General features: G+C 73.7%; 51 protein-coding genes and 1 pseudogene (2 of these 52 running past the window's edge). 32 read left to right on the forward strand and 20 right to left on the reverse strand.

All coding sequences use genetic code 11. From position 1 onward, the window contains the following. The 11 genes from ACH4TG_RS26790 to ACH4TG_RS26840 form a co-directional block, all read left to right on the forward strand. On the forward strand, positions 1 to 192 hold the 3' end of the coding sequence (locus ACH4TG_RS26790; RefSeq protein WP_398245079.1) for an RrF2 family transcriptional regulator. Its footprint begins 243 nt before the window's first position; 192 of the gene's 435 nt are visible here — the last part of the coding sequence; the start codon falls outside the window, past its left edge; its stop codon occupies positions 190 to 192. Continuing rightward, positions 189 to 1106 carry a DsbA family protein gene (locus ACH4TG_RS26795; protein WP_398245080.1) on the forward strand — a complete coding sequence of 306 codons (918 nt, stop codon included), beginning with the start codon at positions 189 to 191 and terminating at the stop codon, positions 1104 to 1106. Before ACH4TG_RS26790 ends, ACH4TG_RS26795 begins: the two co-directional genes overlap by 4 nt. 550 nt (positions 1107 to 1656) lie before the next feature. Then, the gene (locus ACH4TG_RS26800; protein ID WP_398245081.1) at positions 1657 to 3228 is read left to right on the forward strand and encodes an ABC transporter substrate-binding protein; all 1572 of its coding nucleotides are present in this window, start codon (positions 1657 to 1659) and stop codon (positions 3226 to 3228) included. An 82-nt stretch (positions 3229 to 3310) separates the two neighbouring features. Then, positions 3311 to 4339, forward strand: coding sequence for an ABC transporter permease (locus ACH4TG_RS26805; RefSeq protein ID WP_398245082.1), 1029 nt, complete (start codon positions 3311 to 3313; stop codon positions 4337 to 4339). A 3-nt stretch (positions 4340 to 4342) separates the two neighbouring features. Then, positions 4343 to 5233, forward strand: a complete 891-nt coding sequence (locus ACH4TG_RS26810; RefSeq protein WP_398245083.1) for an ABC transporter permease — start codon at positions 4343 to 4345, stop codon at positions 5231 to 5233. After that, complete coding sequence (locus ACH4TG_RS26815) at positions 5230 to 6111, forward strand: ABC transporter ATP-binding protein (protein WP_398245084.1); 882 nt, start codon at positions 5230 to 5232, stop codon at positions 6109 to 6111. The genes ACH4TG_RS26810 and ACH4TG_RS26815 overlap by 4 nt, the downstream gene beginning before the upstream one ends. After that, complete coding sequence (locus tag ACH4TG_RS26820) at positions 6108 to 6998, forward strand: ABC transporter ATP-binding protein (protein WP_398245086.1); 891 nt, start codon at positions 6108 to 6110, stop codon at positions 6996 to 6998. The genes ACH4TG_RS26815 and ACH4TG_RS26820 overlap by 4 nt, the downstream gene beginning before the upstream one ends. A gap of 30 nt (positions 6999 to 7028) precedes the next feature. Then, positions 7029 to 8369 (forward strand): NtaA/DmoA family FMN-dependent monooxygenase, encoded by a 1341-nt coding sequence (locus ACH4TG_RS26825; protein ID WP_398245087.1) that lies wholly within the window; start codon positions 7029 to 7031, stop codon positions 8367 to 8369. 40 nt (positions 8370 to 8409) lie between these two features. Next, positions 8410 to 9177: an alpha/beta hydrolase gene (locus ACH4TG_RS26830; protein WP_398245088.1), complete on the forward strand. Its 768-nt coding sequence runs from the start codon at positions 8410 to 8412 to the stop codon at positions 9175 to 9177. A 59-nt stretch (positions 9178 to 9236) separates the two neighbouring features. Next, complete coding sequence (ssuE, locus tag ACH4TG_RS26835) at positions 9237 to 9791, forward strand: NADPH-dependent FMN reductase (RefSeq protein ID WP_398245089.1); 555 nt, start codon at positions 9237 to 9239, stop codon at positions 9789 to 9791. 196 nt (positions 9792 to 9987) lie between these two features. Further along, positions 9988 to 10386, forward strand: a complete 399-nt coding sequence (locus tag ACH4TG_RS26840; RefSeq protein WP_398245090.1) for an OsmC family protein — start codon at positions 9988 to 9990, stop codon at positions 10384 to 10386. A gap of 117 nt (positions 10387 to 10503) precedes the next feature. Here ACH4TG_RS26840 and ACH4TG_RS26845 read toward each other — a convergent pair whose 3' ends face one another. The 8 genes from ACH4TG_RS26845 to ACH4TG_RS26880 form a co-directional block, all read right to left on the reverse strand. Continuing rightward, complete coding sequence (locus ACH4TG_RS26845) at positions 10504 to 12390, reverse strand: S9 family peptidase (protein ID WP_398245091.1); 1887 nt, start codon at positions 12388 to 12390, stop codon at positions 10504 to 10506. A 2-nt stretch (positions 12391 to 12392) separates the two neighbouring features. Beyond that, positions 12393 to 13412: an ABC transporter ATP-binding protein gene (locus ACH4TG_RS26850; RefSeq protein WP_398245093.1), complete on the reverse strand. Its 1020-nt coding sequence runs from the start codon at positions 13410 to 13412 to the stop codon at positions 12393 to 12395. Continuing rightward, positions 13412 to 14404 (reverse strand): ABC transporter ATP-binding protein, encoded by a 993-nt coding sequence (locus tag ACH4TG_RS26855; RefSeq protein WP_398245094.1) that lies wholly within the window; start codon positions 14402 to 14404, stop codon positions 13412 to 13414. Before ACH4TG_RS26855 ends, ACH4TG_RS26850 begins: the two co-directional genes overlap by 1 nt. Next, positions 14404 to 15336, reverse strand: coding sequence for an ABC transporter permease (locus tag ACH4TG_RS26860; RefSeq protein ID WP_398245095.1), 933 nt, complete (start codon positions 15334 to 15336; stop codon positions 14404 to 14406). Before ACH4TG_RS26860 ends, ACH4TG_RS26855 begins: the two co-directional genes overlap by 1 nt. After that, positions 15333 to 16301, reverse strand: a complete 969-nt coding sequence (locus ACH4TG_RS26865; RefSeq protein WP_398245096.1) for an ABC transporter permease — start codon at positions 16299 to 16301, stop codon at positions 15333 to 15335. Before ACH4TG_RS26865 ends, ACH4TG_RS26860 begins: the two co-directional genes overlap by 4 nt. Before the next feature lie 7 nt (positions 16302 to 16308). Then, positions 16309 to 18042, reverse strand: a complete 1734-nt coding sequence (locus ACH4TG_RS26870) for a peptide ABC transporter substrate-binding protein (protein WP_398245097.1) — start codon at positions 18040 to 18042, stop codon at positions 16309 to 16311. A 127-nt stretch (positions 18043 to 18169) separates the two neighbouring features. Continuing rightward, complete coding sequence (locus ACH4TG_RS26875) at positions 18170 to 19336, reverse strand: M20 family metallopeptidase (protein ID WP_398245098.1); 1167 nt, start codon at positions 19334 to 19336, stop codon at positions 18170 to 18172. Continuing rightward, complete coding sequence (locus ACH4TG_RS26880; RefSeq protein ID WP_398245099.1) at positions 19337 to 20239, reverse strand: alpha/beta fold hydrolase; 903 nt, start codon at positions 20237 to 20239, stop codon at positions 19337 to 19339. A gap of 104 nt (positions 20240 to 20343) precedes the next feature. Here ACH4TG_RS26880 and ACH4TG_RS26885 point away from each other — a divergent pair, with 104 nt between their 5' ends. Together ACH4TG_RS26885 and ACH4TG_RS26890 are read left to right on the forward strand one after the other, a co-directional pair. Next, a complete protein-coding gene (locus tag ACH4TG_RS26885; protein ID WP_398245100.1) occupies positions 20344 to 21258 on the forward strand; it encodes a LysR family transcriptional regulator in 915 nt (304 codons plus the stop codon). A gap of 122 nt (positions 21259 to 21380) precedes the next feature. Beyond that, positions 21381 to 22508 carry a tartrate dehydrogenase gene (locus ACH4TG_RS26890; RefSeq protein WP_398245101.1) on the forward strand — a complete coding sequence of 376 codons (1128 nt, stop codon included), beginning with the start codon at positions 21381 to 21383 and terminating at the stop codon, positions 22506 to 22508. Here ACH4TG_RS26890 and ACH4TG_RS26895 read toward each other — a convergent pair. Further along, on the reverse strand, positions 22408 to 23070 hold the full coding sequence (locus tag ACH4TG_RS26895; protein WP_398245102.1) for a helix-turn-helix domain-containing protein: 663 nt from the start codon (positions 23068 to 23070) through the stop codon (positions 22408 to 22410). The genes ACH4TG_RS26890 and ACH4TG_RS26895 overlap by 101 nt on opposite strands. 140 nt (positions 23071 to 23210) lie before the next feature. On the opposite strand from ACH4TG_RS26895, the gene ACH4TG_RS26900 reads away from it, so the two are divergent. The 6 genes and pseudogenes from ACH4TG_RS26900 (at position 23211) to ACH4TG_RS26925 (ending at position 28966) form a co-directional block, all read left to right on the forward strand. Further along, positions 23211 to 23774, forward strand: coding sequence for a histidine phosphatase family protein (locus ACH4TG_RS26900; RefSeq protein ID WP_398245103.1), 564 nt, complete (start codon positions 23211 to 23213; stop codon positions 23772 to 23774). A gap of 155 nt (positions 23775 to 23929) precedes the next feature. Next, positions 23930 to 24379: a hypothetical protein gene (locus ACH4TG_RS26905; RefSeq protein WP_398245104.1), complete on the forward strand. Its 450-nt coding sequence runs from the start codon at positions 23930 to 23932 to the stop codon at positions 24377 to 24379. Positions 24380 to 24648: 269 nt separating this feature from the next. Next, on the forward strand, positions 24649 to 27417 hold the full coding sequence (locus ACH4TG_RS26910; RefSeq protein ID WP_398245105.1) for a hypothetical protein: 2769 nt from the start codon (positions 24649 to 24651) through the stop codon (positions 27415 to 27417). Between the two features lie 183 nt (positions 27418 to 27600). After that, complete coding sequence (locus ACH4TG_RS26915) at positions 27601 to 28101, forward strand: NUDIX hydrolase (protein ID WP_398245106.1); 501 nt, start codon at positions 27601 to 27603, stop codon at positions 28099 to 28101. A gap of 60 nt (positions 28102 to 28161) precedes the next feature. Continuing rightward, positions 28162 to 28265 (forward strand): annotated as a pseudogene (locus ACH4TG_RS26920) (SAM-dependent methyltransferase); the annotation flags it as partial. A 194-nt stretch (positions 28266 to 28459) separates the two neighbouring features. Beyond that, on the forward strand, positions 28460 to 28966 hold the full coding sequence (locus ACH4TG_RS26925) for a DinB family protein (RefSeq protein ID WP_398245108.1): 507 nt from the start codon (positions 28460 to 28462) through the stop codon (positions 28964 to 28966). Between the two features lie 216 nt (positions 28967 to 29182). On the opposite strand, the gene ACH4TG_RS26930 is transcribed toward ACH4TG_RS26925, so the two are convergent. Then, the gene (locus ACH4TG_RS26930; protein WP_398245109.1) at positions 29183 to 30346 is read right to left on the reverse strand and encodes an ROK family transcriptional regulator; all 1164 of its coding nucleotides are present in this window, start codon (positions 30344 to 30346) and stop codon (positions 29183 to 29185) included. 161 nt (positions 30347 to 30507) lie between these two features. Between ACH4TG_RS26930 and ACH4TG_RS26935 the strand changes: the two genes are divergently transcribed. Continuing rightward, a complete protein-coding gene (locus ACH4TG_RS26935) occupies positions 30508 to 31986 on the forward strand; it encodes an APC family permease (RefSeq protein ID WP_398245110.1) in 1479 nt (492 codons plus the stop codon). A gap of 279 nt (positions 31987 to 32265) precedes the next feature. Here the strand turns inward: ACH4TG_RS26935 and ACH4TG_RS26940 are convergent, their stop codons facing one another. Then, positions 32266 to 33021 carry a dienelactone hydrolase family protein gene (locus ACH4TG_RS26940; RefSeq protein ID WP_398245111.1) on the reverse strand — a complete coding sequence of 252 codons (756 nt, stop codon included), beginning with the start codon at positions 33019 to 33021 and terminating at the stop codon, positions 32266 to 32268. 983 nt (positions 33022 to 34004) lie between these two features. Here ACH4TG_RS26940 and ACH4TG_RS26945 point away from each other — a divergent pair. The 12 genes from ACH4TG_RS26945 to ACH4TG_RS27000 all read left to right on the forward strand — a co-directional run bounded on the left by ACH4TG_RS26945 (position 34005) and on the right by ACH4TG_RS27000 (position 48082). After that, on the forward strand, positions 34005 to 34196 hold the full coding sequence (locus ACH4TG_RS26945; RefSeq protein WP_398245112.1) for an aroma-sacti cluster domain-containing protein: 192 nt from the start codon (positions 34005 to 34007) through the stop codon (positions 34194 to 34196). A gap of 1 nt (position 34197) precedes the next feature. Then, positions 34198 to 35958 carry a BTAD domain-containing putative transcriptional regulator gene (locus ACH4TG_RS26950; RefSeq protein ID WP_398245113.1) on the forward strand — a complete coding sequence of 587 codons (1761 nt, stop codon included), beginning with the start codon at positions 34198 to 34200 and terminating at the stop codon, positions 35956 to 35958. 231 nt (positions 35959 to 36189) lie between these two features. Continuing rightward, positions 36190 to 36315: a hypothetical protein gene (locus tag ACH4TG_RS26955; protein ID WP_398245114.1), complete on the forward strand. Its 126-nt coding sequence runs from the start codon at positions 36190 to 36192 to the stop codon at positions 36313 to 36315. Positions 36316 to 36523: 208 nt separating this feature from the next. Further along, positions 36524 to 37846, forward strand: a complete 1323-nt coding sequence (locus ACH4TG_RS26960) for a glycosyltransferase (RefSeq protein WP_398245115.1) — start codon at positions 36524 to 36526, stop codon at positions 37844 to 37846. Beyond that, positions 37752 to 38774: a DUF6895 family protein gene (locus ACH4TG_RS26965; RefSeq protein ID WP_398245116.1), complete on the forward strand. Its 1023-nt coding sequence runs from the start codon at positions 37752 to 37754 to the stop codon at positions 38772 to 38774. Before ACH4TG_RS26960 ends, ACH4TG_RS26965 begins: the two co-directional genes overlap by 95 nt. Further along, positions 38771 to 39964 carry a radical SAM protein gene (locus tag ACH4TG_RS26970; protein WP_398245117.1) on the forward strand — a complete coding sequence of 398 codons (1194 nt, stop codon included), beginning with the start codon at positions 38771 to 38773 and terminating at the stop codon, positions 39962 to 39964. Before ACH4TG_RS26965 ends, ACH4TG_RS26970 begins: the two co-directional genes overlap by 4 nt. Positions 39965 to 39966: 2 nt before the next feature. Next, positions 39967 to 40899, forward strand: a complete 933-nt coding sequence (locus ACH4TG_RS26975; protein ID WP_398245118.1) for a DUF6895 family protein — start codon at positions 39967 to 39969, stop codon at positions 40897 to 40899. Next, the gene (locus ACH4TG_RS26980) at positions 40896 to 42245 is read left to right on the forward strand and encodes an MFS transporter (RefSeq protein ID WP_398245119.1); all 1350 of its coding nucleotides are present in this window, start codon (positions 40896 to 40898) and stop codon (positions 42243 to 42245) included. The genes ACH4TG_RS26975 and ACH4TG_RS26980 overlap by 4 nt, the downstream gene beginning before the upstream one ends. Then, entirely contained in the window at positions 42242 to 45472 is a 3231-nt protein-coding gene (locus ACH4TG_RS26985) for an ATP-binding protein (protein ID WP_398245120.1), read from the forward strand. Before ACH4TG_RS26980 ends, ACH4TG_RS26985 begins: the two co-directional genes overlap by 4 nt. Next, positions 45465 to 46340, forward strand: a complete 876-nt coding sequence (locus ACH4TG_RS26990; RefSeq protein ID WP_398245121.1) for a S8 family serine peptidase — start codon at positions 45465 to 45467, stop codon at positions 46338 to 46340. Before ACH4TG_RS26985 ends, ACH4TG_RS26990 begins: the two co-directional genes overlap by 8 nt. Then, positions 46330 to 47037 (forward strand): GAF domain-containing protein, encoded by a 708-nt coding sequence (locus ACH4TG_RS26995; protein ID WP_398245122.1) that lies wholly within the window; start codon positions 46330 to 46332, stop codon positions 47035 to 47037. Before ACH4TG_RS26990 ends, ACH4TG_RS26995 begins: the two co-directional genes overlap by 11 nt. A gap of 52 nt (positions 47038 to 47089) precedes the next feature. Next, positions 47090 to 48082, forward strand: a complete 993-nt coding sequence (locus ACH4TG_RS27000) for a RimK family alpha-L-glutamate ligase (RefSeq protein WP_398245123.1) — start codon at positions 47090 to 47092, stop codon at positions 48080 to 48082. Here the strand turns inward: ACH4TG_RS27000 and ACH4TG_RS27005 are convergent. The 9 genes from ACH4TG_RS27005 to ACH4TG_RS27045 all read right to left on the reverse strand — a co-directional run. Then, on the reverse strand, positions 48079 to 48525 hold the full coding sequence (locus tag ACH4TG_RS27005; protein ID WP_398245124.1) for a hypothetical protein: 447 nt from the start codon (positions 48523 to 48525) through the stop codon (positions 48079 to 48081). The two genes, ACH4TG_RS27000 and ACH4TG_RS27005, sit on opposite strands and share 4 nt — an antisense overlap. Then, positions 48525 to 49667, reverse strand: coding sequence for a hypothetical protein (locus tag ACH4TG_RS27010; protein WP_398245125.1), 1143 nt, complete (start codon positions 49665 to 49667; stop codon positions 48525 to 48527). Before ACH4TG_RS27010 ends, ACH4TG_RS27005 begins: the two co-directional genes overlap by 1 nt. Then, entirely contained in the window at positions 49664 to 51658 is a 1995-nt protein-coding gene (locus ACH4TG_RS27015; RefSeq protein ID WP_398245127.1) for a hypothetical protein, read from the reverse strand. Before ACH4TG_RS27015 ends, ACH4TG_RS27010 begins: the two co-directional genes overlap by 4 nt. Beyond that, positions 51655 to 52428, reverse strand: coding sequence for a toll/interleukin-1 receptor domain-containing protein (locus ACH4TG_RS27020; RefSeq protein ID WP_398245128.1), 774 nt, complete (start codon positions 52426 to 52428; stop codon positions 51655 to 51657). Before ACH4TG_RS27020 ends, ACH4TG_RS27015 begins: the two co-directional genes overlap by 4 nt. Positions 52429 to 52436: 8 nt before the next feature. Next, on the reverse strand, positions 52437 to 53729 hold the full coding sequence (locus tag ACH4TG_RS27025) for a helix-turn-helix domain-containing protein (RefSeq protein ID WP_398245129.1): 1293 nt from the start codon (positions 53727 to 53729) through the stop codon (positions 52437 to 52439). Positions 53730 to 54135: 406 nt separating this feature from the next. Continuing rightward, positions 54136 to 55554: an MFS transporter gene (locus ACH4TG_RS27030; RefSeq protein ID WP_398245130.1), complete on the reverse strand. Its 1419-nt coding sequence runs from the start codon at positions 55552 to 55554 to the stop codon at positions 54136 to 54138. Between the two features lie 238 nt (positions 55555 to 55792). Next, on the reverse strand, positions 55793 to 56083 hold the full coding sequence (locus ACH4TG_RS27035) for a DUF3817 domain-containing protein (protein WP_398245131.1): 291 nt from the start codon (positions 56081 to 56083) through the stop codon (positions 55793 to 55795). 2 nt (positions 56084 to 56085) lie between these two features. After that, positions 56086 to 56586 carry a hypothetical protein gene (locus tag ACH4TG_RS27040; RefSeq protein WP_398245132.1) on the reverse strand — a complete coding sequence of 167 codons (501 nt, stop codon included), beginning with the start codon at positions 56584 to 56586 and terminating at the stop codon, positions 56086 to 56088. Continuing rightward, positions 56583 to 56841, reverse strand: the 3' portion of a protein-coding gene (locus tag ACH4TG_RS27045; protein WP_398245133.1) for a hypothetical protein. The gene runs 59 nt beyond the window's last position; the window shows 259 of its 318 coding nt (coding positions 60–318); the start codon falls outside the window, past its right edge; it ends in the stop codon at positions 56583 to 56585. Before ACH4TG_RS27045 ends, ACH4TG_RS27040 begins: the two co-directional genes overlap by 4 nt.

Raw genomic sequence — 56841 nt, forward strand, 5'->3', positions numbered from 1 at the left:
GTGGACGGCGAGTTGATCACCCTGCGGGGCGCGTCGCTGGCCGGCCTCGACTACCCCGACCCCGCCGCCGCGCTGCCCGGGGTGTGGCGCCGGATCGAGACGGACGCCGCCACCCTGCTCGGCGCCACGACGCTCACCGCGCTGCTGCCCCAGGGGGCGGCGGCGCGCAGGGAGCCGACGGGAGCCGTATGACGCGGACCGACGGCCGCGCGCCGGTCGACGTGGTGGAGTACACCGACCCCATGTGCCCCTGGGCCTGGGGGTCGGAGCCGGTCTTCCGCAGGCTCCGCGCGGCCCTCGGCGGCCGGGTGGGCTGGCGTCGGGTGTACGGCATCCTCTTCGACCACGACGACGACCCCGCGCCCGACCCGGCCGCGGAGACCGCGTGGTACGGAACTTACGTCGAGGACATCAGCGGCCACACGCACGCGCCCCGGCCGTTCCGGCTGAGCCGGGTGGCGGCGAGTTCGTGGCCGTCCTCGCTCGTCGCCAAGTCGGCCGAGGCGCAGGGCGCTTCGGTCGCCGACCGGGTGCTGCGCCGGCTGCGGGAGAGCGTCTTCGTGCTGGGCGAGCCGGCGGACACGCCCGAACGGGCGCTGTCGGCGGTGCGGGGCGTGCCGGGTCTGGACCTGGACCGGCTCGCCGCCGGCGCGGCATCCGCGGCCGTGGCGGAGGCGGTCCGCCGCGACCGCGCCGAGGCGCGCCGCCCGGTCCCCGACGTCCTGTCCCCGCGCGGCGACTCCCCGCACCCCGGCGCCGCGCGGCAGACGCCGGACGGCGGGCACCGGTACGCGCTGCCCACCCTGCTCCTCCGGTCCCCGGCCGGAGTCCGTGCGGTGCCCGGCTGGCGGCCGTACGAGGAATACGTGGCGGCTTTCGAGGCGCTCGCGCCGGGGCTGCTCGCGGACCCGGCGGCCCTTGGTTCCGATGCGGCACTCGCCCGGTACCGGAGCCTGACCGATCCGGAGCGCGCTGTGCTGGCGGCGGGCCCCTGGGACCCGGCGCGAGCCGTCCGGGTGGAGACGGCCGGCGGCCCCCTGTGGCTGCACCCCGACGAGGCCGCGGTGCACCCGGCCGCCGGCCCCGGCGCACCGTCCTTTTCCTGAAGGGCCTCTGAGCTGCGGTCAGAGCCCGTCCCACCGAATGAGACACCAATTGGTGTCCATTGACAGCCGGCGACGGCTGACCCCAGGATGAGCACCATGCTCACGACGCACCCCGGTGTGGTGTGCCGCTACGTGGACCTGCGGCGCACCTGCAGCGCTCTCTGTCGCTGACCGACCGCCTCCCACGGCGCGCTGGAGCCTGAGCTCCCGCCCCTCCGAACCGCAGCCCTGCCGTTCCCCTCGCCCCGGTGCCCGTCACCGGGACCGTGCTCCCGGCCCCTGCCTGCCTCCGGCCGCCGTCTCCTGCCCGTACCTGACCGCGGTTGCCCGTACCCGCCGCCGCGGCCTTTCGGCTCGCACCTCCCGGTTCTCGCCCGCGCCCGCCGGCGTGCCGCGGCACGCCCGCGGCGCGCCACGCGACGCACCGTCATGCCCGCCCGCCGGCGAGCCGGCGGTGGGAACCGCCGCTCCCTGCCCCGCCCTTGCTCACGCCACCGCCCCCTGGCCCGCAGCCCCGACGCGTGCCGCCGCCCTCGAAGAGAGAAGTGAGATGTCCGGACGACTCACGCCCCGCCGGCCCGGCCCGGCCCCGCGCCGCACCCCACGAGGCCGGCTGCGCGCCGCGGCCCTGGGGACCGTCCTCGTCGCCGCGTTCGGCTCGGCCCTGAGCGCCTGCGCGGGGGACGGCACGGCCGCGGGCGGCAGTGCCGCCGCACTGAAGTGGGCCTCGTCCTACTTCCCCACCCACTGGGATCCGGTGGTCGGCGGCAGCGGCGCCCAGTTCCGCGAACTCGCCCTGGTGTACGCGTCGCTGACCCGCACCGACGCGAAGGGCAACGCCGTTCCCGACCTTGCCGAGAGCTGGAAGTACAACGCCGCGGGCGACCAGATCACCTTCCGTCTGCGGCCCCATCTGAAGTTCAGCGACGGCGAGCCGGTCGACGCCGCCGCCGTGAAGGCGGCCATCGAACGCGCCAAGACCCAGAAGGACTCGGCGCTCTTCGGCGACCTGACGTCCATCACCAAGGTCGACGCCGACGGCCTGGACGCCGTCGTCCACCTCAGCCAGGTCGACTACCAGATCCCCCAACTGCTCGGTGAGCGCGTCCTGCAGATCGCCAGCCCCAAGGCGGCGCGGTCCCCGGCCACGCTGGACCAGCACCCGGTCGGCGCGGGCCCGTTCATCGTCACGCAGATCGTCCCGGGCACCAAGGCGGTCCTGAAGAAGAACCCGGACTACTGGGACGCGAAGGACATCCACATCGACAGCGTCGAGCTGACCTCGGCGCCCGACGCCTCCACGGTGGTCTCCGGCCTGCAGACCGGCGTCTACAACTTCGCCGACATCGAGCCCAGCCAGGCCGAGGCCGCGAAGAAGGCCGGCCTCGACGTCTTCGTCCAGCCCGGGTTCAACGCCTCGAACATCAGCCTGAACGTCAACAAGGCGCCGTTCGACGACGCCAGGGTCGTCGACGCCGTCCGCTACGCGGTGGACCGCCAGGAGTTCGTCGACAAGCTGACGTTCGGCTACGGCGAGGTGACCGACCAGCCGTTCCCGAAGGGATACGTGGCCTACGACCCCGGCTCGGCCGACACCTACCCCTACGACCCGGCCAAGGCGAAGGAACTGCTCGCCCAGGCCGGCCACAAGCCGGGCGACATCAAGCTGGACCTCGTCATCCCCACCGACGACCCGCAGGCGGAGATCGTCCAGTCGCAGCTGGCGAAGGTCGGCATCAAGGTCACCATCAAGATCGAGAAGAACTGGGCCACCCCGTTCTTCGCCAAGGACCTGACGTTCTCCCTGTACTCGACGACCGGCCGCGACTCCGCGGTCCAGACGCTCACCGCGCACTTCGGACCCAATGGCCCGCTCAACCTCAGCTCGCCGTACGAGCCCGCCGGCTTCGAGGCGGCCGTCGCCAAGGTCCGCAGGACGCCGCTGGACGCACCGGACTACGCACGGGTCCTCCAGGCCGCGACCCGGGCCGGCCTGCAGAGCAAGGCGCTGGTCTTCACCTTCTCCCAGCCCAACCTCATCGCCAAGAACCGGTCCGTCAGCGGCCTGCCGAAGAACCCGGCCCACATCGACTGGACCGGCGTGACCATCGGCGGCAAGTGACGGCCCGTCCACCCGCGACATCCCGCCCATGCCCCGGCATCCGCCCATCCCTGACAGCCCATCATCGAGAGGGGGCATCCCCATGACGACGACGCAGGCGCAGGCACCCGCCCCGCCCGTCGCCCGCCGCACCGCGGCCCGCGCGCGGCACACGCTGGGCCGCGCGACGGCCACCCTCGCCCGGTCGGCCGCGATCTTCGTCCCGGTGTTCCTGGTCGCCACGTTCGTCACGTTCGCGCTGCGCTCGCTCAGCGGGCTCAGCCCGGCGCGCCTCCAACTCGGCGAGCAGGCCACACCCGAGGCGATCGCCAGGGTCGAGGCCCAGTGGGGCCTCGACCGGCCCTTCCTGGTGCAGTACGGCGACTGGTTCAACGGGCTCCTGCACGGCCGGCTCGGCACGAGCTGGACCAACGGCGCGGACATCTCCTCGCTCATCGGGGTCGGCCTCGGCGTGAGCCTGTCGGTGGCCACCCTCGCCCTGCTCATCGGCATCGTCTTCGGCTTCGGCCTGGGCACCCTCGCGGCGCTGCGCCGCACCACCTGGGTGGACCGCGCCATCACCGGCTTCGTCACGCTGATCTCGGTGATGCCCGCGTTCGTCGTCGGGATCGTGCTGGTCGCCGTCTTCGCCGTCGGGCTGCACCTCTTCCCGTCCGCCGGCTATGTGACACCGCAGCAGGGCGTCGGCCCGTGGCTCGCCCACATCACGCTGCCGGCCGTCGCGCTGAGCTTCGACGTCGTCGCGGACGTGGCCCGCCAGCTGCGCGGCAGCCTCGTCGCCGCCTACCGGGAGAACTACGTGACCGGCGCGGTGGTCCGGGGGCTCAGCCCGCGGCGGATCTTCTTCCGCCATGTGCTGCGCAACGGGCTCGGCCCCGCGCTCGCCACCCTCGGCCTGAAGTTCCCGGCGCTCGTCGGCGCCTCGGTCGTCACCGAGTGGGTCTTCGGGCTCCAGGGCTTCGGCCGGTTCGCCAACGACTCCGCCCAGTCCGGCGACGTGCCCGCCGTGCAGGGCGTGCTCGTCGTGTCCATCGTCCTGGTGGTCGTGTTCAACCTGGTCGTCAACCTGGTGCTGGCGCGCGTGACGCCCGCGTCCCAGCGGGGGGTGTGAGCCGTGCTGCGCCGTGTCCTCGCCCTGCCCTCCGCCCGCATCGCCGTCGCCGTCCTCGCGGTGATCGCGCTCCTCGCGGCCCTGGGACCGCTGCTCGCCCCGCACGACCCGCTCGCCACCGGCGACCACCCGCTCGGCGCCGCCTCCGGCACCCACTTGCTGGGCACCGACTACCTGGGGCGGGACATGCTGAGCCGGCTCCTGGACGGCTCCCGCGTCAGCGTCCTCGGCTCGCTGGAGGTCGCGTTGACGGCGCTGGCGGTCGGCGTGGTCCCCGGCATCCTGTCGGTGTACCTCGGCCGCGCCTTCGAGTGGATCACCCTGCGGCTGGCCGACACCCTGGTCGCCCTTCCCTTCCTGCTGTTCGCCGTCGCCGTCGTCGCGCTGCTCGGCAACGGCATCACCCAGGCGATGCTCGTCACCGGAGTGCTGGTGTCCCCGCTGTTCTACCGGGTCTCCCGCGCCGCCACGCTGGCGGTGGCCCGCTCGCCGTACGTCGAGGCCGCGGTCATCGGCGGCGCGTCTATCGGCTGGGTCGTCCGCCGCCACGTCTGGACGAAGGTGCTCCCGCCCATCGCGGTCGCCCTCGCCCAGACCATCGGGGTCGGCTTCGTGATCGTGTCGAGCCTGACGTTCCTGGGCATCGGGGTGCAGCCGCCCGCCCCCACCTGGGGCGGCCTGCTCGCCTCCGACCTCGGCTACCTCGCCCAGCGGCCGTGGGCGCCCGTCACCCCCGCCCTGCTGATCATGGTGACGGTCTGGGCCTGCAACGTCCTCGCCGACGCCCTGCGCGACGTCTCCGGCGAGGCCGGCCGCGCGCTGGTCCTGCGCCGCCGCGCCCTTGACCGCCGGCTCGACGAGTCCGGCCCCGCTCCCGCCGGAGGCGCCCGATGAGCACCCTGTCCCAGAAGCCCGCCGCGGTCCGGGAGTCCGCGCCCGGGACCGCGGCCGGCGCGACGCCGCCCGTGCTGGCCGTGCGCGACGTGCGCATCACCGACCGGGCCGGCGGCCGCGAGATCGTGCACGGCGTCGGCTTCAGCCTCACCCCCGGCAGGACCGTCGGCATCGTCGGCGAGTCCGGCAGCGGGAAGACCCTCACCTGCCGCGCGGCACTCGGCATCCTGCCCGCCCACTTCGAGGTGTCCCACGGGACCGTCGAGATCGAAGGGCGGGACATCGCGGACCTCTCGCCCGCCCAGTGGACGGCGCTGCGGGGCGCCACGATCAGCGCGGTCTTCCAGGACCCCGCGTCCTACCTCAACCCCTCGATCACCGTGGGCGCGCAGGTCGCCGAGGTGATCCGGGTCAAGAAGGGCGTGGGGCGCCGAGCGGCCCGCCGGGAGGCCGTCGAACTGCTGGGCGCGGTGCACCTGCGCGACCCCGAACTGGTCCACGGCCAGTACGTCCACGAGCTGTCCGGCGGCATGCTCCAGCGCGTGCTCATCGCCGCGGCCATCGCCGCCGGTCCGCGGATCCTGATCGCCGACGAGGCCACCACCGCGCTCGACGTCACCGTCCAGGCCGAGATCCTCGACCTGCTGGCCGACCTGCGCGACCGGACCGGGCTGGCGCTCGTCGTGGTCTCCCACGACCTGGCCGTCGTCGCCCAGTTGTGCGACGAGGTCCTCGTGATGCGCGAGGGCGAGGTCGTCGAGCAGGGACCCACCCACCAGGTGCTGCACCACCCCCGGCACGACTACACCCGCCTGCTCGTCGCCGAGCATCAGCAGTACGGCCTGGAGAAGTACCTGGCCGTCGAGGAGGACGCATGAGCACGGCAGGCGACCCCCGTACGGCAGGGGACACGGGGACGCCGGATGGCACGGGCGCCGCTGCCGCCGGCCCGGTGCTGAGGATCGAGGACCTGGAGGTCCACTACGGACCGCGCCGGCGCCGCCGCCGCGCGCTGCACGGCGTCTCGCTGAGCGTCACGCCCGGGGAGACCGTCGGCGTCATCGGCGAGACGGGCTCGGGCAAGTCCACCCTCGCGCGGGCCGCGCTCGGCCTGGTGCGCGCCTCGGCCGGGACGATCGCCGTCGACGGCGAGGACGTCACGTCCCACGGCCCCCGCCAGTGGCGGGCCCTGCGCCGCAGAGGCGTGATCCAGTACGTCTTCCAGGACCCGCTGCGCAGCCTCGACCCCGACCTCACGGTCGGGACCTCGCTGGCCGAGCCCCTGCTGATCCAGGGCCGGGACCGCGGCGAGGCGGACCGGCGCGTCAGGGCCTTCCTGCCCCGGGTGCGGCTCGGCCCGGACCTCCTCGACCGGCTGCCCGGCGAGCTGTCCGGCGGGCAGCGCCAGCGCGTCGCGGTGGCCCGCGCCCTGGTCACCGAGCCGCGCCTGGTCATCCTCGACGAGCCGGTCAGCGCCCTGGACTCGGCCAACCGGGTCCAGATCCTCGACATCCTCAAGGAACTGCGCGCCGACGGGGTCGCGTTGGTCTTCATCTCCCACGACCTCGGCTCCGTGGCCGGGGCCGCCGACCGGATCGCCGTGCTCTACCAGGGGGAGCTGGTGGAGACCGGCGCCGCACGCGACGTCATCGGCGCACCGCGGCACCCCTACACCCGGCTGCTGGTGCGCTCGGCGCCCACCCTGCACAGCGCACCGGCCGACCGCGCCGAACGCGAGGCGCTGCGCGCCCTGCTCCACCTCTGAGCCCGCCCCCGCCCACAGACAGGAACTGCCATGTCCCGCACCCTCCATCTCGCGCTCCACCCCTACGGCGTCGGCGGCCCCGGCCAGCACGGCCTGTGGAAGGACCCGCGCGTGGCGAAGAACGCGAGCATCGACATCAACTACTACATCCGGCAGGCCCAGGCGGCCGAACACGCCCTGTTCGACGCCCTGTTCATCGTCGACAGCCAGTTCATCAACGCCACCTACCCGGCGCACTACCTCAACCGCCTGGAGCCGCTGACCCTGCTGTCGGCGGTCGCCACCCACACCCGGCACATCGGCCTGGTCGGCACCGCGAGTTCGACGTACAACTCGCCGTTCAACCTGGCCCGCCGGTTCGCCTCGCTCGACCACATCAGCGGCGGCCGGGCCGGCTGGAACGTCGTCACCAGCTTCGACACCGGCACGGCCCGCAACTACGGCCTGGACGAGCACCTCGACTACGCCACCCGGTACGGCCGCGCGCTGGAGTTCGTGCAGGTCGCCCGCGGGCTGTGGGACTCCTACGAGGACGACGCCTTCCCCGCGGACGTCGAGCGCGGCGTCTTCCTCGACCCGGCCAAGCTGCACGAACTCCAGCACTTCGGCGAGCACTTCAGCGTCGCCGGCCCGCTGAACCTCTCCCGCTCGCCGCAGGGCCAGCCGGTGATCTTCCAGGCCGGGGTGTCCGAGGAGGGCCGCGACCTCGCCGCCCGGGTCGCCGAGGGCATCTACGCACCCGGCGGGACCCTGGAGCAGGCGCAGGAGTACTACGCCGACATCAAGAGGCGCACCGCCGCCCACGGCCGGAACCCCGACCACATCAAGATCTTCCTGCACGGCGGCCCGGTCGTCGCCGCCACCGACGAGGCGGCCCGGCGGCGCGAGCGGGAGATCTTCGAGGAGGACAACGACTTCGGGCGCAACCTCGCGCTGCTCGGCCGCTCCTTCGGCGCCTACGACTTCAGCGTCCACGACCTGGACGCGCCCTTCCCCGACGTCGCGCACCTCGCCGAGAAGGGCGGCCGCACCGGCGCCGCGAAGATCATCGAACGGGCCCGCACAGAGAACCTGACGCTTCGCCAGGTCGCGGATTCCGTGAACCAGTTCCGCAGGTCCCCGTTCGTCGGCGACCCGCGGACCGTCGCCGGCACCATCGAGCACTGGTTCGGCGCCGGCACCCTCGACGGCATCAACCTCGCCTTCCGCACCGAGGAGGAACTGGACCTCTTCGTCGACGGGGTCGTGCCGATCCTCCAGCAGCGCGGCCTGTTCCGCACCGAGTACACCGCCGACACCCTGCGCGGCAACCTCGGCCTGCCGATCCCCGCCAACCGCCACAGCCGCGAGCGCGCGCTCGCGGCCGGCTGAGGCCCGCACGCCACCGATCCCGTACCCGCAGGAGTGTGACATGACCCAGTACAGCGACCACTTCGCGCCCGAGGGCCTCCGTGTCCGCGGCACGGTCGTCGTGGTCCCCGGCCGCGGCGAGACCCGGGCGACCTACGCCCGGTTCGGCAAGCGGCTCGCCGCGGACGCCTACCGCGTGCGCGTCGTCGACGCCCCGGTCCTCGACGCGCCGGACCCCGCCGCCGCGCTCCGCGACCTGGACGCCCGGCTCGCCGGCGCCGTCGAGGGCACCGCCGCCGAGGGCGGCGTCCCCCGCCCCCTCGTGGTCGTCGGCGCCGACTCGGGCGCCGCCGCGCTGGCCGCGCTCCACGGCCGCGCCGGAACCGCGACCGGGGTGCGGCCCGACGCCCTGGTACTCGCCGGGCTGCCCGGCCGGGCGGGCGGACCCGTGGGGAGCTGGGACGACGAGCTGGACGTCCGCACCTCCTGCCCCGCCCACCGCGCCACCCTCAGCGGCGACCCGCGGGTCCGGCAGGGACTGCTCGGCGAGGCCCTGCCGGAGGCCGTCGCGGCCGCCTACCAGGACGCCGACACCGGACTGCCAGTGCTGCTGCTGGTGGGCGACGCCGATCCGCTGGCCGACCCCGAGTCACTGGAGCGCGCGGCCAGATCGCTGCCCCGTGCCCGGCTCTCGGTCGTGCACGGCGCCCACCACGACGTCCTCAACGACCTCCAGCACCGGTCGGTGGCCGCCGAGGTCGTCTCCTTCCTGGAGACCCTCCGCAACGACCTGCTGCCGCTGACCACCGTGCAGTTCAGCGCCTGGTGACGGACCGTCACCTCCGCTCCCGCACGTCACCCCCGTACCGCGATCCGGAAGGTTCTCGCATGGCCGCCGTCCTGTCCGTCTCCGGAAGCCCGTCCCCGACCTCCCGCACCAACCGCCTCCTGCGCCACCTGGACGACCGCCTGCGGCGGCAGGGGCACGAGGTGACCCCGCTGGAGGTGCGCACGCTGCCCGCAGAGGCGCTGCTCGGGGCGGACCTCCAGCATCCCGCCATCGTCGCCGCCGCCGACCTGTTCGCCCGGGCGGACGGCGTGGTGATCGGCACGCCCGTGTACAAGGCCGCCTACTCGGGCCTGCTGAAGTCGCTGCTCGACGTGCTCCCGCAGTACGCCCTGAGCGGCAAGACGGTGCTGCCGCTGGCCACCGGCGGCAGCCTCGCCCACGTCCTGGCCATCGACTACGCCCTGCGCCCGGTCCTCAGCTCCATGGGCGCCGCCCACATCGTGCCCGGCTGGTTCACCCTCGACCGGGACATCACCCGCGGGGACGGCACGCCCGTCGTGGCGCCCGCGACGGCCGAGGCGCTGGCGAACGTCACCGACCGCTTCTCCGCGGCGCTGTCCGGGCGGACCACCGAACTCGCCGCCACGGGCTGAGGGTTCGGACCGCGGCAGGAACGTCCGGGGTGGCCGCGTCCTGTCCGGCCCGTCGTTCCAGGGCATCGGGTCGCCGACGGGAAGGGCCGGCTGCCGCGCGCCGAACCACCCCCTTTGCGACCGCGTTCCGTGTGTACTTCCGGTGAGGGCGCAGCCCTCCCCGAGGAGCTTCACGACCCGGCACAGGAGGCAGGGCATGGACGAGCGGTTCACGGTGGTGGCGAGCGCGGGGTCGTTCCTGCGGGAGGACGGCGACGACGTCCGCCTCCCGCACCGGTGGACGCCCGGCGGCGTCGGGGTGCGGACGGCGTTCACCGGCGGGCACGTGCTGAACCTGGCGGTGGCCGCCTGCGTCCTCAACGACCTCTACCGCGAGGCCGAGGCCGGCGGGGTGGACCTGCGCGGCGTCCGGGTGCGGGCGGAGGGCGGCTTCGACACCTCCTGCTGGAAGTCCACCGGCATCTCCTACGCCGTGGAGATCGACAGCGCTTCGCCGCAGGAGGACGTGGACCGGCTGCTCGCCACCGTCGACGACGCCGCCGAGATCCCGCGCGCCCTGCGGCAGGGCGCCGCGGTCACCCGCTCGCCGGCCTGACGCCCAAGGCGGGCCCGCCCGGTGGAGGCCCGCCCGCCGGCCTCGGGTCGCCGGCACGTCCTGGAGGCCGGCCCGTGCGGTCCGGCGGCCCGTCAGGGCGCCGGCCCGTCACCGCCGTCAGGCCGTGGCCGGGGGCTCAGGGACGGGCCCGGTCGACCAGGGGACGCCGTCGACCGCGGCGCGGACGAGCGCGGACATCCGGACGTGGTCCGCGACGGACTTGCTGCGGCTGGAGGTCTCGTGGCCGCCGTCGTACCACTCCAGGAGCACGTCGCCCCCGGCCTCCTGGAGCGCGGCCGCGTACCGGTACGCCTGGTTGGCGGGGGTGCGGGTGTCGTGCTCGGCGTGGCGGATCCACACGGGGGCGCGGACGTCCGCGACGTAGCTGATCGGGGAGGCGCGGTGGTAGCGGTCGGGTGCCTCCTGCGGGGTGCCGCCGAGGAAGGCGCGCCAGGCGGCCTGCAGGGCGGGGTTCATGTCGGGGTACGCGGCGATCCAGTCGGCCATCGGCACGTGCGCCAGCGCGCCGGCGAACAGGCCGGGCAGCCGGCCGACGGACAGCAGGCTGAGGAAGCCGCCGTAGGAGACGCCGGTGACGAACACCTGGTCCTTGCGGGCGTATCCCTCGTCCACCAGCCACCTCACGGCGGTCTCGATGTCCTCGGTCTCGCGGTCGCCGAGCCTCCCGAGGAACCCCTCGCGGAAGTCGCGGCCGAAGGTGACCGAGCCGCGGTAGTTCAGGGCGGCGTACCCGACGCCGGTCGCCAGCCACGCCTGGGCGCTGGGGCTGTAGCGGTCGACGGTGACCATGTTCGGCCCGCCGTGCAGGTACAGCACCAGGGGACCCGGCTCGGTCGCGGCCGGCGGGCGGGCCGCCCACAGCTGGACGGGGGTGCCGTCCTTGGACCGCAGGGTGAACGAGGAGAGCGGCGTGCCGGCGGGAGCCGGGGCCGGCCGGTCCGCGGCCGGCGGCGCGATCGGCACGGGGCTCGCCCCGGGACGGTCGACGCGCAGGACGCCCAGCGGCAGGTCGAAGCGCTGCCGCAGCAGCCGGATCTCACCCGCGGCGCCGTAGTGCGAGGCCCAGATGTTCAGATGGGCCGCGGCGACGTCCGGTTCGAAGTACGCGCCGTCGGGATGGGAGACGGCGTGCAGCTCGCCGGTGGCCAGGTCGTACTCGTGGACGCGGTGGACGCCCCGGTCCACGTGGACGGCGAGCAGGCGGGCAGCGTCCGGCGACCAGTCCAGTGCGACCAGGTCGCCCGACAGGTGCGGCGCGGTGACGTCGACGCGGCTGCCGTCCACCGGATTCCACACGCAGGGGCGGGCGAAGCCGGTGCGCTCGGTGCTGACCAGTATCCGGGGGTCGCCGGCCACGGGTGAGAAGCGGACGGCGCGGACCGGGCCGTCCGGGCCGTCCGTCAGGGTCGCCTGCGGCCGCCCGTCGTCGGCGCTGACGCAGGTGACGGCGAAGCGGCGGACGCCGGGGTTGTGGTCGGTGGTGTCGACCGCCGCCAGGCGGCCGTCGGCGGACAGCACGCCGTTCCACGCCTCGTTGCGCGAGGAATGGAGGAGGAGCGGTGCCCGCGACGCGTCCTCGGTGGCGAGCCAGAGCTGGAAGCCGTCGGCGCTCACGGTGGTGAGCAGCACCCGGGGCCCGACGCGGGCGGTGTCGATGCCGCGGAGCACGTAGGGCGGCAGGTCCGGGGTCAGGTCCGTGGACGACGCGCCGTCCAGCGGTGTGCGCCACACATGGCCGATCTCGGAGCCGTGGAAGTCCCGCAGCGCCAGCACCGCCTGGCCGTCCGCGGTCGGCACCGCCTCCAGGGCGTCGCCGAAGTCCCCGTCGAGGATGTGCAGTTGCCCGGCGGCGACGTCCCACAGGGCGAGCTGCGGGCTCGGGTCGCGGTCGAGGACGGCGAGCTCCAGGTCGTGCGGACCGCGTCCAGTACGGAACTTGAGGAACTGGCGGGAGTCGAAGTACTGCTGCCAGGTGTCGGACATCGTCAGGCTCCGTTTCCGGCCGGGGTGTCGGCGAGGGCGGGGTAGTGGCATGCCGCGGTGTGGCCGCCGCCCAGGTCGACCGCCGGGGGTGTGACGGCGGCGCACTGGTCGGTGGCCTTCCAGCAGCGGGTGCGGAAGCGGCAGCCGGAGGGCGGCGACAGGGGGCTGGGGACGTCCCCGGTGAGCACGATGCGCTTCCTGGCGCGTTCCACGCGCGGGTCGGGCACCGGCACGGCGGACAGCAGCGCCTGCGTGTAGGGGTGGGCGGGGTGGTCGTAGAGCCGCTCGGCGGGGCCGTGCTCGACGATCCGCCCCAGGTACATCACCGCGACCTCGTCGCTGATCTGCCGGACCACGGACAGGTCGTGGGCGATGAACAGGTAGGAGAGCCCGAGGTCGCGCTGCAGGTCGTCCAGCAGGTTGACGACGCCGGCCTGGACGCTGACGTCCAGCGCGCTGACCGGCTCGTCCAGGACGAGGACGCGCGGTTCGACGGCCAGGGCCCGGGCGATGCCGATGCGCTGCCGCTGGCCGCCGGAGAACTGGTAGGGGTAGCGGCCGGCGTGGGCGGGGTCCAGGCCGACCAGGCCGAGGAGTTCACGGATCCGCTCCTCCCGCCGCTGGACGTGCAGGCCGTGCACCTTCAGCGGCTCGGCCAGCAGCGCCCGGACACTCATCCGCGGGTTGAGCGAGGCGTAGGGGTCCTGGAACACCAGCTGCACGGTGCGGTGCAGCTGCTGGAGCCGGCTGCCCTTGGCGCCGGCGACGTCGATGCCCTCGGCGTGCACGGAGCCGGCGGCCGGGCGCACCAGGCGGACCAGGGTGCGGCCGAGGGTGCTCTTGCCGCATCCGGTCTCGCCGACCAGGCCCAGCGTGCGGCCCTGGGCGAGCGTCAGGTCCACGCCGGCAACGGCCTGCACGGTCCGGCCGCGCCCGCCGAGACGGCGGCGGGTGCGGTACTCGGCGACGAGGCCGCGGATCTCCACGGCGGGAACGGGCGGCGCGGTGGTCGTGGCCGTCATCACCCGGCGCTCGCAATCTCGTGCACGCGCACGCAGTTGGTGAGGTGCCCGGCGGAGACCTCCGCCGGCGCGGGCAGGGGCTGCGTGCACCGGCCGGGGTCGGCGTGGCGGCAGCGGGCCTGGAACAGGCAGCCGCCGGGACGGTCATGGGGTCGCGGGGGCTGCCCGGGGATGGGTTCCAGGCGGGCCAGCCGGCGGTCGATGCGGGGGAGGGCGGCGAGCAGCCCGCGGGTGTAGGGATGGGCGGGCCGGTAGAAGACCTGCTCGACGTCGCCCTCCTCCAGCTTCGCGCCGGCGTACATCACCATGATCCGGTCGGCCAGCCCCGCGACGACGCCCAGGTCGTGGGTGATCAGCAGGACGGCGGTGCCGGTGCGCTCCTGGACGCGGCGGATGACGTCGAGGACCTGCGCCTGGACGGTGACGTCGAGGGCGGTGGTCGGCTCGTCCGCGACGAGGATGTCGGGATCGTTGGCGATGCCCATGGCGATCAGGGCGCGCTGCCGCATGCCGCCGGAGTACTCGTGCGGGTACTGGTCGAGCCGGGCGGCGGGGGAGGGGATGCCGACCAGGTCGAGGAGTTCGACGGCCCGCTCGCGCAACTCGCCCGAGGTCCTGGTGCGGTCGTGGACGCGGACGGCCTCGGCGAGCTGGGCGCCGATGGTCATCATGGGGTTGAGGGCGGACAGGGCGTCCTGGAAGATCACCGCGATGCGGCGGCCCCGGATCGCCCGCATCGCGGAGTCGGGCCGGCCCAGCAGCTCCTGCCCGTGCAGCCGGGCCGACCCGGTGACCTCGGCGGTGCGCGGCAGCAGGCCCATCAGGGCCAGGGACGCGGCGGTCTTGCCGGAGCCGGACTCCCCGACGATGCCGAGGGTGCTGCCCGGAGCGATCTCGAAGCTGAGGTTCTCCACGGCGGTGACCGGGCCGGCGTCGGTGCGGTAGCGCACCGTCAGGTCCTCGACCGCCAGCAGCGGCGGGGTGGGCGTCATCAGTGCCTCCCTTGCGGGTCGAAGGCGTCGCGCAGGCCGTCGCCGACGAAGTTGACGGCCAGGACCGTCAGCAGGATCGCGGCTCCGGGCGCGTACAGCAGGTAGGACTGCGACGTGCCGACCATCCCGGAGGCCTGGCTGAGCATGTTGCCCCAGCTGCTCCGCGGGGGCTGGACGCCGAACCCGAGGAAGCTGAGGGTGGATTCGAGGATCACCGCCGCCGCGACGGACAGCGAGACGTTGACGACGACGACGCCGACGAGGTTCGGCAGCAGGTGCCGCCACAGGATGCGCACCGTGGGGACGCCCAGCACGCGGGCGGCCTCGACGTACTCCTTCTCGCGCAGGCTGAGCACCTGGGCGCGGACCACGCGGGCGATCACCGTCCAGCCCAGGCCCGCCAGCACCAGCACGATGGTGACCGGCGAGGAGCCCAGGCCCTGGATGGCCAGGGCCAGCAGCGCGATGGCGGGCACGACGAGGAACAGGTCCGCCACCCGCATCGTCACCTCGTCCACCCAGCCGCCGAAGTAGCCCGCGACGCAGCCGACCACGGTGCCGAGCGTGGTGGACAGCACGGCCACGCCGAGGCCGATGGCCAGCGAGATCCGGCCGGCGTACAGCACCTCGCTGAGGTAGTCGCGGCCGAGCTCGTCGGTGCCCAGCAGGTGCGAACCCGACGGCGGGGTGGCGCCGAGCAGCAGGTTCTGGGCGTTGCGGGGTGCGGGGGCGAGCCAGGTGGCGCCGAAGCAGCCGACGGCCAGGGCGAGCAGGACCAGCACGCCGGCGACGGCGAGCCGGTGGCGCAGGAACCGCCGCAGGGCGATGCGGGCGGGCCCGGGTTCAGGGGAGGCGGACGCGCTCTTGCCGATCGCGGCGGCGGGACAGCCGGCGGACGCGGGAGCGGGGGTGGTGGGGGCGGTTCGGGTCATCGCAGGGCCACCCGGGGGTCGAGGAGCGCGTAGCCGATGTCGGCCAGCAGGTTGAACAGGATCATGGCGACGGCGACGACGAGCATCCACGGCAGGAGGGTGAACACGTCCCCGGCGAGCATGGAGTCCAGGAACAGCCGCCCCATCCCGGGGACCGCGTAGATCTGCTCGGTGACCACCAGGCCGCCGAACAGCAGCGCGGCGTCCATGGCGACCACGGTGACGAACGGCGCGAGGGAGTTGCGCAGCGCGTGCCGGACCAGGATCCGCCGCCGCGGCACCCCCTTGGCCCGGGCGGTGCGCACGTAGTCGCCGGTCAGGGACTCCAGCAGGGTGGCCCGGGAGAACCGGGACCAGCTGGCGACGAGGCCGACGGTCATCGTCAGCACCGGCAGCACGAGATGGCGGAAGTAGTCCAGGTCCGGGCCGCTGTGCCCGGGGGAGTGCAGCCCGACGAAGTACAGCGGCGGATGGGCGAGATGGAACTGCTGCTGCGGCCACACGGCGAGGATCTGGATGAGCAGCAGCCCCACCCAGAACGGCGGCATGGCGATGCCCAGGTAGGACAGGGCGGTGAAGGCGTAGTCGCCCGCGGAGTACTGCCGCGCGGCGGAGTACAGCCCGATGGCCAGCGCCAGCACCGCGGCGAACAGCACGCCCCAGCCGATGAGTTGCAGGGTGCTGCCCAGCGCGGAGCCGATCATGGACGAGACGGCGCCGCCGGTTCTGGTGCTGGTGCCCCAGTCCCCGGTGAGGAACGCCTTCATCCACAGCCCGTACTGCTCGGCCACCGAGCGGTTCAGGCCCAGCCGGGCGGTCTCCCGGGCCAGGACCGCCGGGTCGTGGCTCTGGCGGAGCTTGGCCAGCGGGTCGAAGGTGGTGCGGACCGCCCAGAACAGGACGAAGGAGGCGAGTGCCAGGACCGGGACGGAGTACACGAGGCGGCGGGCGATGTAGGTCACCATGGCCGGCTCACTTCACCAGTCCCCAGTCGGCGAGGTTCCACCACGGGCCCTCGACCGGGTTGATGGCGATCGGGCCGCCGATCCGCTTGTTCCAGAGCAGCACGTTGGGGACCGCGCTGATCGGGATCGACGGGACGTACTCGGCGAGCAGCTTGTCGGCCCGCAGGGACGCGCTGCGGCGGGCGGAGTCGTCGGTGCCGTTCGCGACCTGCTGGAGCAGCGGGTCCAGCCCCGGCACCCGGGCGCGGATGAAGTTGATGCCCGTCTGGCCGTTGGCCGCGGAGGGGATCGCCGGCGTGGAGAAGGTGGCGTCAAGCGACGGCTCGGGGAAGGAGTCGACGAGGGTCCACAGCCCCAGGTCGAAGTCCCCGTTCGGGGCGACCTTGCCGAAGAGGTTGGCGGCGGTGGTGTTCTGGATCCGCAGGTCGAAGCCGGCGGTCCGCAGCTGCGCCTGCAGCACCTGCTCGGTCAGCTCGCGGCGCTTGTTGCCGGCCAGCGAGACGATGGTGAACCGCGCCCGGCGTCCGTCCTTGGCCCAGATGCCGTCGCTGCCGCGGGCCCAGCCCGCGCCCTGCATCAGCTGGTCGACCTTCGCCTGGTCGAGGGAGTACTGCGAGAAGTCGGTGCCCGCGTAGCGGGAGACCAGCGGGGAGTTGAAGCTCTGGTTCGGCTTCGTGACCCCGAGCGGACCGTACAGCCGCTGCACGATGGCCTTGCGGTCGATGGCGTAGGCCAGGGCCCTGCGGACGTCGACGGAGTCGAAGGGGAAGCGGGAGTCATTGAGCCACAGCGCTTCCAGGTTGCCGGTCTGCGCGTCGGTCTGCAGCGCGGTGCCGGGCAGGCCCTGCTTGATCTGGTCGATGACGTCGAGCTGCGGCGACGGGTACAGCGCGTCCAACTGCCCGGTGCGGAACGCCTGGAAGGCGGCCGCGGTGTCGGTGGTGAACTGGAAGGTGACCTTGTCGAGCTTGGGCTTGGCACCCCAGTAGCGGTCGTTGGGGACCAGGGTGACCGAGGTGCCCCGGTTCCAGCTCTGGATCTTCCACGGGCCGCCGCTGAAGGTGTAGCCGTTCTTCATCACCGCGTTGCGGTCCCTGCCCTGGAGCAGATGGCTGGGCAGCACCCCGTACTCGCCGCTGAAGAGCGTCTTCCAGCTGCCGTAGGGGTGCTTGAGCGTCACCACGGCGGTGCGCGGGTCGGGGGTGCCCACGGACGCGATCTCGGTGTAGCCGGTCTTGTCGAAGATGTTCTTGCCGTCCCGGACCTGCAGCGCGGTGTACTTCAGGTCCGCGGAGGTGATCGGCTGCCCGTCCGACCAGACCGCCTTCGGGTTCAGCTTGTAGGTGATCCGCGGCTGCGCGCCGGTGGTGATCGTCGGCTCGCCGGCCATCAGGTCCGAGGCGGCCGGTACCCAGTCCGACCCCTTTCTGCGGACCGTGAAGACCTGGGGGATGGTCGGCGTCTCCATGATGTAGGTGCCCCAGATCGAGCCGCCGCAGGTGCCGAGCCAGTCGGCGCAGTCGGGCTCCTGCTCGGCGCCGATGACGATGCTGCCGCCCTGGCGCACGGCCGTGGTCGACTGCTGCTGTTGCTGGGTGCCGGCGGTCGTCGCGGGGGTGGTGCCGCTGGTGCAGGCGGTCAGCCCGAGGGCGAGGGCGCCCAGCGCGGCGCAGAGGGGGATGCGTATGCCGGAGGGGGATCTGGCAGGTTCGGCGGGGGTGCTGCTCGGCAGGTGGTTCATGGTGATCGGCCTTCCCTTGGACGTGGAGGCTGCGAGAGGGGGCGCGGCGAGGGGCCGGAGAGGGAGACGCGGGTACGGCGGGCTGGGGGTGGGGCGACCGCCCGGGGCGGCGGGCGGCTGGGACTGCTCATCGGGCCTCCCCGAGCGCGTCGATCAGCCCGGTCAGCAACTCGGAGCGGGGCACCAGGCAGCGGGCGTCGACCCACTCGTGCACGGCGTGCGCGCCGTCGCCGCGGGCGCCGATCCCGTCCAGCGTGGGGATCCCGAGCGCGGCGGTGAAGTTGCCGTCGGAGGCGCCGCCGACCCGCGCGGACCCCACGTCCGGCAGCCCTCGGGCGGTGGCCACCGAACGCGCCAGTGCCAGCAGCGGCGCAGACTGCGCCTCCTCCAGGGCGTAGCGGTTCACGCCCCCGGCCACCGTCACCCCCACATCGGCCGAGCGCGGCGACAGCTGTGTCAACGCGGCGTCCACGCGCCGGAGTTCGTCGGCGCTCCAGGCCCGGACGTCCACGCACAGCTCGGCCGCGCCCGGCACCACGTTGGTCGTCGTGCCGGCGTGCGCCACCGTCGGGGTCACCGTGGTCCCCAGCTCGGGGTCGGCCAGCGCGCCGACGCCGAGCACCTGGTGGGCCAGTTCGACGAGGGCGTTCAGGCCCTTCTCCGGCTCCAGGCCCGCGTGCGCGGACCTGCCACGGAACGAGATCCGGTAGAAGGCCGCGCCCTTGCGGGCCGTCTTCGCCGCGTCCCCCTCACCGGGCTCCAGCACCAGCACCGCAGAACAGCCGCGGGCCGCCTCCTCGATCAGTGCGCGCGAGGTCAGGGACCCCGCCTCCTCGTCCCCCGTCACGAGCATGCTCACGTGGTCCAGCGCGCGGACCCGCGCGAGCGCGTCCATCGCGATCACCAGGCCGGCCTTCATGTCGAAGACCCCGGGGCCGGTGATCCGGTCCCCCTCCCGCCGGAAGGGCCGCTCGGCCAGCGTGCCCAGCGGCCACACCGTGTCCGCGTGGCAGAGCAGCAGGACCGGCGACCCGGCGGACTCCCGGGCAGGCCAGTACAGATGGGGGACGTCGCCGCTGACGATCCGGCGCGGGGTCCCCAGTCCTGCCGGGGCCCATGCCTCCAGCAGGTCGTAGAGCGGCTCCAGTCCGGGACGGTGCCCGGACGGCGTCTCGTGCCCGACCAGGGCGGCCAGCCGCTGCACCATGCGCTCGGTGGCGGGACCCCGGGCGGGGTCCTGGCGGCCGGCGCCGTGTCCGCCGTCGTGTCCGGCCGGCCCGGGTGCTGCTGCCATTCAGCTCACCTCCGCGAAGAAGTCCGCGAGAGACTGCCCGGTGAGGGCGGGAGCCTCCTCGGGCACGTAGTGGTCGCACGGCAGTGCCCGGCCGCGCACGTCCGCCGCGTACTCCCGCCACACCCGCGGCACGTCGTAGCTGCGGCCCACGAAGCTGTGCTCGCCCCACAGGGCCAGCAGCGGGCAGGCGACGCGGCGGCCGGCGTCGAAGTCCTCGTCGTCGTGGCGCAGGTCGATGCCGGCGGCGGCCCGGTAGTCCTCGCAGGAGGCGTGGATCGCCGCGGGGTCGGAGAAGCAGCGCACGTACTCCTCGAGCGCCGCCGGGTGGAACGGCGTGCCGCCGTGGTGGCGGGCCCGCATCCGGGTCCGCACCCAGAAGCCCGGGTCGGCGCCGATCAGGTGCTCCGGGATGCCGTTCCCGGCCGCGAGGAAGAACCAGTGGTAGTAGCCGAGGCCGAAGTCCTTGTCGGCGTGGCGCAGCGCGTGCCGGGTCGGCACGATGTCCAGCACCGCCAGCGCGGTGACCGACTCCGGGTGGTCCAGGGCCATCCGGTGGCCCACCCGGCCGCCGCGGTCGTGCCCGGCCACCGCGAACCGCTCGAAGCCGAGGGCCCGCATCACCAGCCACTGGTCGCGGGCCATCGTCCGCTTGCTGTAGTCGGCGTGCTCCGGCGCGGCCGGGGCCGGCTTGTCGCTGTCGCCGTACCCGCGCAGGTCGCTCAGCACCACCGAGTAGCCCCGCGCGACCAGCGCCGGCGCCACCTGGTGCCAGATGAGGTGGGTCTGCGGATAGCCGTGCAGCAGCAGCACGGCGGGGCCCTCGCCGGCGGTGCGCACATGGATGCGCACGTCATCGGCGTCCACCAGCCGCGAGGAGAACCCGCGGAGCAGCTCATCGGTCATGCCCCAGATCACAGCAACCGCTCCCCGCGGCTGTCCAAGACTCTTCGCCGATGCCTCTGATAGGGCCTACCTATAAGCAGCCGCGATGAGTGAGAATGCGGACCATGGACGTCCGGCAACTGGAGTACTTCCTCGCGATCGTCGACCACGGCGGGTTCAACCGGGCCGCCTCGGCGCTCTACCTGTCCCAGCCCACGCTGTCGCAGTCGATGCAGTCGCTGGAACGGGAGCTGGGCAGCAGCCTGTTCCACCGCATCGGCCGCCGCGCCGTCCTCACCCAGGCCGGGCACACCCTGGTGGAACCCGCCCGCGCCGCCGTCCGCAGCCTCGAACTCGCCCGCGCCTCGGTCGGCTCCGTCCAGGCGCTGCGCGGCGGCGCCCTCGACATCGCCGCGATGCCCTCCCAGGCCGTCGAGCCGCTGGCCGGCCTCGTCCAGCGCTTCGCCGAGAAGTACCCCGGCGTCACCGTCAACATCCGGGCCGCGTTCACGCCGCGCGACGTCGTCGAACTGGTCCGCACCGGCGCCTGCGAACTGGGCCTGCTCGCCACCCCGGGAGCGCTCCCCGAACGCGAGGTGGCCGTCCACCCGCTGGGGGAGCAGCGCTTCGTCCTGATCACCCCGGCCGACGGGCCCTTCCCCGCCGGACGCCCCGTCGACTGCCGCGACCTGCACGGCCACCGGCTCATCGTCGGGCAGCGCGGCACCGGCATGCGCATCTTCGTCGACGGGCTGCGCGAGCAGGGCATCGACCTGACCGTCGCGGTGGAGAGCGAGCACCGCGTCTCGATCCTGCCGCTGGTGCTCAAGGGCGCCGGGCTGGCCGTCGTCACCGACGCCTGGCGGGAACTGGCCGAGCGGGCCGGCGCCTGGGTCCTGGACCTCGAACCGCCCGCCTCCCTCACCGTCGCGCTGATCAGCCGGCGGGCCGAACTCACTCCCGCGGCCCGCGCGTGCCTGGATCTGGCGAGCTGGGACCCGAGCCTGAACCCGGCGGGTCCTGAACCCGGCGGGCCCTGAGCCGGCGAGTCCTCAGAAGGCGGGTCCGGAGAGGGCGGGTCCGGACCTATAGGTCAGCCCTATCAAGGAAATCGCTGATGCGTCTTGGACGCGCCGGCGGTGATCTTGCTGCAATCGGGTCCATGACGAGCCACCGCATCGCCCTCATCCCCGGCGACGGCATCGGCACCGAAGTGCTGCCCGCCGCCCGGCAGGTCCTGGAGACCATCGGCGCCCGCCACGCCATCGACTGGGACTTCCAGGAGTTCGACTGGTCGTGCGCCCGCTACCTGAGCGAGGGCGCCATGATGCCCCCCGACGGCCTCGACCGGCTGCGCGCCCACGACGCGATCCTGCTGGGCGCCGTCGGCTACCCCGGCGTGCCCGACCACGTCTCCCTGTGGGGGCTGCTCATCCCCATCCGCCGCGCCTTCCGCCAGTACGTCAACCTGCGGCCGATCAAGGTCTTCGAGGGCATCCCCAGCCCGCTGCGCGGCGCGCTGCCCGGCGAGGTCGACTTCGTCGTGGTGCGGGAGAACGTCGAGGGCGAGTACAGCGAGATAGGGGGCCGGCTCAACCGCGGCTTCCCCGAGGAGATGGCCGTCCAGGAGGCCGTCTTCACCCGCGCCGGCGTCTCCCGCGTCGTCGACTACGCCTTCCGCCTCGCCGGCCGCCGCCGCGGCCGGCTCACCTCCGCGACCAAGTCCAACGGCATCGTCCACACCATGCCCTTCTGGGACGAGATCGTGGCCGAGGCCGCCGCCGCCCACGCGCGCGTGACATGGGAGCAGGAGCACATCGACGCCCTCGCCGCCAAGTTCGTCCTCGACCCCGCCCGCTACGACGTGGTCGTCGCCTCCAACCTCTTCGGCGACATCCTCAGCGACCTGGCCGCGGCGGTGGCCGGCAGCATCGGCATCGCACCGTCGGCCAACCTCAACCCGGAGGGTGAGCACCCCTCGATGTTCGAGCCGGTGCACGGCTCAGCACCCGACATCGCGGGCAAGGGCGTCGCCAATCCGATCGGTGCGATCTGGTCCGCGGCCCTCATGCTCGACCACCTCGGCCACCCGGAGGCCGCCGACGAGGTCACCGCCGCCATCGCCGCGGCCCTCGCCGACGGCAGCGCCGTGACCCCCGACCTCGGCGGCACGGGTACGACCGCCGGCTTCACCCGGCACCTGCTGGATCTGCTGGACCTGACGGATGCACCGGACCTTCCGGGCCTGCCGGGCCTTCCGGATCCGTCCCGGGGCGGAAGCGCGCTCTGATGTGGACGCGCTCGCCCTGCGGCCCGAGGATGCTGAGGAACTCCACGGAACGCTCGTCGGCGTTGCCGAACCAGTGCGGCAGGTGGGTGTCGAACTCGGCGACCTCTCCCTCGGCGAGGAGGAGGTCCTTGTCGCCGAGGACGACCCGCAGCCGGCCGCGCAGGACGTACAGCCAGTGGTAGCCGTCGTGTGAACGGGGATCGGGCTCGCGGCCGTCGGTCAGGCCGGCGGGCAGGAGCTGCTTGAACGCCTGCAGCCCGCCGGGTTTGCGGGTCAGCGGGACCACGGTCATGCCGTTGCGGGTGAACGGCTGCGGGTGGACCCGGGGGTCGAGGTCGTCCGGCGCGCCGACCGGTTCGTCGATCGGCATCCGGTAGGCCCTGGCCAGCGGCAGCAGGAGTTCGAGGCCCGGTCTGCGCTGCCCCGACTCCAGCCGGGACAGGGTGCTGATCGGGATCCCGGTGGTCTCCGACAGGGCGGTCAGCGTGGCCCCGCGGCGACGGCGCAGCTCGCGCAGCCGCGGCCCGACCGCGGCCAGCACGGCGTCGAGGTCGTCGTCCATCGCTCCGTTCCGCACCGGGCGCAGGTGCCGCTCGGCGGACCGCGGTTGGCAACGCAGGGAGGGCAACCGCCGAGCGATGGACGAGATCATGCATGGTCTCGGAGGTACCTTGACGGCGGGCGCGCCCATACGATCGCCGTATGAATGTTCGGCTCACATTCCTCACGGCCGCGCGTAGCGCCCCGCTGCTGGCCGAGCGCTTCGATGACGACCGGCCGCTCGACCGGACCGGCTGGTACGAGGTACAGCGTGCCGCCCATGCCCTGCAGCCGCTCGGGGCCGCCGAGTTGCGCTACTGCTCGCCGACCAAGCGCAGCCGGGACACCGGCGAGGCGCTCGGCCTGATGCCGCTGGCGCAGCCCGCCCTGCGCGACTGCAGCATGGGCCGCTGGAGCGGGGCCACCCTGGCCGAGGTCACGGCCCGGGAACCGGGCGCCGTCGACGTGTGGCTCGGCGATCCACGCGCGGCGCCGCACGGCGGTGAGTCCCTCCTCGCGTTCATCTCGCGCGTGGGCGGCTGGCTCGACACCCGGCCGGTCGACGACGGCGGGCGGATCGTCGCGGTCGCCGAGCCGGCGGTCGTACGGGCCGCGCTCGTCTACGCCCTCAAGGCGCCTCCTGCGACGTACTGGAACATCAACGTCAGCCCCCTGTCGATGCTCGAACTCACCGGGCGCGCGGGCCGCTGGAGCCTCAGCCTGTAGGGGCCGCCCGCCACCTCCCCGGCCCTGAAGACCCCAGGCATCCGCAGACGCCGGGCATCCGCCGGCCGCGCCGTCGGTTGTCCACAGGCTCACGGCCCGCCCTCGCGCTCGCCGACTACGATGTGAGGCACAGTCACACACCGTGAGGGGGACGGATGTCGGGCATCGAAGTGGCGATCGGGTACATGTTCGCCTGGCTGGTGCGCAAGGCCAGGCGCGTCGGCGGCCGGGCCGACGCCGAGGTCGATCGCACGCTGGACACCGCGATGGACCACCTCCACGACCTGGTCAGCGCAAGGCTCGGCGAGGACCCCGCGCTGCGGCGCCTCGCCGACGAAGCCGCCGCCGGGGGCGACAGCCCGAGCGTGCGGACGCGCCTGCAGGTTCAGTTGGCGCTGGAGGACGCCGCCGAGCAGGACGCCGGCTTCCGCCAGGCGCTGGACCATGCGGTCGCACAGGTCCGTGCGGCCGAGGGCAGGGCACACGGGGGCACATACGTCGGCGGGGACGTCCACATCGAGGCGCGGGACGGGTCGGCCGCCGCCTGGGCCATGGGTGATGTGACCGTGGGAAACCCTCCCAAGCCGGAGCCGCCCCAGGGCTGAGCGGTCCCGGCGCCGATCAGGCCCCCGGCGAGCACCCTTCCGTCTCCGTCCACGCCGCACACGGCGGCATCGCCGCCCACAGCATCGGACAGCTCGTCGTCTCCGCACCGCAGGACCGGCAGCAGGCTGCCGCCGACCGTCCGCGTCCCGTCGCCGACTGGACCGCCCAGCAACTCGGCGTTCACCCCGCCATCCACGGGTCCGCTCCCTTCGACGCCCCGGACGGCTTCGTCCTGCCGGAGTACCTGGAACGCGACCACGACCGTGCCGTGCGCGACCACCTGAGCGGCGCCGCCACCGCCGACCTGCCGGCGTTCGTCCTCATCCGGGGCTCGTCCTGCACGGGCAAGACCCGCACCGCGTTCGAGGCCGTTCACTCCTGCCTGCCCGACTGGCAGTTGGTCTTCCCCAAGAGCCCCGCCAAACTGCTCGCCCTGCTCGACGCGGATGCCCTCGCACCCCGCACCGTCCTGTGGATCGACGAGGCACAGAACGTCTTCACCGGCACCGACGGCGAGCAGGCCGCCGCCGCACTCCGCAGCAGGCTGGAGCAACCCGGCCCGATCGTGGCCCTCGGCACACTGTGGCCCGAGTACCACCGCGCCCTGACCGGCTCGCCACCGCCGGGCGCGGTCGCCGACGAGCGTGCGCACGCCCGCGCCCTGCTCCACCAGGCAGCGCTCGTCGACGTGCCGCCGTCGTTCGACCCCCAGGCCCTGAGGGCCTTGCGCGCACACGTCCACGACCCGCTGGGCATCGCCGCGCGTGCCGGCATGGACGGCAGGATCACCCAGGTGCTGGCGGCCGGCCCGCAACTGCTCGACCACTACCAGCAGGCCGTCCCCCCGCACGGCCCCTACGGCCACGCGGTGATCACCGCGGCCATGGACGCGCGGCGGCTGGGCCACAGCTCCCCGCTGCTGCCGGCGGCCCTCCTCGAAGCGGCCGCGGTCGGGTACCTGACCGACGAGCAGCGCGCCGCCGCGGACGGCGACACCTGGTTCTCCGCCGCGCTGGAGTACGCGCGGGAGAAGGTGATGGGCGTGGCCGCGGCGCTGGAACCCGTCGCCGACCCGGAGGGCGTCGGCGCCCTCCCCGGCGTCTACCGCCTCAACGACTACCTCGACAACCATGCGCGCACCGCGGGTCGGCGCCTGGCCTTTCCGCCCGACTCCTTCTGGACCGCCGTCCGGGACCAGGTCACCGGCACCACCGACCTCAGGACCTTCGCGGAGCACGCGCGAAGGCACTTCCGCTTCCGGATCGCCGCCGGGCTCTACCAGGTCCCGGCTGACCGCGGTGATCCGTATGCGCTGCGGCCGCTCGCCCTCCTGCGAGAACGGGCCGGGGAGGCGGCGGAGGCCATGCGCCTCTGGCAGCGGCTCGTCGAAGCGGGGGACCCCGATGCCCACATCGCCGAACGCGAGGGCTATCCCGCTCTGACCCATCTGGCGTTCCTCAGCGAGCTGGCCGGCGACAAGGAGGCCGCGGAACGGTTCGCCGAACGGTCCTCCGACTACGTGGCTCTGCGGGAACTGGCGTGGGAACGGGAACGGTCAGGAGAGACCGAGGCCGCCGAACGGCTGGCACAGCAGGCCGCCGACGCGGGAGCCGTGGCCGTCGTCCAGGCGCTGGCGCGCTCGCGCGAGGAGTCCGGTGACGCGGCAGGGGTGGAGCGGCTCTACCGGCGCGTCGCCGCCTTCGGAACCGCGCGAGCACTGAGGGAGTTGGACGGGCTGTTCAGGAGATCCGGGGACGTGCGGGGCGCCGAGCGCCTGTGGCAGCAGGCCGTCGACGCCGGGAACAGCGGGGGCATGGTCGAAGTGGCCCGGCAGCGTGAGCGGGCCGGCGACCTGGACGCCGCGGGCCTGCTGATCCGTCGCGCAGCCGCTCTCGGCAACGGCATCGCCCTGGCCGAACTCGCCGAGGACCAGGAGGCCGCCGGGAACACCGAAGCGGCCGCACTGCTGTGGCAGCACGCGGCGGACGCCGGCTGCGACCGCGCCTGGGAGAACTTGGCGCTGCTCCACTGGCGGGCCGGGGACGAGGACGCCTCGGAACGCTCGTGGCAACAGGCCGTCCAGGGCAGCACGGAGCGCGGCGTCGAGGAGTTGGTACGGCGCCGCGCCGGAGCAGGCGACGCCGACGGGGCGGCGCGCATGTGGCGGCGCGCCTTCCCGGGACGCCCGGTCGGGCGCGGGATGAACCCCGAGCGGCCCTGGGAGGAGGCCCCGGAACCCGAGGAGACCGAGGCGGCGCGCCACGTGGAACTCCTGCGACGGCAGGCCGCCGACCGCGACAGCATCGGCGCACTCCACGAGCGGGCCCTGCGCCTGGAGAAGGCGCGGGACCTCGGCGGCGCGGAGCGGATCTGGCAGCAGGCGGCGGACCGCGGGAACACCTACGCCCTCGCGGGCCTGGCACGGTTGCGCGAGTGGGCCGGCGACCGCGACGGAGCGGAACGTCTCGCCTGGCAGGCGCTGTCCTCGGGGGACCCCACAGCCGTCAACACGCTGGCGCGCCTGCGCGAACGGGCCGGCGACCGGACGGGGCTGAGACGGCTGTGCCGGACGGCCGACGACATCGACAGCCCGATGCTCATAGTCGAGTTGGCGCGGATCCACGAGGCCGCGGGGGACGCGGACGGCGCGGTACGCCTGTGGGAGCGCGCCGGTCGTGCCGGCGACAGCACCGCCTTGGTGGAACTGGCGCGGCGGCGCGAGGGGGCCGGGGACGCCGAGGGCGCGGAGCGGCTCGCCTGGCTGGCCGCGGCCGCGGGAAACGTCAGCATGCTCGGCGAGCTGGCCCGGCTGCGGGAGCAGAGCGGTGACCGGGCGAGCGCGGAGCGCCTGTGGTGGTGGGCCGCCGACACCGGCCTGCGCACCGCACTGAACGAGATGGTGGAGCTGCACGAGCGCGCCGGGGACGAGGCCGCCGCCGACCGCCTCTACCGCCACGGCCTCGACGCGGACCCCTCCACGACCACCCCCTGGCTCTGGCGCGTCCCCGCCCACTGGCGCCGGCCCGGGGTGTTGTGAGCCGCGGGCCGCTCGCGCGTCCCTGCCCCTCGGGCCGAACCACCGTCCCGAGGACACCGCCGGCCCGGCGGCTGCCGGGTTCAGGCAGCCGATGCCGGTCAAGCGGGTCCAGAATTCTGTCGAGCTCCGAGAACGGCTCGCCGGGAGACGGCGTTGTCAGTGGGTTCCGCCAGGGTGTGCTTCGTGGATGAACTGGTGGAGCGTGTCGACGATCAAGATCGTGTCCTGGGGGTGGTCACCCGTGGGCAGGCCATCCAGGAGGGCTGGCTGCATCGCATCGCCACGACGGTGTGCCGTGACGAGCGTGGCCGGATCCTCGTCCACCGTCGGTCGGCCCATCTGGCGCGCTTCCCCGGGCTCTACGAGTTCATGGTCGGCGGCGCCGTGGGTGTCGGCGAGTCCTATGAGCAGGCTGCCGGGCGGGAGCTGGCCGAGGAGCTGGGCATCCGTGGCTTGCCGCGCCTGCTGTTCACGTTCATCAACCGCAGCGGCCTGAGCCCTCACTGGCTCGGCGTGCATGAAGCCGTGATTCCGGACGCACTGACCCCCGATCCCGATGAGGTCGCCTGGCACGGCTGGCTGACCGAGTCGGAGCTTCATTCGGCCCTGACGGAGTGGCGCTTCACCCCCGACAGCCATGAAGCCTTCAGCCGGTATCGCGCGTTCCGCACCGCGCAGTCCTGACCTTTCGTCGGGGTCTGCTGAGAGATCATCTGCGGGGCAGCCCTTAAAGAAGGCCAACGGTTCGCAAAGCTGTTCCAGAGCCCGCACCGCTACATCTGCCATCGGAACTCGATCTCATGGCGCAGCTCGCCGGGTTCGAACTCGAATCCAGGCATGCGGACTGGCAACCGCGCCCCTGTCCAGCGTGGCCCTGGCCGGCGAGATCGAGACCTTGCGCGGTGTCCGGCGGATCATGCCGGGCGGCCCCGTCGGTGCTGAATCGCTGTAGCGACCTGCCACGCAGGGAGCTGGGTGGAGCAGGCGGGTCCGTCGATAATTGCCTCGACATCGGTCGCGGTGATCGGGGACGCTTCGCGCGATGACCAGAATCGACGACACGCCATCCGCGTGGGACGAGCGCACCCAGCTCACCACGTTCCTCGACTACGCACGTGACACCGCCCGCGCCAAGTGCGCCGGCGTCTCCGCGGAGAACGCACGCAAGGCGCTCCTGCCGGGCTCACCCCTGATGACCATGAGCGGAGTGATCAACCACCTCCGCTGGGTCGAGTACTACTGGTTCCAAGTGGTCCTCCTCGGAGAGGAGGACCTGGGCCCCTGGACCGACGAGGACCCCGACCGCGAAATGCGTATCGCCGTCGACTTCCCGATCACGCAGTTGCTCGACGAATACGCCGAACAGAGCGCCCGCTACCGCGAACTGGTCGCTGAGAACGGACTGGACAAGCAGGCCCAGGGAGCCGTCCGCAACGGCCTCCACGTCGATCTGCGCTGGATCCTCCTCCACCTCACCGAGGAGACGGCCCGGCACAACGGTCACCTGGACATCCTGCGCGAGATGCTCGACGGCACCACCGGCGACTAGATCCGGCGGAGATCACGGGCGGAGCCGAGTCGGACCGAGGCGACGGTGCCGGTGCCGAGGACGACTCCTCAGCGGCGGCCGGCGGCGGGGTTCGGCATGCGGTCGCGCCGCTTGCCCGGCCAGGAGACGGTGCGGGCCGGCGCGGCGCCGCGCGCCCGGACCGCGGACCGCCGGTGGCAGGGGCGAGGCCGACCGGGGTGCCGGGCCGGATGGCCGTCAGGTGCGCTGGGCGAAGACCACGTCGCGCGCGGTGCCGAGGGCGGTCGCGACAGCGCCGAGCAGCACCGCGTCCTCGCCGAGCGCGCTGGCCGCGACCTTGGGCCGCAGCGGTGTGAGGCGGCGCAGGGTGTCGCCGACCGTCTGCAGGAGCAGGTCGGCGCTGTGGCCGACGCCGCCGCCGAGAACGACGAGTTCGGGGTCGAGGACGGCGGCGACCGCCGCGACGGTGTGGGCGAGGCGTTCGCCCTCCTGCCGGACGGCGGCGACGGCTGCGGCCTCCCCGGCCCGGGCGGACTCGAAGACCGACTTCGCGGTGAGCGTGCCGGTCATGCCCAGTGCCCGGGCGGCGCGCACGACCGCGTCGCCGGAGACGGCGTCCTCCAGAGTGTCGGGTTCGCGGCCGTTCCAGGGCAGGAAGCCGATCTCGCCGGCGGCGCCACTCGCGCCGGTGAACGGCCGGCCGTCGGCGACGATGCCCATGCCGAGGCCGGTCCCGATCATCACGTAGACGAAGAGCCGGCTGCCTGCGCCGACGCCGAAGGCGTGCTCGCCGACGGCGGCCAGGTTGGCGTCGTTGTGGACGGCCAGGGGCACGCCCAATTCCTCGCGCATGCGGTCGAAGAGGCCGGCGCGTCCCCAGCCGGGCAGGTGCAGCGCGTACCGGACGCGGCGGGCCTCCGGGTCGTAGACCCCCGGTGTGCCGACGACGGCGTGCACGACGTCGCCGGCGGGGACGGCCGAGTCGGCGACGAGCCGGTGGGCAGTGGTCACGACGAGGTCGGCCATCGCGGCCGAGGTGCGCGCCCTGTTCCTGACGTCGGTGCGGGCCACGACCGTGCCGTCGAGGTCGGCGAGCGCGACGCGCAGCCAGGCCCGGCCGATGTCGATGCCCAGCGCGTGGCCGGCCGACGGGTCGGGGGTGTAGAGGACGGCGGCGCGGCCGCGTTCGGGGGTGTGGTGGCCGGCCTCGCGGACCAGGCCGGCCGCTACGAGCGAGGCGAGCGCGCTGGACACCGTGGGCTTGGACAGGCCGGTCTCGCGGGCGAGTTGGGCGCGGGAGGCGGGCGCGGTGCGCAGCCGTTCCAGCAGGAGGCGCTCATTGGAACTGCGCAGCCGCTGCTGGTTCCAGGGCTGGCCGGGCCCGCTGTCGCTGCTGGTCATATCGGCATTCTCACGTACCCGTGCGCGGATGTGGTGCGGACCCCTTGACGCCGTTAGTAAAGGAACTTAACTTAAGCACGCCCCGCGCCCAGGGCGCAGGGCCGCGCGCACGGCAGTCCCTCTCGACACCCGTCCGTCCCCGCACCCGCCAGGGAGCCCCCATGTCCGGCAGCCCCGCGCCCGCAGGCGGTTTCGTCCGCAGAATCGGCCTGTTCCAGGCCACCACCATCAACATGAGCCAGATGTGCGGCATCGGGCCGTTCGTCACCATCCCGCTGATGGTCGCCGCGTTCGGCGGCCCGCAGGCCATCCTCGGCTTCGTCGCCGGTGCCGTCCTCGCGCTGGCCGACGGGCTGGTGTGGGCCGAACTCGGCGCCGCCATGCCGGGCTCCGGCGGCTCCTACGTGTACCTGCGCCAGGCGTTCCAGTACCGCAGCGGCAAGCTGATGCCGTTCCTGTTCGTCTGGACCGCGATGCTCTTCATCCCGCTGATCATGTCCACGGGGGTGGTCGGGTTCGTGCAGTACCTGGGGTACCTTGCGCCGCACATGGGACAGACCACCGGTGACCTCGTCGGCCTGGCGATGATCGTGGTCGTCATCGGCCTGCTGTGGCGCGGCATCGAGCACATCGCGCGCATCACGGCGGTGATGTGGGCGGTGATGATCCTCTCGGTGCTGCTGGTGATCATCGCCTCGGCCACGCACTTCTCCGGCCACATGGCCTTCACCTACCCCGCGCACGCCTTCGCGCTGAACACCGGCCACTTCTGGACCGGGTTCGCCGCCGGCCTGACCATCGGCATCTACGACTACCTCGGCTACAACACCACGGCCTACATGGGTGCCGAGATCAGGACCCCGGGCCGGGTGCTGCCGCGGTCCATCATCTTCTCGATCCTCGGCATCATGGCGATCTACCTGCTGCTGCAGATCGGCACCCTCGGCGTCATCGACTGGCACCGGATGACCGACCCCAAGGACATCGCCTCCACGTCCGTGGCGTCCGCGGTGCTGGAGAAGACCTGGGGCAAGGGCGCCGCCGACACCGTCACCGTGCTCATCCTCATCACCGCGTTCGCCTCCGTCTTCACCGGACTGCTCGGCGGCTCGCGGGTCCCCTACGACGCGGCGCGCGAGCGGGTGTTCTTCCGCCCGTACGCCAGGCTGCACGAGCGGCACCGCTTCCCGATGTGGGGGCTGGCCACCATGGGCGTCATCACCGCCGCGGGCTTCCTGATCGGCCGCCACACCAACCTGGCGACGCTCATCGGGCTGCTCACCACCGTCATGGTGATCGTCCAGGCGCTGGCGCAGATCATCGCGCTCGGCGTGCTGCGCAGGCGCCAGCCCGGTCTGCGCCGCTCGTACCGGATGTGGCTGTACCCGGTGCCGGCCGCCGTCGCCCTGGTCGGATGGCTGGTCATCTACGGCTACGCGGACAAGAACTCACCCGGCCGCCACCCCATCGAGTGGTCGCTGGCGTGGGTGGCGATCGGCCTCGTCGCCTTCGTCCTGTGGTCGCGCTACGAGAAGGTGTGGCCGTTCGGGTCCAAGGAGATCAACGAGGACTACCTGGAAGGCCACGACCCCGACGCCGAACCCGAATCCGACCAGGAGGCCGCGGGGGTCCCGGCGTGAACGGGCGCGACCCGGCGTGACGCGGCCCCCGCGCGCGCTCGCGGTCAGTGCCCCTCCTGTGAACGGCTCGTCCGCGAACGGCCCCGTGAAGCACTCTCGTTGACGGCCGGTCAGCACAATCCTCGGCACACCGCCCGCCCGGCGCCCCGGGCGGGCGGACCGGCGAACTCGACCCGCTCACCCCGCTGGTGGCCAAGTACGGCCCCGTGGCACCCGAACCCGGCAGTACGCCGTCCCGTGGATGCACCTCCACCGCCACGACCGCGACAGGGCCGGAGGCTAAGGCGTGTCCGGGGAGGCTCCGTCAACGGGCAGGCACTCGGCGAGCAGGGCGAGGATGTCGCGCCAGGCCCGTCGCGCGTGCAACGGGTGGTAGGCGACGCCGGGGACGACGGCCTGCGCGACGGTCGGGTGGTGGAAGGCGTGCTGGGCCCCGCCGTACACGACGAGGCGCCAGTCGACGCCCGCGGCCTGCATCTCGGCGGTGAACGCGTCCCGTTGGGCGGGCGGCATGATCGGATCCTCCGAACCGACCCCGGCCCACACGGGGCAGCGGATGCGCGAGGCTTCGCCCGGCCGGCCCGTGGTCAGCGCGTTGACCGTCCCGATCGCCCGCAAGTCGACGCCGTCGCGCCCGAGTTCCAGTCCCACGGCGCCCCCGGTGCCGTAGCCGACGGCGGCGATCCGGTCGGGGTCGGTCCGCGGTTCCGCGCGCAGCACGTCGAGCGCCGCGTGGCCGATGCCCCGCATCCGGTCCGGGTCGGCGAGCAGCGGCATGCAACGGGCCAGCATCTCCTGGGGGTCGCGCAGGTAGCGCCCGCCGTGGAGGTCGAAGGCCAGCGCCACGTAGCCCAGTTCGGCGAGCGCGTCGGCCCGGCCGCGTTCGACGTCGCTGAGCCCCGGCCCCTCCGGCCCGAGCAGCACCGCGGGCCGGCGGCCGGTCCCGGCCGGGATGGCGAGGTGTCCGCTCATCATGAGGCCGTCGGCCGGGTAGGCGACCGTGCGCGTGATGACCTTCGTGGTGCCTGTCGTCATGGACGGGACGGTAGCCCGGGCGGCCCCCCGGACGGGCGGGTCTTCACTGTCGGCAGAACCGGCGACAGGCCCGCGCACGCCGACCCCGAACCCGCGCGCCGGCGGTCCGCGGATTCCGCCTTCGGGGGCGACAACGCCGGGCGAGGCCGCAACCGGACGGGCCGGGGCCTCGAACTCGTCCGCTCCGGGCTGCACGCACGAGCGATCCGGGATCCCCGTCCAAGGGTGAACCCGGATCGGGGTGCGGGGAATTCGGACAGGTTCGCGAAGGGCCTTTGCGGCGGGGACGCGGGCGCGGCCTCGCTGCTCGGTGATTCCTGTGAAACAGGGTGCCTGTGGTGTTCAGGCGCGGGGTAATCTCCTGCGCCCCCGGATACCCGGCCGGGGCGAAGTGGATGCGGGGGACACGGAATTCGCGCCGCGCCCCGCCGTCCTGCCTGCCGGAACGGGAAAGGAGGGACGGCGCCCACCCCCGGCCGGGGGAGATCGCGGAGGGGCGCACAACGGCGCACGAGGGAGCGCATGCACCCCCTGCGACCTCGGCGGAGGCGTGTCCGAAAAACGCTGGCGAACCGGTAAGCGGAGGGCCCGCGCCTCCCTATGCGCCCTTGCTACGGCCCGGTAAAGGCCGTCAGCATGAAGGACGGCCACCGCGTCGTGCGGCCGAGAGGAGAGTGCGCCGATGCCATCGGAGGAAACCCTGGCCCTTCCGGATGCCGACGCATTCCCCTGCAGGCCCGGCTAGCACCGAAGTACCCGCGAAGTCCGGCCCGTCCGGCGAATGCCGGGCCGACCGCCGGCCGGAACGCCGCGTCACCGCGTGCCTGGCCCGGCCCCGTTCGGCTCGTCAACCCGCCTGCGGGCCGCACCACTTGCGCACGGGTCACCTCAAGCCCGTTCCTTGGCGCCGCGCGGCCCACCGGCCCCCCGGTCGTCAGAGGGGCGGAAAACGCTGATGCTTCACCCCACACAGGAGGCACCGCATGACCTTTGACGCCCTCGCCGCACTCCGGGAAGCGGGCAACCCCGTCGACATGCTGACCCCGCAGCAGCAGGACGTCCTTTCCGGGCTGACCGAAGAGGAAGTCACCGTCCTCAACTCCGTCAGAGAGCGACTCGAAGCGGTGTCGGACGCGGATGTGGAAGGGCATTCCACCGCGATCAAGCTGGCGTGAAATGAGCCTGGCTTTCGGGATTCTCGGCCCCCTGCAGGTGCTGGAGGACGGCCGGCCGCTGGACCTGGGAACGCGCAAACAGCAGATCCTGCTCGCGGCGCTGCTGTGCCACGCGAACGCCCGGGTGGCCTTCGACGACCTCGTCGAGGCGCTGTGGGACGACGCCCCGCCGCGGACCGCCCGCAAGAACGTCCAGGTGTACGTGTCCTCGTTACGGAGGGTGCTCGGCGCCGGCTCGGAGTGCCGCATCAGCCACCGGACCGGGGGCTACGTCCTGCACAGCGACGCCGAGGAACTGGACGCCCTGCGCTTCGCCCGCCTCGCCGGCTCCGGCGCGGCGACCGACGCGCTGGCCCTGTGGCGCGGCGCGGCGCTCGACGGGTTCCGCGACATCCCCCTCATCGACGCCGCCGCGCAGCGCCTCGACCGGCGGTTCCTCGGGGTCTTCGAGGACTGGATGGAAGCGGAGATCGCGGCGGGCTCCGGCGCGACCACGATCGAGCGCGCCACCGACATCGCTCAGCAGCACCCGTTCCGCGAACGGCTGCGCATGCTGCAGATGACGGCGCTGTGCCAGGCGGGGCGCCGGGCCGAGGCACTGGCCGTCTACGACGAGCTGCGCCGCGCCCTCGCCCAGGAGCTGGGGCTGTCGCCGAGCCCGGCCCTGACCCGGTTCTACGACTCGCTGCTGCACGAACCGGCGCCTGCCGCCCGGCGTGAGACGCCGAGGCGCGGCCCCGCGACGGCACCGAATCTGGTCCCGGCCGCACCGCCGGCCTTCACCGGCAGGACCGCGGCCACCGCGCTCCTGACCGATGCGCTGGCGGCGCGCGGCAGCCGGCTGGCCGTCGTCACCGGCGCGCTGGGCACCGGCAAGACGGCGCTCGCGGTCCACGTCGCCCACCGGCTCGGCGAGTACTTCCCCGACGGCCGGTTCTTTGTACGGCTGCGCGGCGACGACGGGCGGCCGCGCGCGCTGGAGGGCGTGCTGCGCCAGCTGCTGGCCGCCGTCGGCCGCCCGGAGCCGCCACCGGGCACGGACCTGCGCTGGGCCTGGCAGTTGTGGCTGGGCGGGCGCCGGGCGCTGGTGGTGGTCGACGACGCGCGCCGCGAGTCCGAGGTGCGGCCGCTGCTCCCCGAGGTGGGGGAGACCGCGGTCCTGGTGACGGCGCGGCACCGGCTGATCGGCCTCGACGGCGCGTTCCGGCTGTGCCTCTCCCCGCTGACCGTCGACGAGGCGGTGGACTTCCTGGGCCGGGTCATCGGGGCGGAGAGGGTCATGGCCGACCCCGCCTCGGCCGCGCAGATCGTCCGGGCGGCGGGCCTGCTGCCGCTCGGGATCCGGCTGGTGGCCGACCGCCTCGCCTTCCTGCGGCACGTCCCGCTGCGGGAGTACGGGGCGCGGATGACCGGCACCCGGCCGCTCCTGGACGAGCTGTGCGGGGACGACGTGGCGGTGCGCGTCCGCCTCGCTGAGTCGATCGACGACCTGCCCGCGGCCGCGTACGGGGCCGTGCTGCGCCTCGGGGTGCTGCCGGAGCCGCAGTTCACCCTGGAGCAGGCGGCCGCCGCGCTCGACCGCGACCCGGACACGGCCGTGCGGGTGCTGGAGAACCTCATGGAGGCCAGCGTCCTGACCGTCCGTCACATGGACGTGGACGAGGAGGCCGGGCACACCGTGCGGTACGAGATGCCGGCCCTGACGTACGCCTACGCGCGGGAGTCCGCCGCGGCCGCCCGGGTTCCGGTGTCCCGGACCTGACCCCGGCACGGAGCGCATCCCTGGCCCGGGTGCGCCCTGGCCCGGGTGCGCCTGCGCGGGCCCGGCCGGCACCCCGCGCACCCTCCCGCGCAACTCCGGGCGGAGCCCTGGACGTGCGCGGGAACGGCCGTCAAACCGATTTCCAACCGGCGGCTACCCGCCGTCGAACCGGCGTTCCCCACCATCGGACTCGGACCGGCGTAGCAGGCGCCGCCTGGCGAAGGAGGAAGCATGCCCGAGGACATCAACCCCGAGCCGACCGAGGCCGAGGAAGAGGACGTCGACGTCGTCGCGCACGGCGAGGGCGAAGAGGCGGTCGAGTCCGGCTGCATCGTGAACAACAGCTCGGCCCTCTGAGGCGCACGAGCCCACCGACCGGGCCGTCCGGCCGCCGGCACACCGCCGCGCACCGGGCAGCCCGGTCGAACCGACCGGGCGAGGACGGGCAACCCCGCCGGGCGCCGCATCCCGGCGGCGGCCACGGGACCGGAGCCGTACCGCGGCGTCGGGCCGGCCGCCCGGGCCGTCCCGGTCCGCCCGCTCCCGCCGCCGCCCTGGAGGCTCCGTGAACGTGCTGCTCTGCCCGCTCAGTGACGGCGGCTACCTCTACCCGGCGATCGCCGTGGGACGCGAGCTGCGCGGCCGGGGCCACCACGTGAGCGTGCTCGCGCGCGCGGGCGCCGCGCCCATCGCCGCCGAGGCCGGCCTGCCGTTCGCGGCGGCCGAGGAGTTCGGCGGGCGGCGGGCCTTCTCCGCGACCTGGTGGGGGCGGACCGGAGTGGCCCAGTACCGCGCCACCGTACGCGCCGCCCGGCAGGCCCGCGCCGACCTCCTGGTCACCTCCGTGCTGTGCAACGGCGCACTCCTGGCCGCCGAGACCCTGGACATCCCCGTCGTGGTGATCGGGCTCGCGGCCCATCTGTGGGACTACCGGTCCGGCGGGGCCGGCGAGCAGTCCTGGGGGCGGACCCGGGAGAACCGCACCGCGGTGTCGCTCGACCTCTACGAGAGCGTCAGGGAGCAGGCCGGGCTGCCGCCGCGCCGAACACGCCGTCCGGACGACCCGGCGCGCGGCCACCCTTGCCCCGGCAGTCCTCTGCTCGGCGAGGCGCTGCTGCTCCGCGGCGACCCCGAACTGGAGCATCCGGGGTCCGAGCTTCCCCAACGGGTCCACCACGTAGGGCCGTTGGCGTGGGAACCCGCCGCGGACGCGGCGGAGACCGCGGCGATCAGGGCGCACACCGCGCGCCGCGGCAAGCCCGTCGTCTACGTCCACCTGGGGCGCTTCTTCGGCGGCCGCGACCCGTGGCCGCAGCTCAACGAGGCGTTCACCGGCGGCCCGTTGCAGGCCGTCGTCGAGCAGGGGCGGTCCACCGATCCGCGACCCGCCGCCGGCGCCGACATCCTGCTCGTCCGCAAGCCCTGGATGGGACCGCTGGTCGACATGGCGGAGCTGGTGCTGACCAGCGGCACCTCCGCGCCGGTGCTCGGCGCGCTGCTGCGCGGCCGGCCGCTCGCGGTCTCGCCCAACGGCTCGGAGCAGCCGCTGCTGTCCTGGGCCTGCCTGCGCGCGGGCGTCGCCGTGCACCTGCCCAAGGCGCCCGACCCGAGTCAGGACGTGAGGAGCGCCGCCGCGGGTCCGGCCGCGCTCCTCACGTCCGCACTGCGCGACGAACAGCTCCGCGACCGCGCCGCCGCGCTCGGGCGCCGGCTGGCCGCGGCCGGCGGTCCCGCGCGCGCGGCCGACGTCATCGACCAGGTGGTCCAGCAGTCCGCTACCTCGAGGGAGAACCATGAGTACGCGATCAGCCGGCCCGCATCCCGCGGCCGCGGAGCGGGTCTCGACGGGCGCGCTGCGGTGGATACGGCTGCACTCGGGATTTCTTGACGCGCCGTCCGGGCACGCCGAACTGCCGGTGACCCCGCGCGTCAAGGCGCTGCTCCAACTCGCCCTGCTCTGCCGCCACTGGGAGCGGGCGGCGCCCGCGGACCCGGCACTTGCGGAGGTGCGCGCGACCGTCGAACGCGTCTGGCGGCGCCCCGAGTACCCGCGCCAGCTCACCCTCGACCCGCGCTACTCCCAGCCGTTCCGGCTGATGTACGGCGCGCTCGCCCCCGCGGGCCTCGCCGGCAGCCCGTACCCCGACGTGCTGCGCGGGCTGGCCGCCGAGGGCTTCCTGGCACCGCGCGGCAAGTCGCCCTACCTGCACCTGGAGACGCGGTACTACGCCGATGTCGCAGGCGTGGCCCACCGGTTGCACTCCTACCGGGACCTGTGGGCGGCGAGCGAACTGGCCCGGCACGGCGGCGGGCGGTCCGTGGCCGGCCTGGAGGTCTGCAACGTCACGCACACCGTCTTCTACCTCAGCGACTTCGGGCTCCGCGATCCCGGGCTGGACGCCGCGGACCTGCGGCGCGCCCGGGACGTCGTCGACCGGCTCACGGACCGCTGCACGGCCCGCGGGGAGTGGGACCTGTCCGCCAAGCTCGTGCTCGCCCAGCACTGCCTGGGCCTCGACCCCCGGCAGACCGCGTCCGGAACGGCCGCCCTGCGGATGCTCGCCGAGGCCCAGTCCGCGGACGGCGCGATCCCCGGGCGCTGCGCGGAGCAGCGGGCCGACGACGCCACCACCCCCGCCGCGTTCTTCCGGATGGCCTACCAGGCGACCCTGGTGGCGGCGCTGTCCACCCTGATCGTGTGCAGTGCCAGGCCCGGAGGCGATGCGCGCACCACCGCCACCGCCACCGCCACCGCCACCGGCACGGACGACGCAGGCGTCCGGACCCCGGCACCCGCCGCGGGAGGTGCGCGATGAGCCGCGTCGACGAGGACCGCGCCGGCGCGGTACGGCTCCTGCGCGGGGAGCGGAACTGGTGGTTCCTCGGACCGGGCGGGGGAGTGGCGCGGCTGCGCGACAGCCAGCTCACCGAGGGCGGTGCGCTGCGGCCGGCCACCGAACGCCGGCTGCGGGAGCACGGGTTGCTCTCCGCGGGCCCGCCGCGCACCTACTCGCTGACGGTGCTGACGAGCACGCACTGCAACCTGGGCTGCGGCTACTGCTTCCAGAACACCGGCCAGGCCGACGGCGGCGGAAGCCGGCCCCCGCGGATCGGCCGCAACCGCCTGACCTCGTCGACCATCGCGTCCGTGCTGGACTTCACCGGGCGCCAGATGGCCGCGTCCGGGCTGGACCGGCTCAGGATCCTGCTGTTCGGCGGCGAGCCGCTGCTCAACCCGCGCGGCTGCCTGGAACTGCTCGAACGCGCCCAGGACCGCGGGCTGACGGGGGCGTGGATGATCTCCAACACCACGCTGCTCACCCCGTCCCTGGCCCGCAGGCTGGCCGCCCTGGGCCTGGACCGGATCCAGGTCACCTTCGACGGCGACCGGCCCGACCACGACCGCATCCGGGTCCAGCGGGCAGACGGCGACGGCACGTTCGACACGATCGTCCGGAACATCGTCCGGGCCTGCGAGGCGGCCCCGATCAGCTGGATCCTGCGGGTCAACATCTCGCAGGAGACCATCGGCGGCGTGGACGCGCTGATCGACCGCCTCGCCGCGTCCCTCGACCCCGGCCGGTGCACCCTGTACTTCGCGCAGGTCGGTGACGTCGGCGTCGGCTACGCCAACGACCTGCTCCACACCGGCGCGCTGTCGGCCCGCTTCACCGCGTGGCAGCGCAGGGCACTCGACCTCGGCTTCGCGGTCAGCCGCCCCCGGGCCCGGCAGCTCTGCGCGACCTGCGGCTACGGCGACGGCCGCTACGGCGCCGTGGTCAGCGCCGACGGCACCCTGTCCAGTTGCTGGGAGACCGCCGGCAAGAGCGACTGGCAGGTCGGCACGGTCGGCGGCGGGTACCTGCCGGACGGGCAGACGCGGCCGCGCTGGATCGGCTGCGAGGACCTCTACCTGCGCGGCGACGACGAGCGGGCGCGCGCGGACTTCCGCGACACCGTCGACGCCGCCCTGCTGGACTACCTCGACGAGACGGGACGGCTGTAGACATGTCCGGAGCACTGGACCGGCTGCGGACCGGCACCCTCGACTGGCTCCAGCACCACCTCGACTACTTCGACCCGTCCACGGAAGCCGCACGGTCGTCCGCGCACGGGAAGGCGAAGGCCGCCCTGGAACTGGCGCTGCTGTGCCACTGCGCGGCGCGCCCCGGCACTTGCGACGACCCGCGCGCCGACCAGGCCACCGACCTGGTGCGGACGCTGTGGCAGCGCACGGACCTGGCGGGGCTGCTCGGCGCGGAACCCCGCTACGCCGCCTCCTACGCGCTGGCGTCCGTCGCGTTCGCTCCCGGCGGGATCGACGAGCGGGTGTGCCGCGGCGCGCTCGCCGCCCTGGCCGGCGACGAGCTGTCCGCGGCGGGCGCATCCCCCTACCAGCGACTGGAGTTGCGGTACTACGCCGACAAGGCCGGGGTGCCGCACACGCTCGAACCCTACGAGGAACTCGCCGCCGCAGGCGTCCTCGCCACCCTGCCCGCCGCCGTCGCCGAACGCCGGCCCGCGCCCGGGGAGGCCCCGGTGACGATCCCCGAGGCCTACGCGCTCACCCATTCCAGCTTCTACCTCAGCGACTTCGGCGCGACCGCCCCCCAACTGCCCGCCGGCACCGCGGCGTCGGCCCTGCCGCTGGTCCACCTGCTGCTCGGCCACTGCGTCGAGCGCGAATGGTGGGACCTGGCGGCCGAACTGCTGCTGACCGGAGCCTGCCTGGGCGCCGAACCGCTCGCGGCCCCCTGGGGCGCCGAGGCCGTCGCCTGCCTGGCCCGGGCCCAGCAGCCGGACGGCTCGATCCCCGGGCGCTCGCCCCGCACCGCCGCCACCGCGGCCGACCCGGCGGCCGTGCGGTTCGAGAAGGGCTACCACACCACCCTGGTGACCGCCCTGATGGCGCTGGTCGTGTCCCGGGTGCGTGTCGCGTGAGGCGCCGGCTGGTCCTCATCAACCCGGCCTACACCCGCCTGTGGTTCGGCCAGGCCGTCTCCTCCGTCGGCGACGCCGTGTTCAGCACCACGCTGGTCCTGTGGGTCGCCACCGTCCTGGCCAAGGGCCGGCCCTGGGCGCCCGAGGCGGTCAGCGGCGTGCTGCTGGCGACCGGCGCGGCCGTGCTGCTCGTCGGCCCGGTCGCCGGGGTGTTCGTCGACCGCTGGGACAAGCGCGCCACCATGCTGCGCACCGAGGTGCTGCGCGGCGGCCTGGTCGCCGCCCTGGCCGCCGTCTCCTTCCTGCCGGCCCACGACCTGGGGATCTGGGCGTGGCTGGCCATGGTCTACGTGACGGTGTTCGTCCTCAACGCGGCCACCCAGTTCTTCAACCCGTCCCGGTTCTCGGTCATCGCCGAACTGGTCACGGGCGAGGCGGACCGGGCCCGCGCGGCCGGCATTGCCCAGGCGACCGGGCAGACCGCCTGGATCATCGGGCCGCCGCTCGCCGCGCCCCTGCTGTTCGCCGTCGGCCTGCAGTGGGCGCTGCTGTTCAACGCCTTCTCCTACCTGGTGTCCTACATCGCCATCAGCTCGGTCGACGCCCGCCCCGCGCCGAGCACGGAACCGGACAGCCCGGCGCCCGAACGCCGTGGATTCCTGCACGACTTCACCGAGGGGCTGAGGTTCTTCCGCGGCAACCGGTTCCTGGTCGCCCTGCTCACCTTCGCCGTGATCGGCCAGCTCGGCATCGGCGCCCTGAACACCCTGAACGTCTTCTTCGCCACCAGGAACCTGCACGCCTCCGCCCACCTCTACGGCTACCTGGGAATGGCGATGGGCATCGGCGGCATCGTCGGGGCGCTGTGCGCCGGCCGGGTCGTGGAGTGGATCGGCGCCCGCAGGACCACCTGGATCGGCCTGCTGGCCGGCGGCGCCCTGCTGGTCCTGTACTCACGGCAGTCGCACTTCCCGGCAGCGCTGGCCCTGCTGTTCGTCTTCGCCCTGCCGCTGACGATGCTCAACACCGCCATGTCACCGCTGCTGCTGGCCGCCACGCCGCGCGAACTGCGCGGCCGGGTCGTCGCGGTGTTCTACCCCGTCACCCAACTGGCGGCGATGCTGGCCGCGGTGCTCTCCGGCTGGCTGGCCGGCAGCGGGCTGCGCCACCTCGACGGGTCGGTGGCCGGCCTGCGGTTCGGGCCGATCGACACCATCTTCACGGTGTCCGGGCTCGTCGTGGTGCTCGCCGGCGTCTACGCCCGCATCGCCCTCCCCGACACCGGGGAACCGGCCGCCGCCCCCGCCCCGGCGCCCGCCGAGCAGACCCTGGAGGGCACCCAGTGACCTGCTCGGCGTGCGGGCGGCAGGCCGGCGCGTCCGACCGGTTCTGCGCCGGCTGCGGCGCGCCGCTGGCCACCGGCGGTACCGAGGGCGAGACGCGCAAGCGGGTGTCCATGCTCTTCCTGGACATCGTCGGCTCCACCACGCTCGCCGAACGTCTGGACCCCGAACCGCTGCGGCAGGTCATGGACCGGTACTTCGCCAGCTGCGGCGCCCGCATCGCCGAACACGGCGGCGCCGTCGAGAAGTTCATCGGCGACGCCATCCTCGCCGGCTTCGGCGTCACCGTCGCGCACGAGGACGACGCGCTGCGCGCGGTGCGCGCCGCGACCGGCGCCCTGGCCGCGCTCGCCGACCTCACCGCCGAGCTGGGCGCCCGGTACCAGGTGGAGTTGGAGGCACGGGCCGGGATCTGCACGGGCGACGTCATGGTGATCACCGGCGAGGGCGGCTACTTCCGCGTCATCGGCGACTCGGTCAACACCGCGGCCCGGCTGCAGACCGCCGCGGCACCGGGCGAGGTGCTGATCTGCGCCGACACCGCGGCCGTGGTGCGCCGGCACGTCGGGCTGCAGGCCGTCGCCCCGCTGGAGCTGAAGGGCAAGGCGCGGCCCGTGCCGGCATGGCGGGTCACCGCCCTGGAAGGCGCCGCGGACACCCCGGAGCCGGTGCCGTTCATCGGCCGCAGCGACGAACTCGAGGAGCTCGAACGCAGCCTGCGCCGCACCCGCACCCGGCGGCAGGCGTGCCTGGCCACGGTCATCGGCGCGCCCGGCATCGGCAAGTCCCGCCTGGTGCAGGAGTTCCTCGCCCAACTTCCGGACGGCGAGGTGACGGTGCTCACCGGCCGCTGCTCCGCCTACGGCCGCGGGATCACCTACCGGCCGCTCGCCGAGATGCTCGGCTCGCTGCCCGGCGGCCGGCAGGCGCTGCCCCTGCTGCTGCGGCCGGGCGACGACGGCACCGCCGGGCCCTCCCCGGCGCACGGCCTGGTGGCCCGCACCCTCGGCACCGTCCTCGACCCCGAGGCGGACGCGGCGCGCGCCGGCGCCGAGGACATCGCCTGGGCGGTCCGCCACCTGCTCGAAGTCCTCGGCAGGTCAAGGACCGTGGTCATGGTCTGGGAGGACCTGCACTGGTCCGAGGAGACCCTGCTCGACCTCATCGACGACGTCGCCACCTGGCTGCACGACGTGCCGGTGCTGCTGCTGTGCGTCGCCCGTCCCGAACTGCTCGACGTCCGCGGCGCCTGGGGCGGGGGGAAGCCCTGCGCGATGACCCTGGAACTCGGACCGATGAGCGCCGAGCAGACCACCGCGCTCGTCGGGCGGCTGGCCGCACGCGGCGACGTCCACCCGCAGGACTACCAGGAGGTCAACGGCACGGTCGTCGAACTGTGCGACGGCAACCCGCTGTTCGCCGAGCAGCTGATGGACGTCCTGGCCGGCAGCGCTCCCGACCCGCAGATCCCGCCCACCATCCAGGCCCTGCTGGGCGCCCGGCTCGACCAGTTGCCGCGCACCGAGCGGACCCTGCTGGAGCTGGCCGCCGTCATCGGACGCGAGTTCACCCCCGGCCTGCTCCGGTCGATGGCCGGCGCCGACGGCATCGACGCCGCCGCGACGGACCGGGGCGTCGCCCTGCTGTCCCGCCGGCGGCTGCTGGAACGCGGTCCCGCCGGCACCCACCGCTTCACCCAGGCCCTGCTGCGCGAGACCGCCTACGAGTGCACGGCCAAGGCGCGCCGCGAGCACTGGCACGACTTCCTCGCCGGGCACCTCGCCGCGCAGCCCGGCCAGGACCCGGTCTCCGTCGCGTACCACGTCGAGGCGGCGTACCGGCTGCGCCGCGAACTACGGCCGGGCGACCCGGCGTTGCCCGCGCTGGCCGGCGCCGCGGCCGACACCCTCGTCGCCGAGGGCATGAACGCCCTGTCCCGCAAGGACCTGCCCGCCGCCGTCCAACTGCTTGAGCGCGGACGGGAATTGCTACCGGTCGGGGACCGGCGCCACACCACGCTCGCCCTCCACCTGTGCGACGCCGGGCTGTGGTTGCAGGACCCCGAACGCTGCCTGGCCGCGCTCGCCGCCGCCGAGGCCGCGCTGCCCGGCGACTCCCGCAACGCGACGGTCTGCGCGATCCAGCGGGCCCTCGTGGACCTGCGGCTGGGCCTCGCCGAGCCGGCGGAGGTGACCGCCCGATCGGCGCGGCTCGCCGGGCAGCTGAGCGCCGATCCGGACGACGACCTCGGCTGGTGCCGGCTGGAGCAGCTCCGCGCCCACCTCGAACTCGCCGCCGAGACATACGCGTTGGCGGAGGCGTCGTTCGCCCGCGCGCTGAAGCGGGCACGGCGGACGGCCGACCCCTACGAGGACGACCGGCTGCTCGCGGCCCTGTGCGAACTGGCCCAGTGGGCACCCACCCCGGTGGCCGCGGGGCTGGAGCTGTGCGACGCCCTCGCCGCGCGCTTCGCCGCCGGCCGCTCCCTGCTGCTGCCCGTCCTGGTGACCCGGGCCCATCTGCAGGCGCTTCATGGCGACATCGACGGCGCGCGGCACACCCTCGACGGCGCCCTCGCGTACTCCCGCCAGGACCGTCTCGACCTGGCCGACGCCGTGGTGCTGGACGCCGCCGGCTTCGTCGAGTCGCTGGCCGGAGCCCACGAGGCCGCCGAGGCGCGGTACCGGCAGAGCCTGGGCGTGCTCCGCACCACGCCGCACGCGGTGGACACCCGCGGCACCGAAGTCGCCGTCGCCAGGGCGCTGTTCGCGCAAGGAAGAGTGGACGCCGCCCGCACCGCCCTCGACCGGATCGAGGAGCAGGACGCGGACGCCGGGCACCCCGGCCTGCGGGCCCGGCTGGGCGCCGCCGCCCTGCGCGGGAGGATCGCGTCGGCCCGCGGCCGGCACGAGGACGCGGTCGCCGCCGCCACCGAGGCACGTGCGCTCTGCACCTCCTCCGACGACCTGTGCCTGACCGGCGAGACCCTGTTCGACCTGGCGGTGGTGCTCAGGGCGGCCGGGGAGCCGGCGCGCGCCACCGCAGCGGCGATCGAGGCGCTGCGCAGCTTCGAGGCCAAGGGGGCCGCGCTGCCGGCCGGGCAGGTCCGCGGCTGGCTTGCGGCCGGCGAGGGCGTTGCGGCGGGCGGGGCTGTCGCGGCCGGCGACGAGAGGCCGGCCGGTCACGGTGGTACGGCGGGCGACGGCGGGGGAGGAGGTCCTGGTGACTGACTCACCGCCCTGGCGCAGACCGCCGCGTGACCACTTCCCCGGAGTGCCCGCCTGGAGCATGCCGGTGGCCGCCATGCCCGAGGAACCCTTCGATGTCGTCCGGCACGGCCCGGTGACCCCGCAGTGGGCCTGGGGCGGCGCGGACGGCTCCGGCGTGCGGGTCTGCCTGCTGGACAGCGGGGTGGACGCCGACCACCCGATGGTCGGCGGCCTCGACGGCGCCCTGGACGTGGTCGAGGCGGACGACGGCGCCTTCACCGTCACACCCGCCGACGTCGGGGACACCGCGGGGCACGGCACCGCGTGCGCGAGCGTCATCCGCTCCGTGGCCCCCGCCGTGTCCCTCACCTCCGTACGGGTGCTGTCCGGCGGCCGGTTCGGCAGCGGACCCGCGCTGCTCGCGGGCCTGGCCTGGGCGGTGGAGCAGGGCTTCGACGTCATCAACATGAGCCTGTCCACCACGAAGGCCGCCTTCCGCGAGGACCTGCGCGACCTCGCGGACAGCGCCTACTTCCGGCGGTGCGTCATCGTCGCCTCGGCGCACAACATGCCGGTGCGCAGCTATCCGTGGCCGTTCGCCTCCGTCATCTCGGTGGCCAGCCACGACAGTCCCGACCCGATGACCTACTACTACAACCCGACGCCGCCGGTGGAGTTCTACGCCCGGGGGGTGCGCGTGCCGGTCGCGGGGCCCGGCAACCGGCAGTTCCTCAGCACCGGGAACAGCTTCGCCACGCCGCACATCGCCGGAATCTGCGCGCTCGTCCTCAGCAAGCACCCGTCGCTGACGCCGTTCCAGCTCAAGTCCGTTCTCTACCTGGCCGCGCGGAACGTGGCCGTACCCGAGGGAGGCGCGCGTGCCCACTGACGCCCCGGAGATGGCCGACGCCCTCCAGCGACGGCTGCTCCAGTCGATCGTCGAGGTCGCCCGCAGCATCTTCGGCGCAGCCGCGGCCTCCGTGCTCCTGCTGGACCCCGCCGACGACGACCTGGTCTTCGAAGCGGTCGCGGGCGAGGGCGAACAGCACCTGGTGGGAAGCCGGTTCCCCAGCGGCACCGGCATCGCCGGGTGGGCGATGGCCTCCGGCCAGCCGCTCGCGATCGACGACGTGACCGACAACCCGCTGTTCGCCCGCAAGGCCGCCGAGTCCACCGGTTACGTGCCGCGCAGCCTCATGGCCGCACCGCTGCTGTGCGGCGGCGACTGCGTCGGCGTGCTGGAAGTCCTGGACCGCGACAGCCGCCCGCGCTCCGACCTCGGCGACATGGCCTCGCTCGGACTGCTGGCCACCGAGATGGCGACCGTGCTGGAACTCGTCGTCCACCTGCGGGCCGGGAAGGCCGGGCGGCCGGCCCCGTCGCCCGCCTCCACCGAGGCGCGGCCGACGCCAGGAGCAGCCGGCGCACGCACGCCGCGAGACGACGGCGCACACACCCCGGGAGGCGACGACGCGCTGCTGCGACGTGTCGCGGACCGGCTGCCCCGCGCCCCGGAGCATGTGGCCGCGACCGTGACCAAGCTGCTCACCATGGCCGACGAGCTGCTGGCCGCCGGCGATGGCTGACGGCCACGAGACCTTTCTGGCCCAACTCTCGTGCCGCGCAAGGGTCATCGACGTGCGGCCGCGTCCCGTGCCGGCCGTCCTCCTGCTCTCCCGTACCTGCGACACCGACCTCGACCCGGTGGCGCGGCGGCTCGCCGAGGACGGCGTGCCGTGCGTGCGGCTCAACGCCGACGAGACCCGCGGCGCCGACCTGTGCGCCGAGCCCGACGGGCGCTGCGTCCGGGTCAACGGCCGCCTGCTGGCACCCACGGTCGCGTGGATCCGGCACTTCGACCCGCCCGCCGTGCCGCCCGCCGTCCCGGACGCTCCCGACGCGGCCGCGGCCGCGACCGCGTTCCTGCGGGAGTCCTGGCTCGCCGCGTGCGACGACCTGGCGGCGGTCTCCGGCACGGCCATCCGCGCCCACCGCCCGGGCACTCTCGCGCAGTTGCGGCTCGCCCGGCGCCACGGCGTCGCGGTGCCGCGCACCGTCCTGACCACCGACCCGCACGGCGTCCTCGACCGCTTCGACAGCCCCCGGCTGGTCGTCAAGGCCGCGCACCGCCACTTCGTCGAGACGGCCCCCGGCCGGCTGACCGGCGTCTTCCCCGTCATCACCGACCGCGACGAACTGGCCGCCGGCCCCCGCCCGGGACCACCCGTGCTCGTCCAGGAACACATCGCGCACGAAGCGGAGTTGCGGGTCTACTACGCGGCGGGCCGGATCGTCGCCTTCCGGGTCACCAAGGGCGCGCCCGACGAGCCGTGGACGGCCCCGGGCCGGATCGGTGCCGAACTCGTGGAACCGCCGCCCCCGGTGGCCGCCGCCACCACGAGGCTCGCCGCGGCGATGTCCCTGCGCTTCGGGGCGTTCGACTTCCTCATGCGCGCCGGCGAGCCGGTCTTCCTGGAGGTCAACCCCGACGGCGACTGGCACTGGGCCGAACGCCGCGCGGGCACCACCGCGGTCACCGAGGCCGTGGCAGCCATGCTCGCCACCCTCCACCGCGCATCTCCCCCCGTCCCCGCGGACCTCCTCACCCTCCTGGCCTGGCGGCCCGCCTAGTCCCGCCCATCTTGCGGGTGCTGGACATGGACGGTGAGTCCGCTGATGCGGCCGGCTTGGATGACGGGAGCGTTCTGGACTCCGCCGTTGACCTCGTTGTGCACGGTGCACTGACCTGGTGCCGCCGTGTCGGCCAGGCGCCGCAAGGAGTTGAGGAGATCGCGCAGTTCCCTTGAGGTGGCAAGGCCCGATGTGACCGACCGCACCAGCTGGGTGCGCCATTGATCGACGAGTTCGCGGGCGGCCCTCTCGACGTCGGCGGTGTCCGAATTCACCAGTCGTGTTCGCGTATGGTCCAGGTCTGCGAGTGCCGTGCCGCCTGAACCGCTGCGTGCGAGGAAGCGACCGGCAAGCTGGCGCGCATGGGTCCAGGAGTCCGTGGCCATGAGGGAAACCAGCGTGGTCGCTCCCGACGCTGCCAGAGCGGTGAGCTCGCTGTTCATCACATCTCCTCGGTGCTTCGGTAATCGGGGTGCCTATGGTCCGGCTCGTCGGTCGTGTCTTCCGGCACGTGGGCGTCGTCCTGCGAGGTCGCTGGCGGCTGGTCATCGAACCTGCGCAGCACATCATCGGCTGCCTCGTGCCGATCCTGGGCCCTGATCATGTCGGCGAGCTGCTTGGCCAGGAACGACCGTCGGTCGTCGCCCTCCGCGAAGCCCACCGAGTCGAAGAATCCTGCCAGATGGTCGGCAGCCTGCGGTTTCGGCTCGGCCGTCGGAGGAACGTTCGTCTCGAACCCCGCCGGGAATTGTGCGGGGAACTCCGCCGGGAACTCCACGGGAATCGGTCGGCCGAGCTGCTGTGCAAGCAGTTCCTGGAGCCGCTCGGGAATGTCGCTGTCGTTGGCCGCCGACGTGAGCTGTGCGAGCAGACCCAGGTCGGTCACCGTCTTCTCCACGTGCTCATCGTTCTTCGCGAGCCACCAGACCACAGCGCTGCCCGTGTCCTTGAGTACGTCCTCGCCCAGGTATTGCCGCTTGCTCTGCTCGTACTTGCGCTGGTGCTCCCAGACGGCCTTGTCCTTGCGTACGTCGGCGAGCCGGTCCAGGCGCTCCTGGTCGGGTGTGAGCAGCGTGACTGCGACGTTCTCCGCCATGGCCTGAAGATGTCCCGTGAGGTCCGGGCGCATTCTGCTGAGGGCGCCGCTGAGTTCGTGCTGGACGAGCGAGGCGCGGCCGGGTTCGCGCTTCTCGGTGATGGCACGGGCCCGATCCAGGACCGAATCGACTGCGAGGCCGGCGGGATTGAGAACGGGCTCGCTGCCTGAGGGCGAGAGAAGGTACCACCGTACGGTCGCTGAGAACACGAAGTCGTAGTCGGGCCACTGGCTGGGGAGCGCGACCTGGCTGACGCGGTGTTCACTGCGCTCCACCGGGGCCGCCGTGAGCTGCTCCTCGAAGCTGACCGGGATGGGGCCGCGGCGGAGCGCGGCGGCCTTGAACGCCACAGTCGGCACGGCCAGGAGTAGTGCTGCCAGCGCTGGCCAGGCCCAGACGGGCCATCGCTGCTCCAGGCCGACGATGGTCAGCAGCAGGCCGCAGAGCACGGTGAGGAAGACGGTCGTCGTCTTGCGTCCGGTCGTCATGGTCGGGTCCCCCCGGCTGAGGCTGTCGTTGAGTCGATTGGGCGTAGGCCCTGGGCGGTGCGGATCTTCGAGAGGAGCCGTTCGGTGGTCGCCGCGGCACGCTTCCGGTCTCCTTGCGTGGAGCGCTCGGCTTCGCGCGCGAGGGTGTACAGCGCGGCGAAGACACTGCCGCTCCTCCCGTCGCAGCGCCCGGCCGCGCCGACGAGAACGTCGAGCAGCATGTCACCGCCGGCCCCGTCGTCGCCTGCGGCGGTCTGCAGCCAGCGTGCGACCTGCGGTTGCCACTGCGTTCGCGGAAGCGAGGCGAGAACCCCGTGCCAGCAGGTGGTGAGGGAACGCTGGATACCGTCCTCCCGTACGAGTGGCCGCATCGCCTCGCCGTTCAAGGACAGGGGCAGCGGATCGCAGGTCTCGAGGAAGATCGCGAGCACGACCGGCTCGAACTGCGCTCTTGCGAGGCGGTCGAGCAGTAGCCTGCGCAAGCGGCGGCTCGTGGCCACGAGTACCTGCAACTCCTCCCGTGCGCGAGTGGTGCCGGGCGCGCGCCGGGCCAGGTGGTAAAGGCGGATCAGGGCCCGGTCGGGATGGGTCGCGGCGATGACGTCGGCGCAGACCCTGACCAGGACCTCCCCGAACCGGCTCTTGAGGTGACGCTCCCTGCACCACTGGTAGACGAGACTCCGCAACCGCGCACCCTGCACGGGGTCGTTGAGACCACATGCGAGCGCCCGAACGGCGGCTTCCGCTGACGACCGGCTTGCCGGCGCGGAACTCCAGCCCTCGGCAAGGGACATCAGCTCCTCTCCGCGTCCGGTCCGCAGGTACTGACCGGCCAGGCGATCCACCAGCTCGCTGTGGACCTCGGCAGTCATGTGCGGGTCCTTGAGATCCAGGAGCTGGGCCACCCAGGTGCCCAGATGCCTGCGCAGGTCGGGCACGTGGTCCCAGTAGTGGGCCCGGACGGCCGCGTCGAAGTCGAGTTGGCCGAACCGCACTCGTCCGCGGGCGTCGGTTTCGGCGCGGATCTCCTCGAACCGCTGGGACAGGTCTTTGCGTTCGAGCAGCGTGAGCTCGTCGGGCGGAGCACCAGCGATGCGCAGCAGCATCCGGGCGGCCTGGTGGACGACGTCCGCGTGGGAGCCGTGCAGCATGGCGACCGTGATCAGGAGTGCCTGCTGCGGTGCCTCGCGCAACGAGCGGGCCAGCGTGGCGACGTCGGCCCGCCGGTCGATGCCCGCGCTCTCGGCCTCGTCCCACCAGGCCGCGAACTCCGCGTCTGGTGCGGCCTCGCGGGCGCGGCGCACCAGATCGGCGAACTCCGCAACCTCCCGCAGTGGCCGGTCCCGCAGGAAGCCGGTGGACGTCTTGTCCGGCCGCATGCAGTCCTCGTATGCCAAGCCGTGCTCGCGCAGGTGCCTTCTGAGGACGTCGAGCGCGGGAGGCGGGGAGATCACCACGCGGTAGTGCTGCAGGTCGGCGTCGAGCCTTCGTCCGTGCGGCATCACGACGACCAGGTGGGCCCGCCGGTCGTGCACGGTCTTGCGCAGGGCGGGCAGGTCACCGCATGCGCGGATCCACCGGGTGTCCACGGCGGACGAGAGGTCCAGCAGGAGTTGATCGCCCTTCTCGACGAGATCGGGGTCGCGGAGGGGGAGCTCGTCGTCGTCCTCCTCTGGCTGCAGCTCCTGGAGGGTGCCGCCGTCGCGGTGGTACTCGCGCAGCAGGACCCGGGCGGCACAGGTCCGGCCGGACCCGGGCGTGCCGTCCAGGATGACGGTGCCGGTGCTGGCGAGCAGGGTCCGGGCCCGTCCCATGTTGCCGGGTGCGACCAGGACCCTGCGCGACCGGCCGAGTTGGTCGTCGGCGACGCGGCGGAAGGAGGGCCCGCCAGAGTCCGGGGAGTCCGCCGCCGCGTGAAGATGGAAATCTCCGCTCCCGGTGTGCATGAAGCCGCTCGCGTTCCCGACCCACGTGTTGGAGGAGTGCGTCACCGACCGTCGTCCTCGTTCCGCTCCGCCCGGCCGAGCCGGTTCCGGACCCCGCCCTGGTTGTCGCCCTCGAAGTACGTCATCCCGTCGCCGGAGAAGTGCCTGCCGCCCGTCACATGGCGGGTGTTCTGGTTGATGTCACCCGTACCCGTGTGGATGGTGCTTCCCCGGGAGTCCTTGATGACCGTGCCCCCGAAGTCCCCTGTGACGTCCCCGGTGATGGTCCCGGCCTGGAGGGCCGGTCCCGACACGTCACCCACCGAGTTGGTCACCGAGCCCGCCGCGGGCACCGGCTCGACCTGTGTCAGGTCCGGTAAGCCGGGGACCATGTCGGCCACCGCGTCGGCGATGCGACGGAAGCCGGACTCGGGGTCGGCCGTGTCGAAGGGGATGGACTGGATGTCGGCCAGCCGGGCGAGTTCCGGCGGCAGTTGAGCCTTGTCCAAGCGGTCCATCCTGCGGCCGTCCAAGATCGGGACCACCGGCAGCGCGCAGGCGAACGCCTCCTCGATCTCCTTGCGGACCCAGTCCTGCGGATCGCGCAGCCGGGCCTGGAAGTTGATCCAGTCGGGCCCGATGACCGCCAGGAGCACGGAGCAGCCCCGCAGCCTCCTCAGCAGCTTGTCGGGGTAGGTTTGGCCGGCGGTGATGGACCGCGACGCCCGGAAAACGCGATCCCGGCCGTACCGGCGCAACAGCTCCTGATCGATCAGCGCGGCGGTCTTCTCGCCGTCACCAGTCCGGTAATTGATGAAGATCTCTTCCACGGTCATCCCTCTTCTCAGGGTGTGGGTAAGGAGGTCAATGTGCCGAGCCGCGGCGCCAGGAGGCGGACCGACGGGTGATCGGAATGGCGGGACAGGACGCGGGCCAGTCGCCGAAGATCGGTCGTCACGGTTGCCGACCGCACCGCAGCCACTCCGTCGAGCAGCGGGCCTGCCAGTGCACAGGCGTGATCGATGTCGCCGTCCGCGGCGTACGCGAGTGCCCGGCGCACCCCGTACCTCACCTGGGTACGCAGTGCGTCCGCGCCCACCAGGGCGAGTTGGCGGTCCAGGTGCTCGCTCGCCTCCCGTGTCCGCCCGAGATCGACCAGGCACCATCCGGTCACCATGCCGACGGGATCGGGAAGATGCATGGTGCCGATCACCGGCCCCTCGGAGTCGCTCCCCTGCGCCAGGAACTCCCGGGCACGATCGAGGGCGCGCATACAGGCGCTGCGGTCGCCCGCGAGCGCGTGACCTTGCGCCTCACGCTGCGCGGCCAGGCCGCGAATCCGCGGAGGCAGAGTGCCGTTCTGGGCGCGGTGGGCCAGGGCGATCGTCTGCGCGGCATCGTTCCGGTACAGCGTGACCAGTGCCCGGCGGACCAGGGCGTAGCCGGCCAGCGCCCGATCGCCTCCGGCCCCCGCGAGTTCGACGGCGCGCTGTGTCCACCACAGGGCCGCCCGGTCGTTTCCGGTCTCCTGCACCAGCCATCCGACGTACTCGGCATAGCGGGAGCCGAGCGCGAGCAACTCCGCACGGGTGCGGGCGTCGGCGTGGGTGGACAACTCCCGCAGCGTGTGGGTCTGGGCGATGAGAACAGGCAGGAGCAGCCCGGGCTCCACGCTCTGACCGAGCCGCCGGTAGTGCGTGAATAGCGAACGGGATGCCTCGAGCATCCCTGCCCCGGTGTCCGGGGCGAGCGCTCCCCTCTCGTCGGACCGCCACGTCATGAGGGAGGCGACGCCGGCGCCCATCACCTCCCGTCGGCCTACGGGGTGGAACCAATTCGGGCCGTCCGGGGACAACTGCATGGTCCACTCCTCCTCGTGGGGGGCGTCGTCCGAAGCTGCTTCGCAGGTTGGGATCGGCTGGGTCGTGGTGATCAGGGCGATCAGGGATCCGTCGGCGCCGAGGGCGGCGTCGCACAAGCGGGCGAGGTCGTGGCTCGGTGTCTTGATGCCTCGCTCGACCTTGCTGAGCTGCGCCTTGCTGTAGTGCACGACCCGGGACAACGCCGTGAGACTCATCGCGGCAACGAGACGTCGCCTCCTCAGCTCTTCACCGAAGAGCGTGGACGGCTGCGGCACGGAAACCTCCCAAGACCGTCCGTCCCGGTCGAGGAGCGCTGCACGAAAGAGTGCGGCAGAGCCCACCGGACGGACAAGGCGATCGATGGTGTTTCCCGTTTCCTTCTCCGACGCTGGAGCGCGTCATGCGCGTACCTTGCGGCGGGCGAAGGGTTTGCGACACGCGCTCCCAGCGGGCGAACGGGCTGGCGTCGGCTGGAGCGGGGTTGAGCCGTGGCACGTCCTGGTCGACCCCGAGGGAATGGGGTTCTTCCTACTCAAGGGCGACCCAGGGGGCGAACACCTGGGCGACGGCGTCGCTGGGGACCCTGGTAGTGGATGCGGACGCCCTCGCGCCGGGTCGCGACGAACCACCCCGAGCCGCCGCGGCGATTTCGGCACTGCCTGCGGGCGGCGGGCTACCGGTCTAGCCGGCCTGCCCGGCCTGCCCGGCCTGCCCGGCTTGCGGGACGGCCGGGCGGCGGCCGTGCGCGGTGGCGGCGACGGCCGGGAGGACGGCGAGGGCGAGGACGCCGCCGGTCAGGGCGAGGACGGGGTACCCGGCCAGGTCGACGACGACGCCGGAGGTGATCCCGCCGGTGGCGCCCGCGATGGCGATCGCCACGTCGACCATGCCCTGGGTCCTGGCGCGGGTGGCCAGGGGGACGGCGTCGGTGATGAGCGCGGTGCCCGCGACGAGGCCGAAGTTCCAGCCCAGGCCGAGCAGCGCCAGGGCCAGAGCCAGGAGGGCGACGGAGTCGCCGGGTGCGAGGGCGGCCAGCAGGCCGGCGGCGAGGAGGGTGACGCCGGCGGCGCCGGCCACCGTGGTGCGGCCGAGGCGGTCGGCGAGGCGCCCGGTCAGCGGTGACGGCAGGTACATCGCGCCGACGTGGGTGCCGATGACCAGGCCGGACGCCGCCGTTCCGTGGCCGTGGTCGTGCAGGTGGACCGGCGTCATCGTCATGATCGCGACCATGACGAGCTGTGTCGTGATCATCACCAGCGCGCCGAGCACGACGCCGCCCGGCGGGTTCGCCGGCCGTGGCGCGTCGGCCACGCGGGCAGGGACGGTCCCAGGGCGCGCGTCCTCTGCGGCGTCCGCCTCCTTCACGGCGTCCGGGACGGGTTCCGGGGCATCGGGCCGGGCCCCGGCGTCCGGCGCCGGGGCCGCGGCGAGGGAGTGGGCGAGCAGCAGGGGATCGGGGCGGAGGAAGAGCGCCAGCACGAGGGCGGCCGCCGCGTACGCGACTCCGGACAGCAGGAACGGCCCGGCCAGCCGCGGGATGCCGAGCGCGGCGGCCAGATTCCCGGTGGGAGCCGCGAGGTTGGGGCCGACGACACCGCCGAGGGTCGTCGCGACCAGGACGGTGGACACCGCGCGGGCGCGGTGGGTGGGCGCGGCGAGATCCGCACCGGCGTAACGGGCCTGGAGGTTGGTGGCGGTGCCGGCGCCGTAGACGAACAGGGCGGCGAACAGCAGGGCGGGGCTGCTCAGGGTGGCCGCGGCGATGACCCCGGCGCAGCCGGCGGCGCCGGTGAGGTATCCGGCGGCAAGACCCGGACGGCGCCCCTTCACCTGCGAGATGCGGCCGACGGTGATCGCGGCGAGCGCGCTGCCCGCGGTGAACAAGGCGCTGGGCAGCCCGGCGAGGCCCGCGGTCCCGAGCATGTCCTGCGCCAGCAGGGCGCCGACGGTGATGCCCGCGGCCAGGCCCGCGCCGCTGAGGATCTGGGAGGCGACCAGGACGCGCAGGATGCGGGCCTGCGCCCGGTCGACGTCGGGTATCGCGGCGGCGGCCGCCGTGGAACTGGAGCCGGCTCCGGCGGGGGCGGGGGGCTGGGGCATGGCGTGCTCTCTGGCGGTAGGCGGCGGGGGAGCCGGTGGCGGCGGGCGTTCGCGAGCGCCGGTCCGGTATCTGGCGGCACGGCGGGTCCCGCCCCGCTCGCCGGTCGTGACCTGCACGGTAGCGGCCCTGGTCCCTGCCGGGAGGCAGCGGCCCCCGCCCGCTGGATCGCCGGCCGCCTGGACGCCCCTCCCGCGGTGGAGTGGTGTCCGGGCGGCCGGCCCTCTTGCGCCGCGCGGGTCAGGACGGGGCGGGCTGCCTGGGACGCGGGTCCGGCGTCGCGGGGGTGCGGCGCAGACGGCGCAGGGCGAGCAGTCCGCCGGCGCCCGGGACCAGGGACAGGGCCTTCGCGGAGGGCGTGGCCTGGTCGAGGCGCCAGGTCGCGGCCACGACGAACAGGTACGCGCAGCCGTGGGTGGGCCCCAACAGCGCCGACAGGGACGGGAGATGAGCGGTGAACAGATTGGCCAGCATCGCGATCAGCGAGACGAGTTCGGCGTGCGCGGCGATGCGCAGGTGACGCAACGGCACGGTCACACCCCCGTGGTGGAGCCGGGGCGGACGATCATCAGGACGGTGACCGTGGCCCACAGCAGGTTGAACACGCCGGTCAGCATGGCCAGACGCTGCGGCGCCGCAAGGGAGTTGGCCACGGTCCCGGCCAGGGCCTCGCTCTGCGCGGGCAGGATCAGCAGGGCGAGGACACCCGCGGCCGCCGCCGTCAGCACGATCGAGGCGATCAGCCAGCCGCTCCCGAGGACGCCGAGACTGCTCGCCGTGGCGAACCCGAAGACGGGAACGGCGAGACCGACGCCCGCGTAGACGCGGCAGATGCGGTGCAGCGTCCGCAGCGTCGCCGGCGCGTCGCCCCCACCCGGGCCGCCGGGGTCACCGGGGTCACCGGAACCGGCGGTCTCCCGGGATTCGGCGCGGGCGCGCCGCAGCGCCGGGGGGAACATGCTCGCGGCGACGGCCACCGGACCGACGGCCATGACGGCGGCCAGCACGTGCACGGCCAGCAGGAACTTCGTCATGACCGGTCCTCCGCGGCGGTGCGGCGCTCGCCGGTGACCTTCGAGGCGGGCAGCCGGCCCGCCCTGGAGGTGCCGGTCAGCGTGTCGCCATCGATCGTCACGTCGAAGGCGAGGTTCAGCCGGAGGGGTCTGGTGATGGCCTGCGTCCAGGTGAGCCGGTCGCCGTCGAGGACGATGCCGGTCAGCGGTACCTCCTCACCGGTTCCTCGGGCCGTCCCGGTCAGGACGCCGTCCTGCCGGCGGAGGTCGACCACG

This window comes from Streptomyces sp. NPDC020917 (assembly GCF_044333795.1).
GTDB lineage: Bacteria > Actinomycetota > Actinomycetes > Streptomycetales > Streptomycetaceae > Actinacidiphila.

Bases quoted from the DNA above. Each gene is read 5' to 3' on its own strand.
- ACH4TG_RS26795 (WP_398245080.1), top strand. From the start codon at position 189: ATGACGCGGACCGACGGCCGCGCGCCGGTCGACGTGGTGGAGTACACC.
- ACH4TG_RS26800 (WP_398245081.1), top strand. From the start codon at position 1,657: ATGTCCGGACGACTCACGCCCCGCCGGCCCGGCCCGGCCCCGCGCCGC.
- ACH4TG_RS26805 (WP_398245082.1), top strand. From the start codon at position 3,311: ATGACGACGACGCAGGCGCAGGCACCCGCCCCGCCCGTCGCCCGCCGC.
- ACH4TG_RS26815 (WP_398245084.1), top strand. From the start codon at position 5,230: ATGAGCACCCTGTCCCAGAAGCCCGCCGCGGTCCGGGAGTCCGCGCCC.
- ACH4TG_RS26820 (WP_398245086.1), top strand. From the start codon at position 6,108: ATGAGCACGGCAGGCGACCCCCGTACGGCAGGGGACACGGGGACGCCG.
- ACH4TG_RS26825 (WP_398245087.1), top strand. From the start codon at position 7,029: ATGTCCCGCACCCTCCATCTCGCGCTCCACCCCTACGGCGTCGGCGGC.
- ACH4TG_RS26830 (WP_398245088.1), top strand. From the start codon at position 8,410: ATGACCCAGTACAGCGACCACTTCGCGCCCGAGGGCCTCCGTGTCCGC.
- ssuE (WP_398245089.1), top strand. From the start codon at position 9,237: ATGGCCGCCGTCCTGTCCGTCTCCGGAAGCCCGTCCCCGACCTCCCGC.
- ACH4TG_RS26840 (WP_398245090.1), top strand. From the start codon at position 9,988: ATGGACGAGCGGTTCACGGTGGTGGCGAGCGCGGGGTCGTTCCTGCGG.
- ACH4TG_RS26845 (WP_398245091.1), bottom strand. From the start codon at position 12,390: ATGTCCGACACCTGGCAGCAGTACTTCGACTCCCGCCAGTTCCTCAAG.
- ACH4TG_RS26850 (WP_398245093.1), bottom strand. From the start codon at position 13,412: ATGACGGCCACGACCACCGCGCCGCCCGTTCCCGCCGTGGAGATCCGC.
- ACH4TG_RS26855 (WP_398245094.1), bottom strand. From the start codon at position 14,404: ATGACGCCCACCCCGCCGCTGCTGGCGGTCGAGGACCTGACGGTGCGC.
- ACH4TG_RS26860 (WP_398245095.1), bottom strand. From the start codon at position 15,336: ATGACCCGAACCGCCCCCACCACCCCCGCTCCCGCGTCCGCCGGCTGT.
- ACH4TG_RS26865 (WP_398245096.1), bottom strand. From the start codon at position 16,301: ATGGTGACCTACATCGCCCGCCGCCTCGTGTACTCCGTCCCGGTCCTG.
- ACH4TG_RS26870 (WP_398245097.1), bottom strand. From the start codon at position 18,042: ATGAACCACCTGCCGAGCAGCACCCCCGCCGAACCTGCCAGATCCCCC.
- ACH4TG_RS26875 (WP_398245098.1), bottom strand. From the start codon at position 19,336: ATGGCAGCAGCACCCGGGCCGGCCGGACACGACGGCGGACACGGCGCC.
- ACH4TG_RS26880 (WP_398245099.1), bottom strand. From the start codon at position 20,239: ATGACCGATGAGCTGCTCCGCGGGTTCTCCTCGCGGCTGGTGGACGCC.
- ACH4TG_RS26885 (WP_398245100.1), top strand. From the start codon at position 20,344: ATGGACGTCCGGCAACTGGAGTACTTCCTCGCGATCGTCGACCACGGC.
- ACH4TG_RS26890 (WP_398245101.1), top strand. From the start codon at position 21,381: ATGACGAGCCACCGCATCGCCCTCATCCCCGGCGACGGCATCGGCACC.
- ACH4TG_RS26895 (WP_398245102.1), bottom strand. From the start codon at position 23,070: ATGGACGACGACCTCGACGCCGTGCTGGCCGCGGTCGGGCCGCGGCTG.
- ACH4TG_RS26900 (WP_398245103.1), top strand. From the start codon at position 23,211: ATGAATGTTCGGCTCACATTCCTCACGGCCGCGCGTAGCGCCCCGCTG.
- ACH4TG_RS26905 (WP_398245104.1), top strand. From the start codon at position 23,930: ATGTCGGGCATCGAAGTGGCGATCGGGTACATGTTCGCCTGGCTGGTG.
- ACH4TG_RS26925 (WP_398245108.1), top strand. From the start codon at position 28,460: ATGACCAGAATCGACGACACGCCATCCGCGTGGGACGAGCGCACCCAG.
- ACH4TG_RS26930 (WP_398245109.1), bottom strand. From the start codon at position 30,346: ATGACCAGCAGCGACAGCGGGCCCGGCCAGCCCTGGAACCAGCAGCGG.
- ACH4TG_RS26935 (WP_398245110.1), top strand. From the start codon at position 30,508: ATGTCCGGCAGCCCCGCGCCCGCAGGCGGTTTCGTCCGCAGAATCGGC.
- ACH4TG_RS26940 (WP_398245111.1), bottom strand. From the start codon at position 33,021: ATGACGACAGGCACCACGAAGGTCATCACGCGCACGGTCGCCTACCCG.
- ACH4TG_RS26945 (WP_398245112.1), top strand. From the start codon at position 34,005: ATGACCTTTGACGCCCTCGCCGCACTCCGGGAAGCGGGCAACCCCGTC.
- ACH4TG_RS26950 (WP_398245113.1), top strand. From the start codon at position 34,198: ATGAGCCTGGCTTTCGGGATTCTCGGCCCCCTGCAGGTGCTGGAGGAC.
- ACH4TG_RS26955 (WP_398245114.1), top strand. From the start codon at position 36,190: ATGCCCGAGGACATCAACCCCGAGCCGACCGAGGCCGAGGAAGAGGAC.
- ACH4TG_RS26965 (WP_398245116.1), top strand. From the start codon at position 37,752: ATGAGTACGCGATCAGCCGGCCCGCATCCCGCGGCCGCGGAGCGGGTC.
- ACH4TG_RS26970 (WP_398245117.1), top strand. From the start codon at position 38,771: ATGAGCCGCGTCGACGAGGACCGCGCCGGCGCGGTACGGCTCCTGCGC.
- ACH4TG_RS26975 (WP_398245118.1), top strand. From the start codon at position 39,967: ATGTCCGGAGCACTGGACCGGCTGCGGACCGGCACCCTCGACTGGCTC.
- ACH4TG_RS27005 (WP_398245124.1), bottom strand. From the start codon at position 48,525: ATGAACAGCGAGCTCACCGCTCTGGCAGCGTCGGGAGCGACCACGCTG.
- ACH4TG_RS27010 (WP_398245125.1), bottom strand. From the start codon at position 49,667: ATGACGACCGGACGCAAGACGACGACCGTCTTCCTCACCGTGCTCTGC.
- ACH4TG_RS27020 (WP_398245128.1), bottom strand. From the start codon at position 52,428: ATGACCGTGGAAGAGATCTTCATCAATTACCGGACTGGTGACGGCGAG.
- ACH4TG_RS27030 (WP_398245130.1), bottom strand. From the start codon at position 55,554: ATGCCCCAGCCCCCCGCCCCCGCCGGAGCCGGCTCCAGTTCCACGGCG.
- ACH4TG_RS27040 (WP_398245132.1), bottom strand. From the start codon at position 56,586: ATGACGAAGTTCCTGCTGGCCGTGCACGTGCTGGCCGCCGTCATGGCC.